The sequence below is a fragment of the Kitasatospora sp. NPDC042419 genome, from assembly GCF_056437345.1.
The window spans coordinates 342,951-400,621 of the sequence record NZ_JBWKAW010000006.1 but is presented as its reverse complement, the minus strand read 5'-3'; the positions used below and the strand labels follow the sequence as shown (position 1 = coordinate 400,621).

Here is a 57,671-nt window from a genome sequence, read left to right as displayed (position 1 = left end):
CGGGGCCGGTCTCCAGGACGGTGCCGGCGCCCTCGGCGCCGATGCTGGCGCCGCCCGGGTACATGCCGAGGGTGATCAGCACGTCGCGGAAGTTGAGGCCGGCGGCGCGCAGGGCGATCCTCACCTCCCCGGCGGCGAGCGGGCGTTCGGCCTCGGGGGCGGGCAGCAGGGCGAGCGAGTCGAGGCTGCCGGGGGTGGTGGTGTCGAGCCGCCAGGCGGTGGCGGTGCCGGGGTCGAGCAGCTCGGCGGCCCGGGTGCGGACCAGCCTCGGGACGGTGATCTCCCCGGCGCGCACGGCGAGTTGCGGTTCTCCGGAGCCGAGGGCGGTCGACAGGGCGGCCGGCAGCGCGGCGGACGGGTCGGTGGTTCCGGCGGTCTCCGGGGCGGTGTCGGTGTCCACCAGGACGAACCGGTCCGGGTGTTCGGCCTGTGCGCTGCGCACCAGGCCCCAGACGGCGGCGGCGGCCGGGTCGGGCACGTCCTCGCCGGGGTGGGTGGCGACGGCGTGCTCGGTGACCAGGGCGAGGGTGCCGGTCCGTTCGCCGTCCAGCCAGGTGTGCAGCAGGGCGAGGGCCTGCTCGGCGGTGCGGACGGGCGCGAGCACGGTCTGCCCGGCGGTGGCCGCGGCGAGGTCGGCGAGCACCGGGTGCTCCCCCGCGAGCACGAGCGGGCGGGCGTCCTGGCCCTGGTCGCCGAGGACGGCCCAGTCGGTGGACGGGGCGCCGTCGAAGGCCAGGGGCTGCCAGTCCAGCCGGTACAGCGAGTCCGGGCCGGCGGCGGCCGGGGCGCGCAGGGTGAGTGCGCCGACGGTGGCGACCGGGAGGCCGGCCGGGTCGGTGAGCTCCAGGGCGACGGTGTCCTGGCCGGCCGGGGTGATCCGGGCGCGCAGTGCGGCGGCGCCGGACCGGTGGACGGTGACGTCCCGCCAGGAGAACGGGAGGACCGTCCGCTCGGCGTCCAGGACCACGGCGTGCAGGGCGGCGTCCAGCAGGGCCGGGTGCAGTGCGTAGGCGTCGGCGTCGGCGGCCGTCGGGGCGATGTCGGCGTACCGGTCCCCGCCGAGGGCGGCGGCGGAGGTGAGGCCGCGGAAGGCCGGGCCGTACTGGTAGCCGCGCTCGGCGAGCCGCTCGTAGGCGTCGTCGAGGGCGAGCGGGGCGGCGGCGGGCGGGGGCCAGGCGGCGGTGTCCGCGCCGGGGGTGGCGGGCGCCCGGTCGGTGACCGTGCCGGTGGCGTGGGCCGTCCACTCGGCGCCGTCGGCGCCCTCGGTGTCCGGTTGGGAGCGGATCCGCAGCGGCCTGCGGCCCTCGGCGTCGGCGGCGCCGAGCAGCGCCTGGAGCCGGACGCCGCCGGTGGCGGGCAGGGCGAGCGGGGCCGCCAGGTCCAGCGACTCGACGTGGGCGGCGCCGGCCCGCAGCGCGGCCTGGACGGCGAGTTCCAGGAAGGCGGTGCCGGGCAGCAGGACGGTGCCGGCGACGGTGTGGTCGGCCAGCCACGGGTGGGTTCGCAGCGAGATCCGTCCGGCGAGCAGCCAGCCCTCGCCGTCGGGGAGTTCGGTGGCGGCGGAGAGCAGCGGGTGGCCGGTGGCGGCGAGGCCGCCGGCGTCGGCGGTCCGGCCGGCGGGCTGGTCGAGCCAGTGCCGGCGGCGTTCGAAGGGGTAGGTGGGCAGGTCGGTGCGGGTCGGGCCGGCGGGCAGAGCGGTGTCCCAGTCGACGGGCACGCCGTGGACGTGCAGGCGGGCGAGCGCCTCGGCCACGGTGGCCGGCTCGGGCCGGTCGGCGCGCAGCAGCGCCGCGAGGGCCCTCGGGGTGTCGGGGCGGCCGGGCCGGTCGGCGCCGGGGTTCTCCCCGCCGCGGCTCTCCGCGGCGGAGTCCTCGCCCGCGGAGCCCTCGTCGGCGTGGTCCGCCTCGGCGAGGCTCTCCTCGGCGAGGGCGGTGAGCACCGGGCCGGGCCCGAGCTCCAGGTAGGCGGTGGTGCCGAGCCCGGCCAGGGTGCGGACGCCGTCGTGGAAGCGGACCGCCTCGCGGATGTGCCGGACCCAGTACCCGGGGTCGGTCAGCTCGGCCGCCGACGCCAGGGCGCCGGTCAGGTTGGAGACGACCGGGATGCGCGGCTCGTGGTACGTCAACTGCTCGGCCACCGAACGGAACTCGTCCAGCACGGCGTCCATGTGCGGCGAGTGGAAGGCCCGCCCGACGGTGAGCAGCTTGACCTGCCGGCCGCGCGCCCGCCAGGACTCGGCGAGCCGGCGGACCTCGTCGCCGTCGCCGGACAGGACGACCGAGCCGGGCCCGTTGACGGCGGCGACCGACACCCGCCCGTCCAGCTCGGGCGCCACCTCGGCCTCGGTGGCCCGGACGGCGGCCATCGCACCGCCTTCCGGCAGCGCCTCCATCAGCCGGCCGCGCGCGGCGACCAGCGCGACGGCGTCCGGCAGCGTGAGCACGCCGGCCAGGTGGGCGGCGCTCAGCTCGCCGATGGAGTGCCCGATCAGGTGGGCGGGGCGCAGCCCGTACGCCTCCGTCGCCAGCCGGTGCAGTGCGACGTGCAGGGTGAACAGCGCGGGCTGGGTGTAGGCGGTGGTGTCCAGCAGTTCGGCCTGGGCGGTGCCGGGGGCGGCGAACAGGACGTCCTTCAGCGGTACGGCGAGGTGCGGTTCGAACAGTGCGGTGATCTCGTCGACCGCCGCCGTGAACACCGCTTCGGTGTCGTACAGTTCGCGTCCGGCCCGGGTGCGCTGGCTACCCTGGCCGGAGTAGAGGAAGGCCAGTCGGGGCGTCCGGGCGGCCGTGGCGCGGAGGAGTCCGGGGGCGTCCTCGCGGCCCTCGGCGAGCGCCCGCAGGGCGTCGGCGCGCTCGGCGGGGCCGGCGCCGAGCGCGGCGGCCCGGTGCGGGAAGTGCGTGCGGGTGGTGGCCAGGGCGCGGGCGAGGCCGGGGGCGCCGTCCTCGGGGGCGCCGTGCCCCGCTCGGTCCAGCAGGCGGGCGGCCTGGGCGCGGAGGGCCGGCTCGGTGCGGGCGGAGAGCAGCAGCGGGGCGTGGCCGTCGGGTGCCCCGGCGGTGGCCGGCTCGGCGGAAGGCCCGGCAGAAGGCCCGGCGGAGGGCGCCGCGGAGGGCGCGGTCCCGGCCGGCGGGGCCTCCAGGATCAGGTGCGCGTTGGTGCCGCTGATCCCGAACGACGAGACCGCGGCCCGGCGCGGCCGGTCCGTCTCGGGCCAGGGCGTGGTCCGGTCCAGCAGGCGGACGTCACCGGCCGTCCAGTCGACGTGCGGCGACGGCGCGTCCAGGTGCAGGGTGCCCGGCAGTTCGCCGTGCTGCAGCGCCTGCACCAGCTTGATCACCCCGGTGACCCCGGCGGCGGCCTGGGTGTGGCCGATGTTGGACTTCGCCGAGCCGAGCAGCAGCGGGTGTTCGCGGTCCTGGCCGTAGGTGGCGAGCAGCGCGCGGGCCTCGATCGGGTCGCCCAGCTCGGTGCCGGTGCCGTGCGCCTCGACCGCGTCGACCTGGCCGGCCGTCAGTCCCGCGTTGGCGAGGGCCTGGCGGATCACCCGCTCCTGGGCGGGGCCGTTGGGGGCGGTCAGGCCGTTGGAGGCGCCGTCCTGGTTGACCGCGCTGCCCCGGACCAGGGCCAGCACCCGGTGCCCGCGCCGGCGGGCGTCGGAGAGCCGCTCCAGCAGGACCAGCCCGGCGCCCTCGGCCCAGGCGGTGCCGTCGGCGGCGGCGGCGAACGGCTTGCAGCGGCCGTCGGGGGCGAGACCGCGCTGGCGGCTGAACTCGGTGAACATGCCCGGCGAGGACATCACCGTCGCCCCGCCCGCGATCGCCAGGTCGCACTCGCCCGAGCGGAGCGCCTGCGCGGCGAGGTGGATCGCCACCAGCGAGGAGGAGCAGGCGGTGTCGACGGTGATCGCCGGGCCCTCCAGGCCCAGCGCGTAGGCCAGCCGGCCGGAGGCGACGCTGGTGAGCGTGCCGGTCAGGGCGTGGCCCTCGTACCCGGGGGGCGTCTCGTGCAGGCGCGGCCCGTAGTCCTGGGGCATGACGCCGACGAAGACGCCGGTGCGGCTGCCGCGCAGGGTCGCCGGGACGATGCCCGCGCGCTCGGTCAGCTCCCACGCGGACTCCAGCAGCAGGCGCTGCTGCGGGTCGGTCGCGGCCGCCTCGCGCGGGGCAAGGCCGAAGAACGCGCCGTCGAACTCGTCCGCGCCGTACAGGAATCCGCCCTGCCGGGTGTAGGAGCTGCCGGGGCGCTCGCCGTCCGGGTCGTAGAGGGCGTCGAGGTCCCAGCCCCGGTTCTCCGGGAACGGGCCGATGGCGTCCCGGCCGGCGCGGAGCAGCTCCCAGAGCTGTTCGGGGGTGTCGGCGCCGCCGGGCCAGCGGCCGCTCAGGGCGACGATCGCGACCGGGTCCTCGTCGGGGGTGCCGGACGTCCGCGCCGCGGCGGGGGCGGGGGCGGCCGTGGGCGCGCCCGTCCGCTCGGACAGGAAGGCCGCGACGGCGCGCGGGGTGGGCCGGTCGTACACCAGGCTGGTCGGCAGGGCGAGGCCGGTCGTCCCGGCCAGCCGGTCACGGAACTCGACGGACGCGACGGAGTCGAAGCCGAGGTCCTTGAAGGTGCGGTCCGGGTCGACCGCGTCCGGGCCGCCCGGCTCCCCGAGCACGATCGCGGCGCCCGCGCGGACCGCCGCCAGCGCGGCCTCCTCGCTCAGGGCGTCCGCGCCCGGGGCGTGCGAACCCAGGACCTCCGCGCCCAGGACGTCCGCACCCGGGACGTCCTCGATCAGGGCGGCGGCACCGGGCTCCGGCACCTCCCGGCCGGACACCCGGCCGGTGACCTGACCGGTGACCTGACCGGCGGCGCCGCCGTTCAGCCAGAGCCGGCGGCGCTGGAACGCGTACGTGGGGAGCCCGGTCAGCCGCTCGCCCGGGCCGTAGAGGGCGGACCAGTCCACCGTGCCGCCGCGGGCGAACAGTTCGCCCACCGCGCCGTGGAACTGCGCGAGCCCGCCGTGGTCCCGGCGGAGCGTGCCGGTGACCGCCGCGACGCCGTCGGTCAGCTGGCCGAGCCCGACCGTCAGCACCGGGTGCGGGCTGCTCTCCACGAACGCCCGGTGCCCGTCGGCCAGCGCCGCGCGCACCGCGGTCTCCAGCCGGACGGTGCCGCGCAGGTTGCGGAACCAGTAGCCGGCGTCCAGCCCGGCGGTGTCGAACCGCTCGCCGGTGAGGGTCGAGTAGAAGGCGACGGACGAGGTGCGCGGCCGGATCCCGGCGAGCAGGACGGGCAGGCTCTCCCGCAGTGGCTCCATCTGGGCCGAGTGCGAGGCGTAGTCGACGGGGACCAGCTTGGCCCGCACGCCCTCCGCCCGGTACTGCTCGACCAGGTCGGCGACGGCCTCGCGGTCGCCCGAAACCACGGTCGCGGACGGGCCGTTGACCGCGGCGATCCCGAGCTCGTCCGTCCGCCCGGCGATCCGCCCGGCAACCTCCTCGGCGGGCAGCGGGACGGCCGCCATGCCACCCCGGCCGGTCAGGCCCAGCCCGGCGATGGCCTGGGCGCGCAGCGCGACCACCGCCGCCGCGTCCTCCAGCGAGAGCGCGCCCGCCACGTGGGCGGCGGCGATCTCGCCCTGCGAGTGCCCGATCACGGCGTCCGGCCGGACGCCCGCCGACTCCCAGAGCGCGGCCAGCGACACCATCACCGCGAACAGCGCGGGCTGCACCACGTCGACCCGCTCCAGGTCCGGCGTGCCGGACTCACCGCGCAGCACCGCACCGAGCGACCAGTCGACGTGCGGCGCGAGGGCCTCCTCGCAGGCGGCGATCTTCGTGGCGAACACCGGTGCGGTGGCGAGCAGTTCACGCGCCATGGCGTCCCACTGCGTACCCTGCCCGGGGAAGACGAGCACCGTGCCGGTGGCGGGCGCGACGGCGGTGCCGTCGGCGGCCGGGCGCTCGGTGCCGTCCGGGGCCGGGCCGTCGGCGAACGCCGCGCGCACCGTACCGTCGTCGGCGGCGGCGCGCCCCTGCACCAGTCCGGCCGCCTGGCCGCCCTCGGCCAGCGCGTCGAGGGCGGCGAGCAGACCGTCCCGGTCGGGGCCGGTCACGGCGGCGCGGTACTCGAAGGCGGTCCTGGTGGTGGCCAGCGCCCGGCCCAGCGCCACCGGGTCGGACTCCGTCCGGCCGGCGAACTCCCGCAGCCGGGAGGCCTGTTCGCGCAGGGCGGCCGGGGTGCGGGCGGAGAGCGGCCAGAGCAGCGGGCCGCCGGCCGCGTCCGGGGCCGCGTCACCCGCCGCATCACCCGCCGCGTCGTCCGCGCCGGTGTCACGCGCCGCGTCGTCCGCGCCGGAGTCGTCCGTCGCGCGGCCCGTCGCCGCCACGGGGGCGGTCTCCGGGGCGTCCGCCACCAGCACGTGGGCGTTGGTGCCGCCCACCCCGAACGAGCTGACGCCGGCGATCAGCCGGCCGTCGCCGTCCGGCCACGGCCCGGACTCGGTCCGGACCGCGAGGCCGAGCCGCTCGAACGGGATGTCCGGGTTGGGGGTGCGGAAGTTGAGGCTCGCGGGGAGCCTGCGGTGGCGCACGGCCAGCACCGTCTTCAGCAGGCCGACGATGCCCGAAGCACCCTCCAGATGACCGACGTTGGTCTTCGCCGAGCCGACCAGCAGCGGCCGCTCCACCGCACGCCCGGCCCCCAGCGCCGCGCCGAGGCCCGCCGCCTCGATCGGGTCGCCGACCCGGGTGCCCGTCCCGTGCAGCTCGACGTACTGGACCAGCCCGGGGGCGACCCCGGCCCGGCGCGCGGCCTCGCGGACCACCGCCGCCTGGGCGTCCGCGCTGGGCACGGTCAGCCCGTCGGTCGCGCCGTCGCTGTTGACCGCGCTGCCGAGCAGCACCGCGTGGATGCGGTCACCGTCGGCCACCGCACGGGTCAGCGGCTTCAGCACCAGCAGCACACCGCCCTCGCCCCGGACGTAGCCGTTGGCCCGGGCGTCGAAGGTGTGGCAGCGGTCGTCGGGCGAGAGCGCGCCGAACCGGTCGACGGTGAGCGTCGAGTCGGGCGACAGGTTGAGGTTGACGCCCGCCACCAGGGCGGTGTCCGACTCGCCGCCGCGCAGGCTCTCCAGCGCCAGGTGGACGGCGACCAGCGACGAGGACTGCGCGGAGTCGACGGTGAGGCTCGGACCGCGCAGGTCGAGGGCGTAGGAGACGCGGTTGGCGATGATGCCCCGGTTGAGGCCGGTGAGGCTGTGCCGGGTGATCGCGCCGGCGCCGGTGGTCAGGGTGGTGTAGTCGGCGGCGATGGCGCCGACGAAGACGCCGGTGCGGCCGCCGGCCAGGGAGTCGGGCAGGAGGCCGGCGTCCTCCAGCGCCTCCCAGGCGAGTTCGAGGACCAGCCGCTGCTGCGGGTCGGCCGCGGCGGCCTCGGCCGGGGAGAGGCCGAAGAACTCGGGGTCGAAGCGGTCGACGTGGTCCAGCCATCCGCCGGCCCGGGGCGGCTCGGCACCGGCGAAGCGCTCCGGCGGGACGGCGCCGACCGCGCTCGCACCGGTGTCGAGCAGCCGCCAGAACGCCTCCGGGTCCGCCGCTCCCGGCAGCCGGCAGGCGACGCCGACGACGGCCACCGCCTCCGGCGGGCCGGGCTGCGGTGCGGACGGGTCGAGGGGTTCCAGGGGCGCCATGGTGGGTTCCACTCCTGAGGGCCGGTTGCTCGGTGATGGCCTCAGCGTTTCGCGGGGGCCCGCCGGTCGGGCCCCTAACCAACCCCTGTCGAACCCCTAAGGCGTGGTCCGCCCTCCGGCCCCGGACGCTCTCCGGGCCGTACCGCCGACCACGCACCCGACCACCCCGCACGACGAGCGACGAGCGGGGTGGCGGGCGGAGCGGCCGCCAGGACGGCGGGCGGAACGAGGGGCGGGACGACGGCCGGGACGGCGGCCGGAACGCCGAGGGCCCGGCGGCCGGCAGCAGGAAGCCGGCACGACGCGGGCCCGACGGTCGACTCCCCGCCCGCGGCCGGAGCGCCCTCCCCGCCGGGTCCGCGTGCGGCGCGGGAGCCCCCACCCGCACGCGGACCCGGCCGGCGGCAGCAGGCCGCCGGCCGGCGATCAGCCGGCGACGAGGTCCGTCGGCCGGCTCCGTGCCGCGAGTGCGCCCACTGGCCCCTCCTCGGAGCCGCCGGTGCCCGGCCCGACCAGCTTGGCGAGGTCGACCCGGCGGCGGACGCCCAGCTTGCGGTAGACCCGGGTGAGGTGCTGCTCGACGGTGGAGACGGTGATGTAGAGCTTGCGGGCGATGTCCCGGTTGGACAGGCCCCGGGCGGCCAGTTCGGCGACCCGCCGCTCGGCCTCGGAGAGCCCGCCGGCGGCCGGCTCCGCCGCCGCGCCCTCAGCGGGCACGACCGCCAGCGGCGGGTTGCGCCGGAGCCGGCGGTCGGTCTGCCGGGCCCGGCCGGGGTCGCCGTCGCTCTGGTGGGCCTCGCTCAACTCGGAGAGGGCGGCCGAGAGTTCCGCCTCCGCACCGGCCTCCTCCAGCAGCGCGACGGCCCGTTCCAGCAGCTCCGTCCGCTCGGACCGCTCGCCCGCCGCCGCGCGGATCCGCAGCGCCAGGCCGCGGATCCGCGGCTGTCCGGCCGGGCCGAGCCGGGCGAGCTGCTGGTCGGCCAGGGCCGCCGCGTTCGGGCGGCGGCCGAGGGCGAGCTGGGCGCGGGCGGCGCCGAGCCGCCAGGGCGCGATCGCGGGCAGGTGGTCCAGGCCCCAGCGGGCCATCGCGTCGCCGCAGGCGCGGTAGTCGGCGAGCGCCTCCTCGGCCCGGCCGAGGGCGAGCCGGTGGCCGGCCAGCGCGTACCGGTGGTGCAGCCCGGCGGGAGTGCGGGCCATCCCCTCGGGGGTGGGCAGCTCCAGGAAGTGGGCGGCGTCCTGGTGCAGGCCCGCCGCCGTGCGGGCGGCGGCCATGGTGGCCAGCGGCAGACCGGCCGCCACTCCCCAGGCCTCCGGCCGGACGTGGGCGAAGGCGGCGCGCCCGGCCTCGTCGGCGGCCCGCAGGTCGCCCTGGCGCAGCGCCGTCTCGGCCCGCAGCGCGGCCAGCAGGGCGTGCCAGTTGGCGCCGCAGCGGGCGCCGGCCCGGTCGGCGAGCGGTCCGCACCAGTGGGCGGCCCGGTCGGCGCGGTCGGCGTACAGCAGGACGGTCAGCGCGGCGGTCAGCGACTCGGTGCGGACGCCGCCGAGCCGCCCGGCGCGCAGGATCAGTTCGGCCTGGACGACGGCCGCGTCCGGTGCGACCGTGCCGGCCATCAGCCCGGCGAGCAGCCGCATGCCGTCGCCCCGGTGGTCGGCCGCGTTCACCGGCCGGCCCGTCTGCGGGCGGGCGGGGTTGGGCAGCAGTCCCGGGTACCAGTAGGCGAGCCAGTACCGCAGGGCCTCGGCGGGGGCTCCGTTGCCGGGTGCGGCCTCGAACCGGGCGAGCGCGGCGACGCCCTGCTCGGTCCGGCCGTGCCAGAAGTGGTGGCGGACGGTCTTCAGTTCGTGCCGCCGCGCGGTGTCCGCGTCGGTCACCGTGCCGGGCAGGGTGGGTACGCACTCGACGGCCGCCGTGCCGAAGGAGCCGAGCACGCCGACGGCGGGGCCGTGGGCCGCTTCGGGCCCGAACCCCCCGGTGCTGGCGGGTCCACCGGTCCAGCCCGCCGCCCTGGCCGGGCCGCCGAGCGGACCGACGACCGGTTCGCCCACCGGTTCGCCGACCGGTTCGCCGAATTCGCCGACCGGCTCGCCGGACGGGCCGCCCGTGAGCCAGCCCGCGAGCCCGTCGGTCCGGCCGCCCACCGGTCCCGTGACGGGCCCGGGCTCCGGCAGCGCCCATGCGCCGCCGAAGCCGGCGGCGCCCCCGAGGGCGTTCCCGGCCGTGCTCCCGACGGCGCTCACGGCGGCGCCGAAACCCCCGGTGCTCCCGACACCACCCACACCACCGACTCCACCGATGTCACCGACTCCACCGGCGCCACCGCCCGCAGCGGCACCCGCGCCGGCACCGACACCGACACCCGCACCCGCACCCGCACCACCACCGCCGACCCCGGCGAGGCCCGGCGGCCAGCCGTACGTACCCGCGCCCGCTCCGGGCCCCGCCTCCGGGCCCGCGACCGTGCCCTGCCCCGGCACCGCCGGCTCCCCGGCCGACAGGGAGCCGCGCAGGTGCCCCTCCGCCACCCGGGCGTGCCCGTGCACGGTCGCGTCCGCCGCCCCGGCCGCCCGCAGCAACCGCCCGGCCCGCTGGTGCAGGGCGGCCAGTTCGACCGGGCGCATCGCGGCGAGCAGGTCCCCGGCGGCGGTCGGGTGGCGGAACCCGCCGTCCCGGAAGAGACCGGCCGCGTGCAGCAGGTAGAGCGCCCTGGGCAGCGAGTCCGGTGCCAGCAGGAGGAGTTCGGCGAGGAGGTCCGGGGTGGCGGACGCGCCGAGCACGGCGACGCCGCGCGCGTAGTGCAGCGCCAGCGGGTCGATCCGGTGCAGGCAGTGCATCAGTCCGCGCCGGTAGCCCTCGCCGACGACCAGCTCGTCCGGGACGCCCGCGGTCTCCTGGTCGCCGATGAGGCTGTGCACGAGCAGCGGGTTGCCGCCGGTGAGGGTGTGCGCCTCGACGGCCAGCCGGACGGACGCCGCGCCGAGCCTGGTCCGGAGGAGCTCGGCGACCAGCTCGGTGGAGAGCAGGTCGAGCCGGATGTGCTGGTGGTGCGGCTGGCGGGCCAGCTCGACCTCGAAGAAGGGGTTGGACGGGGTCATGGTCTCGCGCGAGCTGAGCACGGTGAGCACGCCGGCGCTGCGGGTGCGGCGGACCAGGTAGAGCAGGAACTCCAGCGACTGCGGATCGGCGTCCTGCCGGTCGTCGACGGCGATCAGGACGGGGGCGCGCTCGGCCAGCCGCCGGACCAGCCGGAACAGGCCCTCCAGGGTGCGCTGGGTGAGCCGTCCCTGCGGTCCGTCCGACGGGGCCGGGCGGCCGCCCTCGGCGGCGCCGTCGGCCAGCAGGCGCTCCGCCGCCGCGGCCTCCTCCGGTTCGAGGTCGGCGCCCTGGAGCAGCTGCCGGGCCAGCCCGAGCGGGAACTCCCGCTCCAGCGGCGAGCCGGTGCCGACCAGGACGTGCGCCCCGCGCTCGGCGACGGTGTCGGTGAAGGCGTAGAGCAGGTCGCTGCGGCCGCTGCCGACCGATCCGTGCAGCACGATCACGCTCCCGGCGCCGGCCGCGCACCGGTCGAACGCCTCGCGCAGCCTCCGGTACTCGGGCTCCCGGCCCACCGGGAGGGCTCTGGACAGGTCTCGGGGGGCGGGCGCGGGGAAGGTGGACATCCGTTCTCCTGGAGCTGTGCGCACGGGAGGACGGGCCGCTGGGCGCTCCTCCTCGCACGGGGGCGTGGGCGAGGGAATCGGACGGACCGACCGAGACGGGCAGGGCTGCCCGGCCGGCCGACCGGCGTCAGCGACAGAGGGAGCTGGCGCGCCGCAGCAGGTCGACGTCGAGCCTGGCCACCAGCCTGAGGCTCGCGGCGTTGCGTCCGCCCGCCCGCTGTTCCACGACGTTCTCCATCCCCCGCGCCCTACCGGGCCATGACCGCGCTTGTGACGACGCGTCACCTGAACGCCACGCCACCCGGCTTATCCCCGGGGCACCCCACCGCGGTGTGGGGGTTGCCAGTCAGCCGGCCGGGGCCTGTGGCTGACATTCTTCGCCGACACCGAGTTTAGGAAGGCGCCGCCGATCCCGTCAATTGCGGGAACCCCCGGCGGAACACGCGAATCCGCCGGTCCGGACCTCGGGCGCCGCCTCGTGAAACGGGGCGCAATCCGGCCGCAACACCGTTGCCACACTTGGGCGGTGAGCGGACGGCCGGGTCCGGACCGGCGGTTCCGGTCTGACGGGTCGTCGGTCGGTAGGGGGTCGACAGGGGTGCTTCGGCCGGGCGTGCGCGAAGGGCCCGGACGGCCGCGATCAGCAGGCGCAGCTGATGCCGGATCGGGGCGCGGTCAGGTCGTCCACGGGGCGCTGCCCGGTGCCGTGGTCGGTGTCGTAGGCGAAGCCCTCGCGGGCCCAGTACTCGAAACCGCCGAGCATCTCCTTCACCCGGTAGCCGAGTCGGGCGAAGGCGAGCGCGGCGCGGGTGGCGCCGTTGCAGCCGGGGCCCCAGCAGTAGGTGACGACGGTCGCCGCGGGGTCGACGAGCGCGGGCGCCAGTTCGGGGATCCGCGCGGTCGGGATGTGCAGCGCGCCGGGGATCCGGCCCTGCGCCCAGGCCGCTTCGGCCCGGGAGTCGACGACCACGAGTCCGGGGACGCCGGCGGCGAGGTCGGCGCGCACGTCGGAGACGTCGGCCTCGAAGGCGAGCCGGGCCAGGTAGTGGGCGGCGGCGGCCGAGGGCTCGGCGGCGGGGACGGCGAGAACGGCACTGCTGGTCATGTCGGGGCTCCTTGCCTCGGCCGGGGCGGTGATCCGATCCTCGCCCGCGCGGGTCCGGCCGCGCGATCGGCGTGATCGCCTGCTCCCGCCAAGATCCCGCCAGGCCTCCTCCCCGCTCCGTACCACGGCGCCGTACCCGGACACCTCGGGCACTCCGAACACCTCGGACACTCCGGGCGCCCCCGAGCCCCGAGACCCCCGACCCCCGCGGAGCCGCCGGGTCCGACGCCGGGCGCCCCGAGCCCCGCTATCCCGCCAGTCCGTGCTCCGCCAGCCTCCCCCGCAGCCCGGCCAGTTCGTGCCGCACCAGCGCCGGCAGACCCGCCCCGCCGCCGTCCGCCGCGAGCACCGGGGCCAGCAGCTCGGCCGCCGCCCGGGGGTCGCGCGCCACCAGCAGGCAGTCCGCCACCCGGACGGTGAACAGCAGGCGGGCGACGGGCAGTTGATCGGGGGCGAGGAGCGCGAGGGCGGTCTCGGCGGCGTCCACGGCCCGGCGGGCGAGCCGGAGGTCACCGACGGCGGCGGCCGCGTCGCGCAGCGCGGCGGCGGCGCCCGCCTCGACCCGCAGCCGCATCGAGGCGATGGAGAGCCAGGCCGCGTCGGTCTCGTCGCGGGTGTCGATGTGGTCGAGGTGGAGCCGGGCGCGGGCGAGGTGCCGGACGGTGGCGCGGACGTCGCCGGCCAGGGCGTAGGCGCGGGCCTGGCCGATCTGGCTCATCGCGCCCGCCCAGTGCCGGCCGGGTGCCGCCCGGGCCATCTCGCGGGCGTAGCCGAGGGCGGCGGCGGGGTCGCCGTCGAGGCGGGCGAGGGCGCTCATGTCGCTGAGCGCGGCGACCTGGGTGGCGGGGTCGCCGGCCAGCTCGGCCCAGCCGAGCGCGCGGTCGAAGCAGGCCATCGCGGTGGCGTTGCGGCCGTCCTGCATGCGCAACGCACCCGCGGCGTGGGCGTATTCGGCGGCGAGCCGGGCGAGCGGACGGCGGGCCCGGTCGGCCGGGTGGGCGGCGAGGCGGCGCAGGATGACGCGGAGGGTCTCCTCGACGGCGACGGTGCCCGGTCCGGCGGGGGCCTCGCCGGCGCGGAGGTGGGCGGCGAGCAGGCCGGTGAGGGCGTGCGCGGTGTCGGGGTCGAGGGCCGGCGCCGTGGCGGGGTCGGCGGCGCGGAAGGCGTCGTGCAGGGCGGCGAGGTCGCCGGGTTCGGGGACGGCGCAGCCGGCGGCGTCGTGGAGCGGGCAGAGCATCCCGTAGTCGGGGAGGCGTGCGGGCAGCCAGACGGAGAGCCCGGGTGGGAGGGCCGGGCCGACGAGGGAGACGGGCGGATCGGGCAGCGGCGGCCGGGCCCAGCCCGTGGGCGGCGCCGCGGTGTCCTCCGGCACGCCGTCCTCGGCCCGGCGGCAGGCGGTGCGCAGTTCGCCCCCGGCGGCGAGGAGGTCGTCGAGGCGGTCGGCGAGGCGGGGGCTGGTGCGGCGGGTGCCGTGTTCGAGCTTGCTGACGGCGGTGTGGTCGTAGCCGATCTCGGCGCCGAGCTGGGCCTGGGTGAGGCCGGCCCGGCGGCGCCACTGCCGCAGGCGGATGCCGAAGGCACGCCAGAGCTCGTCCTCGGCGAGGGTTGCCGCGGCGCGGTTCCGGTGCAACGGGGCTGCCCTCCCGAGTGCGCTCCCGGGCCTTCCGGTGGGGAGGTCCGCTGAGGAGGACGGTACTGGACGGAGCGCCCCTCCGTACATGACGTGGTCTCAACCACTTTTCCCCTCTGGTCTCAACCTCTCCACTATGTGGTCTCAACCTCTGCACCTGCCCTGGCCTCCCGCGCTGCCCTTCCGGACACCAACACCGGTACGGGACAGCCGGCTTGACAGAACTTGCCAAACACTCGAAGTGCCCGCCGTACCCGTTGACCGTGGCATGACGGCGTGTGAGGGTTCCGGCACCCGAGCGCGGACGCCCGCAGCGGCCGTCCCCCATGCGGCCCGCGGTGAGCGCCTTTCCGGCACGCCGTCCGCGGTCGAGCACCCCCACGTTCGAGGAGCCTCGGAATGAAACGCAGATTACTGACGGCGGGCACCACCCTGGCCGTCCTGGCCGGCATGCTCACCGCCACCGCGGTCGGGCAGGCCGCCGCCGACCCGGGCCCGACGGCCGTCGCGCCGCCGAGCGCGCTGACCGCCGCCGTGAACGCCGCCGACCAGGCGGCCGCGGCAGGCCTGGACGCCCTGGCCAAGGGGCCGGGCGAGACCTACGAGCGCCAGTCCGTCACCCCCTGGCTCGCCGGCCTCTACTCGGTCGCCTACGAGCGCACCTACAAGGGCCTCCCGGTGGTCGGCGGCGACGCCGTCGTCATAGCCGACGGCCAGGGCAAGGTCCGCGGATCGCAGTCCGCCTCCTCCGGCCCGATCGGCGTGCCGACCACGCCCCTGGTCAGCGCCGCCAACGCGGAGAAGACCTCCCGCACCAAGCTGGCCACCGTCGACGGCGTGCAGACGCGCCGCCTGGTCGTCCGGGTCAAGGACGGCGCCGGCCGCCTCGCCTGGGAGACCGTCCTCACCGGCCGCACCGCCACCGCGCCCAGCACCCTGCACGTCTTCGTCGACGCCCGCAGCGGCGAGGTCATCGACAGCTACGACGACGTCCGGGCCGGCACGGTCAACAGCAAGTGGAACGGCCCGTCGCCGGTCACCATCAGCACCACCGGCTCGGGCAGTTCGTACTCCCTGCGCGACCCCGGCCGGCCGGGCCTGAGCTGTGCCGACTACTCCACCGGCCAGGTGTTCACCAAGTCCTCCGACTCCTGGGGCAACGGCAGCTCCACCAGCAAGGAGACCGGCTGCGGCGACGTCATGTTCGCGGCGCAGAAGGAATGGGACATGCTCCGGGACTGGCTGGGGCGCAACGGCCACAACGGCAACGGCGGGAGCTGGCCGGTCAAGGTCGGCCTGAACGACGTCAACGCCTACTGGGACGGCTCCTCGGTCTCGATCGGCCACAACAACGCCAACGAGTGGATCTCCTCGATCGACGTCGTCGGCCACGAGTTCGGCCACGGCATCGACCAGTTCACCCCGGGCGGCGCCAACAACGAGAACGGCCTGGGCGAGGGCACCGGCGACATCTTCGGCGCACTGACCGAGGCCTACGCCAACCAGCCCGCCCCGTACGACAACCCGGACTACACCGTCGGCGAGATGGTCAACCTGGTCGGGCGCGGCCCGATCCGCAACATGGCCAACCCCTCGCTGGTCAACGGCGACCCGAACTGCTACTCCTCCTCGATCCCGAGCACCGAGGTCCACGCGGCCGCCGGCCCGCTGAACCACTGGTTCTACCTGCTCGCCGAGGGCTCCAACCCGGGCGGCGGCAAGCCCACCAGCCCGACCTGCAACAACTCCACGATCACCGGTGTCGGCATCAAGGACGCGGGCCGGATCTTCTACGGCGGCATGCTGCTCAAGACCAGCGGCATGACCTACAAGAAGTACCGGGTCACGACCCTGACCGCCGCCAAGAACCTCGACCCGAGCTGCAACCTGTTCAACCGCACCAAGGCGGCCTGGGACGCGGTCAGCCTGCCCGCCCAGAGCGGCGAGCCGACCTGCAACGTGACGGGCCCCGAGTTCAACATCACGCTCACCCCGAGCGCCGGCTCCGTCCAGCCCGGTTCGTCGACCAGCGCGACGATCAACACCTCGGTCGTCTCGGGCGGCGCCCAGACGCTCAACCTGACCGCCTCGGGCGCCCCGAGCGGTGCCACCGCGACGGTCACCCCGTCCTCGGTGCAGAGCGGCTCGCCCGCCACGCTGAACATCACGACGTCCTCGTCGACGGCACCCGGCAACTACGTCATCACCGTGACCGCCACCGGTGCCACCACCCACACCGCGCAGTACACGCTGACCGTGGGCAGCACCAACCCCAACCCGAACGCCCCTGACATCAGCGTCGCCAACGTCCAGGCGCACCTGAGCCAGTTCAACACCATCGCCTCGCAGAACGGCGGCAACCGCCGCACCGGCACCGCCGGGTACAGCCAGTCGCTGGCCTACGTGAAGGCCAAGCTCCAGGCGGCCGGCTACACCGTCACCGAGCAGACCTGCTCCACCTGCACCTACACCGCCAACAACCTGATCGCCGACTGGCCGGGCGGCCCGAACGACCAGGTGACCATGTTCGGCGCGCACCTGGACGGCGTCTCGGCCGGCCCGGGCATCAACGACAACGGCTCCGGCTCCGCCGTGCTGCTGGAGACCGCACTGGTCCTGGCGCAGCAGAACCCGACCATGAGCCGGCACGTCCGGTTCGCCTGGTGGACGGGTGAGGAGCAGGGCCTGCAGGGCTCGAAGCACTACGTGAACCAGCTGAGCTCCACCCAGCGCAGCGCGATCAAGGGCTACTACAACTTCGACATGGTCGGCTCGCCCAACGCGGGCTACTTCATCAACAACGTCAACTCCGCCACCTCGGCGCCGATGAAGGCGTACTGGGACTCGCTGAACCTCCAGCCGGAGGAGAACGTCGAGGGCCAGGGCCGCTCGGACGACGCCTCGTTCCAGTCCGCGGGCATCCCGACCTCGGGCTACGCGGCCGGCGCCAGCGCCACCAAGACCTCGGCGCAGGCGTCCAAGTGGGGCGGCACCGCCAACCGGGCGTACGACTCCTGCTACCACTCGGCGTGCGACACCACCAGCAACATCAACGCCACCGTGCTGGACCGCAGCGCCGACGGCGTCGCCTACACCCTGTGGAAGACCTCGGTCGGCACCGGGCCCATCCCGACCAACGACTTCTCGGTCGCGGTGAACCCTGGCAGCGGCACGGTCAAGCCGGGCGAGTCGACCAACGCGTCGGTCTCCACCCAGACCACCTCCGGCTCGGCCCAGACGGTGAACCTCACCGTCACCGGTGCCCCGGCCGGCGTGACGGCCTCGGTCAGCCCCTCCTCGGTGCAGTCCGGCGGCTCGGCCACGCTGAGCGTCTCGGTCGCCTCCTCGGTCGCGCCCGGCACCTACAACCTGACCGTGACGGGCGCCGGCTCGGTCAGCCACTCCACCTCCTACTCGCTGGTGGTCGCCAACGACCCGGGGCCGGGCAACGGCACCTGGGCGGCGGGCACCACCTACAAGGCCGGTGACACCGTGACCTTCAACGGTGTCAGCTACCGGTGCCTCCAGGGCCACACGGCCCAGGTCGGTTGGGAGCCCCCGATCGTCCCGGCCCTCTGGCAGCAGATCTGAGCGGACCGGATCTGTTCCGGGGACGGGACACAGGCGGTGCCGCGGTTCGTCGAGGGGGACGAACCGCGGCACCGCCGCCGTCGTTCCGGGCGGCCCCGCCTGGTCCGGGCGCCCGCCCCGGCCCGGCGGGGCTACTCGGCGCAGTCGGCCCGGCCCTCGATCGCGGCCTCGGCCCTCAGCTCGTAGCCGCCCGGGGCGGGGTCGGGTCGCACGGGGCCGACCCGCAGCAGGGTGTGCCCCGCGGCGGTCTCCCGGCCGTAGCAGGTCTGGCCGATCCGGGCGGCGCGGGCGGGCGTCCAGCCGCGGGCCGCCAGTTCGGCGGCGTAGTACCGCGTCACCTCGGCCGGGTCACCGGGGTAGGTGTAGGTGCGCCCGGCGGACAGCAGGTTCTCGCCGTCGCCGTCGGTGCAGCGGCCGCCGGTGGCGGGCCCCTCCGCCCGGGCGCCGCCGGGGGCCAGCCCCAGCTCCTCCAGGCCCGCCAGGGCGGTGGTCCGGGCCTCCGGGACGTCCGGGCAGCGGTCGGTGTGCAAGAGGAGGAGGGCGCCGCACCCGGCGGCCGCGGCGAACAGGACGGCCGCGAGGGCGGGCAGGGCCCGGACGACCAGGGTGGAGCGGGGCTTCGGCACGGTGCTCTCCGAATCGGTTCGACAGGACGTTTCCAACAGGACACCTCGGCAGGTCACCTTCGACAGGCCACCCCCGACGGGTCGCCTCCGACCGGGGTCGGAAGCCAGGGGTCGGGACGACGGACGGCGCACGCCGGAGCGTGCGCCGTCGCGGTCTCACGGTCGCGCCGTCACCGGCGCGCGGTCACCAGAGGATGTCCCGGGCGTACAGGCTCCGGCCGATGGTGCGCAGGTTGTACATCATGCCCCACAGCCCGTACCACCAGTACGACACCCACATGTAGGACCAGCCGCCCCAACTGCCGGCGAAGGACCTGGCGATCGAGTTGTTGTGCTGGTCGACCGCGGTGTCGCAGTCCCGCCCGCTGGTGCCGCGGCACCGCTCGCCGTACTCGTGGGCGTCGCCGATCCGCTTCGCCGCGTAGTAGCCGAAGAAGAAGGTCAGCGCGGACTGCCACATGAAGTGCCGGGTGGCGTTGTTGCGGGCACCGCTGCCGGTCAGGGCGAGGGCGATGCCGGAGATGGTGGTCGCCAGCGAGCAGCCCCAGATGCCGAGCCGGCCGCAGGCCTTGACCTCCTCGTAGTGGCGGCGCCAGTCGAAGCGGCCGTCCAGGTCGTAGCGGTTGAGCGGGTCGCCGTGGGTGTACTCGTAGGCGTTGGCGTTGCCGCCCGCCACCGGGTCGGCGGACAGGAAGCGGCCGGTCGCCGGGTTGTACAGGCGCACGCCCATCAGGGTCAGTCCGCTCGGGGTCTCGTCCGAGCGGACCTGCCCGCCGAGCCAGCCGTAGCGCACGGCGGGCTGTCCGGCCCGCGGGTTGCCGTACTCGTCGTGGTCGAGGACGGTCGGCGCGACGGCGGTGTCCAGCGGGAGCCGGAGCGCGACGTCACCGTGCAGGTCGGTGAACTGGAGGACGGTGCTGGTGGCACCGGTCTTCGCCGTGGTGGCGGCGAGGTCGCCGGCCGCGCCCGCGACGTTGCGGGTGACGTTGCCGGCCGCGTCCTCGGTGATCCACCGGGGGCTGTCGCCGTCGTTGGCGAAGTGGTTGGTGCGGGCCGCGGTGGCGGTCCAGGTGCCGGCGCTGTTGGTCTCGGCGGTCCAGGCGCGCTGGCGCTGGGCGGAGTCGAGGGTCCAGGTCTGCCGGGCGGCGCCGGTGGTCTGCTGCTGCACCAGGTCGCTGGTGAAGTAGGCGAGGGCGGTGCCGGGCAGCGCCGTGGTCCGGCCGAACGCGTCGTAGGCGTAGCCCGCGTTGACCAGGCGGTCGCCGCTGTCGTGGGTGTTGGTCTGGGTGGTGGCTCCCGAGGTGGTGCAGGCCTGGCCGCGCGGGGCGGTACTGGTGGCGAGGGCGGTCCGGTTGGTGTTCCGGTCGAAGGTGTAGCCGCGGTTGACGCAGACCGCGTCGACCGAGGTGTCCTGGACCTGCACGAGGCGTCCGGCACCGTCGTAGGCGTAGGTCTGCGCCGCCGTCACGCCGGGCGTGCCGGTGTGGGTGGCCCACTGGCCGTGGACGGTCTCGGTGATGCCGTCGACCAGGACGACGGTGCCGTCCGAGTCCTTGGTGTAGGTACGGCTGACGGCGGCCCCGGAGGGTGCCTGGCCGACGGTCAGGGTGTAGCCGCCGGGCAGGCCCTGGGTGGTGATCCGCCCGTCCGCGTCGTAGCGGGCGGTGAAGGTTCCGGCCACCGAGTCGGTGACCGAGGTGGCCTTGCCGCGCGGGTCGACGGCGGTGTCGTAGGTGTAGGTGGTGGTCGACGGCACGCTGTCGGTGGTCTTCACCGGCCGGTTCAGCGCGTCGTACTCGGTGGTGGTGACCCCGCCGTCGGCGTCGGTGTACGAGATCAGGCGGCCGAGCGCGTCGTAGGCCTGGTCGATGGTGCCGCCGCCGGCGGAGGTCTGCCGGGTGATCCGCCCGTTGGCCGGGTCGTAGCCGACCGTGACCGACGGGACGGCGGTGCCGACGCCGCCGGTGACGGCGGTGGTGACCGGGCGGCCCGCCGCGTCGGCGGTGACCACGGTGGTGCGGGTCGTGCCGTTGGCCGTCTCGTCGCTCTGGGCGAGCTGGCCGAAGAGTCCGTACTGGACGGTCTTGGTCACGCCCTGCGCCGGGTTCGCGCCGCCGCCGGTGATCGCCGCCGCCGGGGCGGTGCGGCAGAGCAGGTCGGCCCACTCGGGACGGCCCGCGCAGGGGCCGGTGCCGTCGGCGGTCCAGTACGTGGTGAGCGTGGTGCCGGCGTCGGTGCCGTTGGACGCGGGCAGTGCGGTGGAGGCCGTCCGGCCCTTGGCGTCGTAGCCGGTGACGGTGGTGAGCGCGAGGCCGTCGGCGTCCTGGACGGAGCGGGTCGGCAGGCCGAGCGCCCAGTCGTAGACCGTCCGGTCCTTGCGCTGCTCGGCGAAGACCTCGGGCCAGGCCCGCAGCCAGCCGCCGGTGACCGCGGTGGTGACCTGGTCGCGGACCTTGGCGGTGCCGTCGGTCGGACGGCCCTCGTCGTAGGTCTTCACCGTGTGGGTGCGGGCGACCACCTGGCTGCCGGCCTTGGCGAGGACGGTCGCGCCGGCGGTGGCGTCGGCGGCCAGGGTGACCCGGTGCAGCGGGCCGTACGTGTCGGTCTCGCGCTGCCCGTCGGCGCTGCGCACCGTGCTGGTGGAGAGCAGTCGGGCACGCTCGCCGGTGGGCAGCGTGTTGATGCCGAGGTCGGCGAGCTTCGCCGCGGCGCCGGTGCCGGTGCCGAGGGCGAGCTCGCGGTTGGCGGCGGTCAGCGAGCGGACCTGGTTGCCCCACTTGTCGAACTCGGTGGTGGTGATCCGGTGCCCGGGGGCGGCCGAGTTGACCTGCTGCCCGGAGGCGTCGAGGTAGCCGATGACGGCGCGGGTGTAGTCGCCCTGGTCGAGGTCGGCGCCCTGGTGGGAGGCCGGGACCTGGTCGGGCGGGAACACCGCGGTGGCGTCGGTCGGCAGGTCGGTCTGGCCCCAGGCGGCGGCCGCCGCGGCGGACAGGTCCTCGGGGGCCTTGGCGCCGGTCAGCGGCACGCCGTAGACGAAGCTGGTCGTCGCGGTGCCGTTGACGGTGGAGGTGGTGCCGGGGGCCAGCGTGCTGGTCCACACCTTGGTGAGCATGCCCTCACCGGAGGCGGGCGTGCCGGGGATGTTGCCGTACGCCATGTGGTAGCCGCCGGTGACGCCCGGCGGCAGGACGGCGTCCAGCGCGCCCGCCGCCGCAGTACCGGTCACGTAGTCGTACCGGGTGGTGGAGGCGGTGCCCAGGCGCGGGTCCCAGGCCAGGCGCAGCGCGCCGGTGCTGTCGTAGCGGTAGGCCGCGACGTCGGTGGCGGTGGCGTTGGCCGCGCCGGGCGCGGTGGCCCAGAGGCGGATGCCGCTGACCTGGTTGGCGACGTCGCCGAAGGTCGCCGGGTCGGTGGTGCCGGTGGCGGTGGTCGCGGCGCCGTAGACGAGCTGCAGGACGCGGCAGCCCTTGACCGTCGGGTCCGCCGAGCAGGTCGCCGCCGGGACGGCGGTGGTCGGGGCGATCATCATGCGCGGCCGGGTCAGCGTCTTGCCGTCCACGGTGACGGTCTCGGAGACGATCTTGCTGGTGGTGTCCGAGATGCCGTCGATCAGGCTGGTGGCGACCGTCCAGGTGGTGGCGGACGGGCCGGCCTTGGCGAAGGTCAGGACGGCGCCGTCGGTGTCGGAGAGGGTGAAGTCCCCGGTGGCGAAGGAACCGCGCAGGGTCAGGTGCTCACTGCCCGGCTCGGGCACCCAGCCGTCGCCCGCCGCGTTGGCGGTGTAGCCGACGGTGCTGCCGTCGCCGGCGGCCAGGTCGAGCGAGGTCGCGGAGGTCTTCCGGATCTCGGTGAACCCCGTGCCCAGCGAGTCGGCGCCGACGCCGGAGAGCCAGTTCGGGCCGAAGATGGCGGCCTGGCCGGTCCGGTCGGCCGCCGCGAACGGGTCCCGGGAGGAGTGCGTGCGGCTGACCGTCATGCCGAAGAACGACGCGTCGCTGGTGCTGACGGTGAGGTCACCGGTCAGCAGGTTGACGGTGCCGGGGCCGGCCTGGGTGGTGGTGGCGCCGTCCGCCTTGCGGTCGACGATCAGTTGCACCGGCTCGGCGGAGACGGCCGCGCCGCCCGCGCCGGTGAAGTCGGCCCGGACCTGGACGGTGCCGTCCGGGGTGACGGTGGCGGTGGTGTTCCAGACCAGTGCCGGGCTCTTCCCGGCGGTCAGGGCGACCGGCCACGCCGTCAGCGGCGTACCGGCGTTCGTGACGTCACCGGCCGGGACCGGGGTCCAGGCGTCGGCGTCGGAGCGCCGCCAGGAGAAGGACACCTGGTTGTAGACGGCGCCGTCGGCCTCGGCGGCCAGCGGCACCCGGGCGGCGGTGCGGGTCGAGTCCGCGGGCGCGGTCACGCCCCCGGCGCCGACCTGGAAGGTGTGGGCGGCCGCCTCGGAGCGGTTCTCCGCCCGGTCGGTGGCCCGCACCCGCAGGGTGTTGGTGCCCGCCTTGTCCGGGGTCACGGTGAGCGCGACCGGGTTCGTCGAGCCGTTGGTGGCGACCTCGGTCCAGTTGGTGCCGTCCAGCGACCACTCCAGGCCGCTCTGGTCGCCGGCCGGGGGCGTGACGGTGAAGACGCCGCTCTGTCCGGCACCCTTGACCCACTGCCCCGACGGGTAGTCGGTGGAGGCGATCGCGGTCGGCGCCGAGGGCGCGGAGGTGTCGACGGTGAAGTACGCCCACGCCGACCAGTTGTTGTTGTAGTGCAGGCCGTCGTACGGCGAGGTGCGGAACTTGTAGGTCCTGCCGTTGGCCAGCACCCCGGCCGGAACGGTCACCGAGGCCGGCTGGCCGCTCGGGACGTACGGCGAGACCAGGACGTTGCCGACCTGGGTGTCGGTGGCCGCGTCGAAGATCTGGAAGGTGCCGTCGACCTTGTCGTTGTTGGGGTCGACGAAGGTGTCCCGCAGGGTCGGGGTGGTCGAGTCCACCCACCAGGTGCCGGCCGGGTCCTTGTAGAACGGCGAGCCGGCCTGCTGGTCGGTGCCGGTGCGCGGGCGGTAGTTGTAGGTGACCGTCAGCTTGGGGACGTTGGTGGCGGCGTTGGCGGAGTTGACCTCCTTCCAGTACTTGGTGGAGGTCTCGTCGGGGGCGCGCAGGCCCATGCCGGAGGTGGTGTTCTTCGCCGAGGTCCAGGTCTGGACGAGGTTGGTGACGTCGGCGTTGATCCAGCCGTCGCCGCCGCAGGCGTCGCGGCCCTTGGTCTCGGTGGAGGTGGCCTTCTTGGAGTTCCAGGCCGGCTGGGCGGTCCACCGGGAGGCGGTGGAGGCGAGGCCGGTGTCCCAGACCTCCCAGGTGTACGGCTGGCAGTCGCTGTTGCCGGAGTGGAAGTCGTACAGCGACAGGGTGGCCTTGGTGATCAGCGCGTCGGCGATCGGACCGGTGTTCCAGTTGATGAACGCCCGGGCCTCGCGGGAGCTGCCGTCGGCGTTCTTGGTGCCGGAGTTGCCCCAGTAGATCTCGGTGTCGGCCGACCAGTCGACCGTCTCGCCCTTCTGCACGCGGGTGTCGAAGGCGTTGCCGAGCGCGGTGGTGGACGGGTCCACCGTGACGGGGTACCTGGTCGCCGGGTCGGCGAGGAACGCCGCGTCCGGGGTGAAGACCAGGTCGATCCGGTCACCGCGCTGGACGACCTTCAGGTCGACCCCGGCCTGCCGGGCGTGCTCGCTGGAGCCCGGTTCGACGGTGGCGTCCCACATCACCGGCGCGGGCAGCACGGCGCGCTGCTCGCCGGTCCTCCGGTCGGTGAACAGCACGCTGCCGTCCGGCTGCGCCTCGGCCTTCAGGCCCTTGGCGACCAGCGGCATGGTGTAGGAGAAGCCGGCCGCGGCGGGCCGCTGCTTGAGCGTCACGAACTGCTCGAAGCCGGTCCGGGTCGCCTCGACGACGAGGTCGGCGGCCCCGTCGGCGATCGCGTCCCGGTAGGTGGCGCGGGTGCCGTTCAGCTCGGGCTTGGGCAGACCGCCCTGCCACTGGAGCTCGACCTGCTGCTCGCCGGTGCCGAGGGTGACCAGGGTGCGGGCCTGCTGGCGCCCCGCCTGGGCCTCCCCGAGGTTCTTCACCCGCTCGCCGCCGGCGCCTGCCATGCGCAGCCCGCGCGGGTGCGCCTTGGGCTGGACGGAGCCGTCGGCCGCGGACTGGAGGGTGAGGTCGACGTCGGTCCACCGGCCGTCGCGCTGGAAGCGGATAGGGCCGGCGGCGAGTTCGGTGGTGAGGGTGCCGTCCTTGTCGACCCAGGTGGTCGAGGTCTCGGTGCGCTCGGAGAGCGCCTCGACCCGCTTGCCGGTGAGCCGGGCCGCGACCCGGGCGGAGGGCAGGTCGGCCGCGGTGGTGGCGGTGGCGGCACCGGGCTGCCGGGGCCCGGCCGGTCCGGCGGCGGCGGTGGCGAGGGCGGGCTGGGTGCCCGCGAGCAGGGACACCGCGACCGCCGCGGCGACCGTCCCGCTCAGCGCCCGGAGGGCGCGGCCCGGCCGCGCGGCGGCGGGCCTCCCGGATCTGCCTCCGGGTATGGGGTGGTTCATGGGAGCTCCTTGACTCGCCGTCGAAGGTGACGGCGGAAGACCGGAGCATAGGGATCTCGTTGACGGGTCAACATCAACCCAAATCCTGCCAAAGGGTCCAGCGCGGTCCAATACCAGCCGGTAGTCGTGCAATCGTGATCAAGATCCACAAGGGATTCACCCGGCTTCACCGATCTGACGCCCGGCGGGCGGACCGTCACCGGCCCCCGTCCGGCTGACGTAGAGTCAGCGCGGACCCGACGCAGGTCCCCGACCGAGGAGGCACCCGTGACCACCACCGCGCACCCCGGCCCCGGCCCCGACCGCGCCCCCTCCACCCCCGCCTCCGGGCCCTCCCCCGTGCCCTCCCCCTCACCCTCCCCCTCACCCTCACCCTCCCCCGTGCCGGAGCTCCCCGCCGAGGCGGTCGAGGAGTGGCGCACCGAGGAGGCCGAGCTGGTCGACCTGCTGGCCCGCACCCACCGGCGCCTCGGCGGCGTCGCCGCGTTCCGGATCGGCCCGCGGCCCACCGTGCTGGTCACCGACCCGGAGGCCGTCCAGCACGTGCTCGGCCGCCACCCCGAGCGCTACGTCAAGCGCTCCCACCGCGCCCGGCTGCTCGCCGGCGAGGGCGTCCTGTCCGCCACCGGCGACGCCTGGAGGCGCCAGCGCCGCATGCTCCAGGCCCAGTTCACCGGCACCGGGATGCGCCGCTACGAGCAGCGGATCGCCGCGGCCGCCCAGCGCGCCGCCGACCGCTGGTCCGGGTACGCACGCACCGGCGAGAGCTTCGACGTCGCCGACGAGATGCGGCACTTCGCCCTCGACACCATCTGGCGCGCCCTCACCGGCCACCCGCTCGACACGGCCACCGAGCACGAACTCGACCGCATCGCCACCGTGGTCGCCGCCCTCCCCCAGCTGCCCTCGGACGGCGACCAGGCCCACGAGGCGGTCGCCGCCGACCTCGCCAGGATCGACGCCGTCGCGCACGCCGCCATCGACGCCGCCCGCCGCCGCGAGGACGGCCCCGACGGGCCCGGCGTGCTCCGCGTCCTGCTCGACGCCGCGAAGCAGCACCCCGAGTACACCGACCGGCTGATCCGCGACGAGCTGGTCACCCTGCTGGTCGCCGGCCACGAGACCACGGCCACCACGCTGACCTGGCTCTTCCTGCTCCTCGACCGCCACCCCGGCGCCCGCGAGTGGGCCCTCGCAGCCGGCCCCGAGGGCTCGCCCGAGCGGCGCGAGGCCGTCCAGGCGCTGGTCAGCGAGACGCTCCGGCTCTACCCGTCGGCCTGGATCCTGCCCCGGCACGCGCTCACCGACGACACCCTCGCCGGCCACCGCATCGAGGCCGGCACCGACCTGCTGGTCTGCCCGTACCTCACCCACCGCGACCCGGCCCTCTGGCCCGACCCCGGCCGCTTCGACCCGACCCGGTTCACCGCCGGCGGCGCCCGCCCGGCGCACCTGGCCGCCTACCTCCCGTTCGGCCTCGGCGCCCGCGCCTGCCTGGGCACCCAGTTCGCCCTCCGCGAGTCCGTCGCCGTGCTCGAACTCCTCCTCCCCGCCCACCGGGTGGACTTCCTCAGCACTCCCGCCGGCGCCGCCTACAGCATCACCGTCCGCCCCGACGGCCCGACCCCGGCGGTCCTCGCGGAGCCGTGAGCACCGCCGGGGGCGGGACTGCCGGAGGCCGCCGGGGCCGGCGGGGTACCCCCGTCGCCCCCGCGGCCGGCACCATCGTGACCTGCGCCGTCGTGGCGACGCAGGCAACCGCCGCGTTCGCGGAAGCCGGATTGCCAGCCCACATTCGCACGCACTAACGTTCGACCGCGCACCGGTCGCCGATGTGATGGAAACTCACCTGGCGATCAGTCGGAATGCGCGCATCCCATCGAACGAATCCCCTCCCTCGTTTGCCGGACGTGACACGCCTGGCCCGCGTACGCGGATCGCGGGGACACTGCTGCGAAGGCGAACTGACACATCATGCGAGAATCCCGTGCTCCCGGACGGCTGAGGGGCCCGCTGGCGAGAAGCCTCGCACTCCTGTGCGCGGGCGGTCTCGCGCTGGCCGCGCCCGGAGCCGCGTTCGCGGAAGCCTCCGTGACGGCGAAGCAGGCCGGCCCGGCCCTGACGACCGCCGCGCGGGTCTCCGGTGACGTCGACCTCGACGGCGTTCCCGACTTCCTGACCCCGGCCGCCGACGGCTCACTGACCCTGTACCGGGGCGGCAGCGCCGGCGGGGCCGGGCCCGAGACGGCGTCCACGGCGAGCAGGAGCCCCCGTGGGGACGACTGGAACAACTACCTGCTGGCCCACCGGGGCGCCTACGTCGGCAGCGGCGACTCGCTGTTCGCGTACCACAAGACCGAGAAGCAGCTCTTCCTCTACATCAACGATGCGGAGGCGTACCCGGACCCCGCCCCCGGCCACTTCACCCGCACACCCCTCCAGCTGGGCACCAGCAGCATCTGCGAGCAGGGTATCGACGGCACCTGGAAGCAGATCACCCAGCTGACGGCGGTCCAGCGGGGCGCCGGGGACACCAACCTCGTCACCGTCGAGAACGGCCACCTGCGGTACTACCCCTCCAGCCCCCTCGGCGACTGCAACTTCGGCGCCGGTGTCGAACTCGGCGCCGAGGGTGCCGACTGGAGCGGCTTCACCCTGATGTCCCCCGGTGACGTCGCCGGCGTGCCGACGCTCTGGGTGCGGGACACCGTGACCGGCGCCGTCACCGGCCTGCCGCTGCCGCTGGACGCCGTGGGCAAGCCCGTGAGCGGCTTCGCGCGCCTGACACTGCCGGCCAACCGGCCCCTGGTGTCCGCGCTCAAGGACGCCGACGGCAAGGACCTGTGCGCCGACATCGACCACGCGTGGACGAGCAACGGGACCGCCTCCCAGCTGTGGAACTGCGCCGACCAGGGCGCGGCTCCCAACAAGCGGTTCACGCTCGGCACCGACGGCTCGCTGCACGTCCTCGGCAAGTGCCTCGACGTCACCGGCGGCGCGACCGCCGGCGGCTCACCCGTCAACCTGTGGGACTGCAACAGCAGCCCGGCCCAGAAGTGGGTCACCGGCCCCTACCCGGGCACGCTGAAGAACCCGAACTCGGGCAAGTGCCTCGACGCGCCGGGTGCCGCCACCGCGGGCACCCACCTGGCGATCGGGGACTGCGACAACGGGGCGGGCCGGCGGTGGACGGCCCCCGCCGCCCACCCCGTGCTCCCGGTCGGCCTCGCCGACGGCACCTTCCCCACCGTGGACTCGCCCGGTGACACCGACGCGGACGGCCGCCCCGAACTGATCGCCACCGTCGCGGACGGCCGGGTCGTCCAGTACCCGAGCGCCGCCCCGGACGGCGACCAGCCGCGCTTCGGCCGGCCGCGGGTGATCTCGGGGGCGCCCGTCGGGCAGAGCATCCGTTCCGTCCACAACCCGGCCCGTTGCCTCGACAACTACGGCGCCCCCGACAACGGCGCCCTGCGCCTCTACGACTGCTGGGGCTCCGCGAGCCAGCGGTTCACCTTCGCCCTCGACGGCACCCTGCGGACCGGGGAGCGCTGCGTCACCGTCCAGGACAACCGGACCGACCCGGGTGCGCCGGCCGTCATCGTGGGCTGCCAGGGCACCGGCGGCCAGATCTGGAAGTACCGCCCCGACGGTACGCTCCACAACCCCGCCTCGAACACCTGCCTGGACCTTCCCGGTTGGAACGACGCCAACGGCACGGCCCTGACCGTCTGGTCGTGCAACGGCGGCACCAACCAGCGCTGGAACCTCGCTCCCGACAGCGCCTGACCGGCCCCCGAACGGCCGGGGGCCCGCGACGCGCACCGCGTCGCGGGCCCCGCTCGTTCGCCCGGCGCCCTCCCCCGCCGCACGCACTCCGGCCGGAACCGCCCCGGCCCGCCGCGGCGAGCCCTACGCCAGCGGACCGTAGTAGCCGCCGAGGAGCTGGAAGTAGGCCGGGTCCAGGGCGTTGAGGAACGGGGGCGCCGACCTGATGTCGGTCTTCGTCCGGCCGATGTGGACGATCCGCTCGGCCGGGTCGATCCTGGTCACGGTGCCGGCCGGCAGCAGCACCTGGTGGCCGAAGAGCCAGCCGGTGTCGACCACCAGGTAGGCGGCGTCGACCTCCGCGGTGTGCCGGTCCACCTTTCCCACGTAGCCGTCGAGGGCGTGGACCGCGAAGCCGGTGAGGTCGAGGGCCGGGGCGTGCCCGGACCCGCCGGTGTAGCGCCACAGGGCGTCGTTGTCGTTCATCGGGACTCCTTCTCCTCCAGCAGGGTTCGGGTTCTCTCGCAGCCGGTCCGCGTGCGGGTCAGCGGCGGCGGCCCGCACCGGCCGCGGTCGTGAAGGAGATGAGCGCCGCGGCGACGCCGACCTGGAGCAGGTGGCGGATCCAGTCGACCCCGCCGGTGTGCCGTACGCCCAGCGCGCCCGCGAGGGCGTTGCCGACCAGGGCGCCGGCCAGACCCAGCAGGACCGTCAGCCACAGCGGCACGGGCTGGCGGCCCGGCAGGACGAGCTTGGCGAGCAGGCCGACGACCAGCCCGATGACGAGTGCCCAGATCAGGGTCATGTGCTTGCCTCCCGTTCGGCTCCGTGCGCCCGGCCGGTCGGCCGGGGGCGTCCACCGTCTGCCCCGGACCGGCGGGTCCACTCCTCCCGGATCCGCACCCGGCGCCCCCGAGGTGGGCCGCCCGGCGACTCAGGGGTAGGAGACCACCGTCGACGGGACGGTCGAGGTGCCCGAGGTGGCGGCGCCGGTGCCGTTGATCACGTGCTCGGACCGGCCGTTGCCGCCGAGCGAGACCACCGACAGCCCGTGGAACCGCGCACCCGGCCGGACCGGTGCCTGACGACGACGTCGCTGTTGACGACGACCCCGGCGGTACCGGGCCGGCGCGGTACCGGCCCGGCGCGGGCCCGGCGAAAACCGGTGGTACGGGCGGGCGGCCGGTACTACGCTCCGGACACCCCGGAGCCGCGCACCCGTACCCGCGCCCGCCCCTACCCCTCCACCGCCCTCGCCCTCGCCCTCGCCCCCCCGAATCGGAGACCGGTTCCCGATGACCGACGCCCTCCTCTCCGGACTGCTCGCCGGCTACGGCATCGCCATGCCGGTCGGCGCGATCTCCGTCCTGATCGTCACCCTCGCCTCACGCGTCTCCCTCGGCCGCGGCATGGCCGCCGCGCTGGGCGTGGCCACCGCCGACGGCCTCTACGCCCTGGCGGCGGTGCTCGGCGGCGCGACCCTCGCCCGGCTGATCACCCCGGCCGCGGGGTACCTGGAACTCCTCGCCGCCGGGGTGCTCGCCGTCCTCGCCGCACGCGGACTGCGCGGCGTCGTCCGCGCGTACCGGCACGAGCAGGACACCACGGCACCGGGCGACGGCACCGGACCCGCCGCCTCGGCGGACGCCTCCCCGTGGCGGACCTACACGGCCCTGGTCGGCCTGACCCTGCTCAACCCGCTCACCGTGGTCTACTTCGGCGCCCTGGTGGTGGGCGGACGGACCGGTCCCCACTCCCTCGGACACGGCCTGGTGTTCGTCCTCGCGGCCTTCGCCGCCTCGGCCAGCTGGCAGGCGCTGCTCGCGTCCGGCGGCGCCCTCCTCCGCCGCGCCCTCACCGGCCCGCGCGGCCGCCTCGCCACCGGCGTGCTCGGCCACGCCGTCGTCCTCGGCCTCGCCGCCCGGCTCGTCTGGTCCGCCTGAACCGTCCGGCCCACCCGCCGCCGCCCGCCGCCCGCCGCCCGCCGCCCGCCGTGAAGCTGCCGGTGAAGCTGCCTCTTGTCCCCGGCCGGGCTGCCATAGCCTGACGCGCGGCGCTCAAGCAGCGCCCAGGCCCACCCGACGCCTCGTCAGAAGCGCGCCACCGCGCGCCCGCCACGTCCGGAAGGATCCGAAGCCCACCCATGACCAGCATCCGCACACGAGCCGCCGCCCTGGCAGCCATCGCCGCGATCGCGTTCGGCACCCTCGCCACGGGGACCGCCCACGCCGCCCCGGCGGCCCCGCCGGCCCCCTCGGCCTCCGGGACGGCCGCTGCCCCCGCCGCGGCCCCGGCCCCGCCCACCCGCATCCCGGCGAACAGCGTGCTCAACCGCAACCAGGCCTGGTACTCGCCGAACGGCAAGGTCATGCTGGCCATGCAGGGCGACGGCAACGTCGTGCTGTACCGCGACGGCAAGGCGATCTGGGTGGCCAAGGGTGCCATACCCAACGGCAACGTCCTGGTCATGCAGGGCGACGGCAACCTCGTCGTCTACGCCGCCGACAACACGCCGCTGTGGTCGAGCGGGACGGGCGGCCGCCCGGGTGCCGAGCTGACCATCTACAGCGAGGGTGCGATCGCGGTCGAGCTGAACGGCAAGGTCCTGTGGACCTCCGCGCCGCCCGCGCCGCTCCCGACCTGCCCGCCGTGGGGTCCGCCCTACCCCGGCCAGGTCATCCCGCCGTGGTGCCCGACCTGGCCCTTCCCGGTGTAGGGCGTGCCTCGGCGCGCCCTGCGTCGACGCACGAAGACCTGACGGAGGCCCTGTGGGCCGTATCCGCCGGGCGGCGGGTACGGCCCACAGGCGGCGCTACGCCTCCGTGGCGCTACGCGTCCTCGGCCGTGCCCGCCTCGTAGGCGGCCAGGGCCTCGGCGCGCAGGTCCTCCTCCGAGGCGCCGCGGCGCCAGTAGCCGGAGAACTCGATCCGGCGCCGGTCGATGCCGCGCTCCCCGACCAGGTGGCGGCGCAGCGCACGGACGGTACCGGCCTCGCCGGCGAGCCAGGCGTACACCCCGTCGGCTCCGTCGCCGGCGAACTCGGCGGTGCGGACCGCCTCGACCAGCAGGTCGGTGCCGATCAGCCACCGCGTCTCGCCGGTGGCGCGGGTGGGCAGGTCCTGGATGTCCTCGGCGTGCGGGACCTGCAGGAACGCGTGCACGGTGACGTCCGCCGGGAGCCACTCCAGGATCGCGGCGGCCGCGGGCAGTGCGGTCTCGTCGGCGGCGAGCAGCACGGTGCGGGTGTCGGCCGGCGGCCGGAAGCCCACGCTGCGGTTGTCCGCGACGGCCGGGCCGAGCAGCAGCACCCGGTGGCCGGGTTCGGCCCGCGCCGCCCAGCGGGAGGCCGGTCCGGTGTCGCCGTGCAGGGCGAAGTCGACGTCCAGCTCCGTGCCGCCGTCGGGGAGTTCACGCTGGGCGCGCACGGTGTAGGAGCGCATGACGGCCCGTACGGACTCGTCGAGGGCGCGCCACTCGGCGAACCAGCCGGCACCGGCCTCGACGGGGAGGACCGGGGCGTCCTGGCCGGGGTGGGGCAGGAAGAGCGAGAAGCTCTGGTCCCGCCCACCGCTCGCGAAGCCGTCGAGCCCCGCGCCGCCGAGGGTGATCCGGATCATGGTCGGGCCGAGCCTGCGGCTGCGGACCACCTCGGCGGCGAAGAAGCCGAACTGCTCGACGGCCTCCGCCACGGCGGCGTCGAGGTCCGCGGCGCCGCCGGTCGCCGCCGTGCCCACCTCGCCCGTCGCGCCGGGCGTCCCCGCCGTGCCCGCCCCGTCCGTCGCGGTCATCCGAGCTTCCGAGCGCTCTGGACGGCCTTGGCCAGGTTCTCCAGCAGCGGGGCCGCGCCCAGCCAGGAGAACCGCGGCACCGCGTCCCACGGCGTGACCTGGCCGGCCTTGACGGCGGGCAGCGCGGCCCAGGAGGGCTTGGCCGCGAGGTCGGCGGGCTGGAGGGCGGTGGTCCGGTTGTCGAGCAGGATCAGGTCCGCCTGGTACTTGGCGGCGTTCTCCCAGCTCAGGGCCTCGTAGTAACCGGCCGGGTCGAGCGCGTCGGGGACGACGAAGTCGATGCCCAGCTCGCGGAAGTACATCAGGTCGGTGCTGAGGGCCGGGTTGGAGACGTAGAAGAGGTCGGCGCTGCCGGAGGCGGCCATGACCTTGAGGCCGCCGGCGGCCTTCGCGGCCTGGCGCAGCGTCTCGGCGGCGGCCTCGAAACGGGCCTTGGCGTCGGTGACCTGCTTGGCGTTCAGGTCCGCACCGAGCGAGGCGGCCAGTTCGGCGTACCGCTTGATGGGCTCGGGCAGCGGGACCCGGGCGGTGGTGATCGCGACGCTGGGAGCGAGCGCGAGGATCTTGTCCTTGCTCTCGTCCGGCACGTACCAGAGGGCGTCCGGGTCGTACATGTGGGTGACCAGGAGCTCCGGGCGCAGGGCCGCGTACTTCTCGATGCCGAACTCGCCCCAGGCGTTGCCGACGATCGTCACCCGGTCGACGTCGAGGTTGCCGGCGGCCGGGTCGGCCTTGCCGTCCGCGCCCTTGGTCTCGCCGAAGACGCCGACCAACTGGGAGTCGAGGCCGAAGTCGTGGAGGGCGGCGGCGGTGCCGGTGAAGGCGACGATCCGCTTCGGGGTGCTCTTGGCGGTGACGGCCTTCTTCCGGTCGTCGGTGAAGGACCAGGCCTTGCCGTCGGCGGCGTCCTGGCCACCCGTCCCCTTCGAGCCGCCGCCGCTGCCGCAGGCGGCGAGGGCGGCGCCGAGGCCGGCGACCCCGGCGGCGGTGAGCACGGTGCGGCGGGTGGGACGTGGGGGACGGGCGATGGGCATGGGAGCGCCTTTGTTCGTGGTGGTGCAGGTGAGGGAGTCGGGGCCGCGGCGACCCGAGATCGACATTAGGTTAGCCTAACCATTGCTTTCTGCCGTCGGCCCCCCGGCGGCGTCCCGTCCGCCGGCTCCCGGAGCACCACCATGCACGACGTCATCCCCCGTTCGGAGCCGCCCGAGCGGGCCGAACCGGCCGGAGGAACCGCGCTGCCCGCGCCGGCCACGCCGCCCACCCCGGCCAAGCTGTCCTCCCCGCCCGCGCCCGCGGCCGCGGCCCCGGCAGCCCCGGCGGACTCGGCGGATCCCGCGGACCTGTCCGCCCCGGCGGCCCCGGCGGCCCCGGCGGACTCGGCGGATCCCGCGGACCTGTCCGCCCCGGCGGACCCGGCGGCCCGGCCGCGCAGCCGGAACCGCGCCCGCGCCCTCGGCCTGGTCGCCGCGCTGCTCCTGCTGGCCGCCGTCCTGGTGCTCAGCGTCGCGGTGGGCGCCAAGGCGCTCTCCCCCGCCGAGGTCTGGCAGGGCCTCACCGACCCCGACTCGCCCGCCTACACGGTCGTCAACCGGATGCGGGTGCCGCGCACCCTGCTCGGGCTGCTCGCCGGTACGGCGCTCGGACTGGCCGGCGCCGTCATGCAGGCCGTCACCCGCAACCCGCTGGCCGACCCCGGGCTCCTCGGCATCAACGCCGGCGCCTCCGCGGCCATCGCCTCCGCGATCGCCTTCCTCGGCATCGGCGGCTTCACCGGCTACGTGTGGTTCGGCCTGCTCGGCGCCGCCGTCGTCTCCGTCCTGGTGTACGCGGTCGGCGGCGGGCGGCAGGCCACCCCCGCCAGGCTCGCCCTGTCCGGCGCCGCGCTGAACGCCGCGCTCTACTCGTACGTCAGCGCCGTGATGCTGCTGGACTCCGCCTCGCTGGACCGGATGCGCTTCTGGACCGTCGGTTCGCTCGCCTCCGCCGTGCCCGCCACCGTCGCCGCCGTCACGCCGTTCGTCCTCGTCGGCCTGGTGCTCGCGCTCGCCCTGGCCCGCCCGCTCAACGCACTGGCCATGGGCGAGGACGCCGCGCAGTCGCTGGGCGCCCGGCCCGCCCGGGTCCGCGCCACCGCCATCGTCGCGGTCACCCTGCTGTGCGGGGCGGCCACCGCCGCCTGCGGGCCGATCGTCTTCGTCGGCCTGACCGTGCCCCACCTGGTGCGCGCCCTCACCGGGCCCGACCTGCGCTGGATGCTGCCGTACTGCGCCGTGCTCGCGCCGGTGCTGCTGCTCGGCTCGGACGTGCTGGGCCGGGTGCTCGGCCGGCCCGGCGAGCTCCAGGTCGGCATCGTCACCGCGGTGCTCGGCGGCGTGTTCTTCCTCCTCTTCGTCCGTCGCGGAAAGGCGGCCCGGGCATGACCGCGACCACACCCCCCGCCGGCCGCACCGAGGCCGCACCCAACGTGCCGGCCGCCCGGGCCGCCCGGGCCACCGGCCGCACCAGGGCCGTCCGCACCGCCGGCGGCCTCTCCGTGCGCTACAGCCCCCGGGCGGTGGCCGCCGTCACCGTCCTCGTGCTCGTCGCCCTCGCGCTCGCCGTGGTCACACTCGGCCGCGGCGACTACCCGCTCGACCCCGTCGAGGTGATCCGCGCCCTCACCGGCGGCGGCGACCCGGCGGCCGACTTCATCGTCAACGAGCTGCGGCTGCCGCGCGTGGCCACCGCGCTGCTCACCGGCGCCGCGCTCGCGCTCTCCGGCGCCGTGCTCCAGGCCCTGGTGCGCAACCCGCTCGGCAGCCCCGACATCCTCGGCCTCACCCAGGGCGCCGCCTCCGGCGCGCTGCTCGTCGTGGCGGCCGGCGGCGGCAGCCTCGCCCTGGCCGGCGGCGCGGTCGCGGGCGGGGTCGGCGCGGGGGCGCTGATCTGGGCCCTGGCCTGGCGTCAGGGCGTCACCGGCCACCGTCTGGTACTGGTCGGCATCGGCGCCGCCGCCGTGCTCACCGGCCTCAACGGCTACCTGCTCACCCGGGTGAAGCTGATGGAGGCCGCCCGCGCCCTCCTCTGGCTCACCGGCAGCCTCGACGGACGCGGCTGGGACGACGCGCTGCCGCTGCTGGCCGTCCTCGCCGTCCTGGTCCCCGTCGTGCTGTTCGCCTGCGGACCGGGCCTGCGGATGCTGGAGATGGGCGACGACGCCGCCGTCGCGCTGGGCGTGCCGGTCGCGCGGATCCGCGTCGTCCTGCTGGCCTCCGCCGTCCTGCTCGCCTCGGTCGCGGCGGCGGCCGCCGGACCGGTGTCCTTCGTCGCGCTCACCGCCCCGCAGCTGGCCCGCCGGCTCACCCGGGCCCCCGGCCCCAACCTCCTCGCCTCGGCCGCCATGGGCGCCGCCCTGCTCGTCGCCGCCGACCTCGCCGCCCAGAGCGCCTTCGGCGACCGGCAACTGCCCGTCGGCGTGGTGACCGGCGTCCTCGGCGGCGGCTACCTGGTCTGGCTGCTCGCCACCCAGCACCGCGCCGGCAGGCTCTGACCCCCCGCCCGGCCGTGCGCTCCGCCCCCTCCGGGTGCGCGTCCGGATGCCAGAATGATCACCGCGACACGGGGTGGAGGACCAGTTGAGCGAGACACGTGAGCAGGGGCCGACGGCGGAGGACGCCGAGGGCCTCCGGGCCTGGACCCGGTTCGACGCCGCCCACACCGGGTTCATCGCGGCCCAGGAGCGGTCGAGGCAGGAGGTCCGACAGCTCCAGGCCGACCAGGAGGTGCACGAGAAGGCCCTGCGCCGGGCCAATGCGGCGGAGCTGTCCTTCCGGACGGCCTCGAACGAACGCCAGCGTTTCGAGGCGCAGATCCTCAACGGGAGCAGGACCTACCGTCAGTTCAAGAAGCAGCACGACGCGACCTGGGCGAAGCTCAACGCACTGAAGGCGAGCCCCTCGTCGGATCCCTCCGCCGTCCGGAAGGCGCACAGGCAGGTGGAGGAGTCCGCCGAGCACCTGCGGACCCTCACTGCCGTGGTCCTCACGGAGGGGACGGAGACGGCCGAACCCAGCCGGCTCGAAAGGCTGAAGGCGGCGGAGGACGCCGCCCTTCGGGCCAAGCGCACTGCGGGCGAACGCCTCAAGGAGATCAAGAAGCACCTCCTCGGCCGACGCGCGTTCCGGCAGCGGATCGCGGAGGCCTTCACGGCGGCGAAGGACGAGCACGACGCCGCGTTCAAGGCCCTGACCGACCCGCAACAACGGCGCCGCGCAGCCGTCCTGATGTTCCGGGCCAAGCACGGCCTCGACACGACGGACGCCGCCACGCCCGAGCACGGCCCGGACACGGTCGACCAGCCGTCGGCCAACCGCCCGGACGGCCGCATCTGCCCGGTGTGCGACGCCGGAGGCCTGTTGCCCGGGCAGAGCCGCCACCGGCGGTGCGACCGGGCTTCCCGTGCTGACGGCGCAGAGGACACCGGGGACTCCGAAAGCCCCGCGAGCACCACGAGCCCCGCGAGCACCACGAGCACCACGAGCACCGAGGACGGGCACGCAGTGGCGCGCCAGGCCCTCCGGATCCCGCGGCCGAGCCGGTACCGGGACCTCGTCGACGAGGTGGAGCAGCGGGAAGGGAGCACGCGCGGCCGCCGGGTCGCCGGCTCCGCACGCCCGGTGCGAATACCTCAGGCCCGCGAGGCCGTACTGCTGCGCTGCGGCGGCAAGTGCGAGAACCCCGGGTGCGGGGGCCAGCCGGACGACGTCACGGACGGCGGTCAGCCGCTGCTGGAGGTCGACCACATCGACGAGATCGGCGGCGGGGGACGCGACCACCCGGCGGCCATGGCGGCGCTCTGCCCGAACTGCCACGCGATCAAGACGCGCGGCCGGAGCCGGGAGGCCCTGCGCGAGATCCTCGCGGCGGTCGCCGGGCGCGAGCACCGGGCGTGGATGGCCCGGCCGTAGCCTGCCGACGCCCGGCGGGCGCCACGGCCCCGCCGCCGTAGGGCCGGTCGGGGACCGACCCTCCCTCAGCGCCCCGCGCACGGGGAAACAGGCCCACGCCCCCGGCGGCCTCGCTGCCGTCAGGCCTTGGCGAGGTTCTTCTCGAATGCGGCGAGGTAGTTGGACAGGTGGTGGTCCTTGATCCCGTCGGTCTCGGGAGCGAACAGGTCGGCGCGCACGCCCTTGGCGCGGTCCTTCAGGCCGGCGACGAGCGGCATGCGCTCGTGGAGCTTCCCGTCCGCGTCGAAGTAGCGCAGCGCCTCGACGTGCGTGAAGACCGGCTCGGGCGGGAGCTGGGGGACGATGTCGTTGTTGTTGACGAAGCGGTAGCAGCGGTCCCGGAAGGCCGCGTTGTGGGCGCCGGCGAGCAGCCGCTCGCAGGTGCGGGGCTGGCCGAAGGTGTAGACGCCGTCGGGCAGCAGCTGCGGCTCCTCGAAGTACCAGCGGGCGCCGGCCAGCATGGCGAGCGCGCCGCCCAGGCTGTGGCCGGTGAACCAGACGGTCTGGCCGTCGGTGCGCAGGTCGCGGACGGTGTCGCGGATCTGCGGGTAGACGGACTGCAGGGCCTGGTGGAAGCCGTAGTGGACGAAGCCCTTGTTCGCCGGGCCGGGGACGGGCGGGGTGTTGACGTCGGTGAGCCAGTCGTGGATCTTCAGCACCTCGGTCCCGCGGAAGCCGGCGACGATCATGCGGTCGCCGGCCATCACGTAGGCCTGGGTGTCCTCGATCGGGAACGGCATCCGGTGCGTCGACTCGAAGTGCCGTACCTCGTCGAAGCCCCAGGAGCGGGCCGCCTCCTCGATTCCCGCCCGGTCCAGCGCGGCGAGTCCGGCGGCCTGCGCCATCCAGTAGGCGTGCGGGAGGGAGTAGCCGGTCGTCGAGTGGTCCAGGGCGGGGATGGCCATCGGGTGTCCTCCGGGGAGCGGGGCGCAGCGGGTCACCCGGCAACGCAGTCCCGCACACGAACGACCGTGAACCGGCCGCGCCCGGGACCACCCGTACGGCCCTGGACGCGCCACGGGCCGTCGGCCGGGCGCAAGCCGGGCGCCCCGGCCGGCGCGTCAGCTCCGCTGCCCGCGGGCGGGCTGCTCCGGAACGGCCGTGGCCGCCTGGTCCGCGGGGACGTCGTGGACCCAGGTGTGCCAGGAGAGGGTCCGGCCGTTCCCCGACACCTGTTCGGGCTCGTCGTCGGTGGGGCGGAAGCCCAAGGCCCGTGCGACGGCGATGCTGGGGGCGTTGTCGTCCTCTATCTCCAGCACCAGCCGGGGCAGTCGCAGGACGTGGTGGGCGTAGTCGGTCAGGAGCCGCACGGCACGCAGGGCGAGCCGTCGCCCACGGTGGGCGGTGCCGACGGCGTACCCCATGGTGCCCCGGGAGAGGTTGAGCATGACGCCGCCCAGGGGCTCGTGGCCGTCGGTCGTGATCGCGAGGTGGAGTCGTTCCCCTTCGGATCGGGTGCGCTCGATCGTCTCCAGGTACTCCCGTGCGGCGTCCAGGTCGAAGGGCGAGCGGAGCGTGGTCCGATCGGCGATGCCGGGCTCGTCGAACAGCTCCACCATGGCCGGCAGGTCCGCGCCCGCCCACTCCCGCAGTACGAGGTCGTCACCGGTCAGCAGCACGGGTGAGAGGGGCAGCGGCATGGAGTCCTCCGGAGGGGTGGTGACCGGGCGTCGACCTCACCCTTCCCAGGCACGGTGCTGTCACCCGTGCGGGGTCGCCCCGTCGGGCCAGGCGCCCCGGGCCGCCAGGCCGAGGACCAGGGCGGCGATGTTCCAGGCGTCGTCCTCGCCGCTGTGGTGGCGCCCCTCCAGCGGCAGGCCGGCGATCTGCAGGGCATGGGCCATCCCCGGGCGCTTGCGCAGCCCGTGCGCCTCGGTGAAGACCGCCTTGGCGTTGGTGTGCCGCTGTCCGAAGGGGTACGCGGTGCCGGTGGCCCGGCACTGCCGGGTGAACTGGTGCCGGTCGTAGTCACCCCAACTGGCCCACGGCCGGGCCCCGGACCGGTGCTCGGCGGCCAGCAGCCGGCAGGCCTCCGCGAAGTCGAGACCGGTGTCGACCTCGGCCTGGGTCAGCCCCGTCAACTCCGTGCAGAAGCCGCTGACGGTGGACCGCGCGGGCCGGACCAGGATGCGGTGCCGCCCGACCCGCTCACCCGTGCCGAGGTCGACGACGGTCAGCCCGATCTCGATGATCTCGCTCACCGCCCCGGGCGGCGGTTGTCCTTCCCAGCACGTCGCCTCGACATCGACGACATTCAGCAGTCCCCCAGCGGTTTCCATGCCGCCGAGCGTAGGGAGCCGAAGGGCCGGCGGTCATCTCGATTTCCCGCCGCCGGCGCCCCCGGCCTACCGGCGTCGGGGCGGACGGGCCGTGACTCTGCGGTGCCGGCCGGCCTGTGGCCGGGCCCGCTGCGGCGCGGAGCCTCACGTCCGCGGCGTCCTGGACCGCCTGAAGGCCGACGTCCGAGGTTCGGATCGGATCGGATACTCGCCGGGCCGGGCCGGGCCGGCGAGTAGCCGCGAGGTTCTGCTCGCCGGCCCGGGCGCGTCGGGTGGTCAGTGGCGGTGGTGGTTGTCGGGCTGGGCTGGGTCGCCGGGGTGTTCGAGGCCGGGGACGAGGGTGAGGCGGGTGGCGCGCGCCCGGTCGAGCCAGCGGACGAAGGCGGCGCGGCGGGCGGCGGCGCGGACGGTCGCGGCGGGGTCGGGACGGGCGGGCACGGCGCCGGGGAGCCCCCGGCGGGCGGCGGTCCAGCCCCCGGCGGTGACCCATTCGTCCGGGGCGGCCGCGCGGAGGGCGTCCGCCAGGGCGTGCGGCAGGGTCGCCGGGTCGGCCTCGCAGCTGCCGCCGTCGGGGAAGGCGAGGTGCCAGAGGGCGGGAGCGACGGCGGGCTCGGTCATGGTGCGGTAGTGGGCGACCTCCTCGGCCGAGGGGGTGACGGCGGCGGTGACGGCCTCGTAAACGGCCCGGACCGCCGCGCTGCCCTCGTACGCGGCGGCGGTGATGGAGCCGAGTTCGACGGCGGCCTGCTGGTCGAGGCGGGCGGGGGCGGCGGGGTGGACGGTCAGGCCGCGTTCGGCGGCGACCGCCGCGCACAGCTCCTCCGTCAGCAGTACCTGGGCCACCCAGCGGGCCAGTTGGCGGTCCTCCCCGCTGCCGGGTTGCGGCAGGGCGGAGGCACGCGGGCCGGTGCGGAGGGCGGCGAGGCGGCGGTCGAGGCCGGTGCGCGGCAGCGGCCGGCCGTCGAGCAGGCCGAGCACCGGGGCGTCGGCGGGCCCGGTCGGCGCGGGCGTGGCCGCGAGGGCGACGGCGGACGCGAGGGCGGGGGCGGTCACGGCTCGACCACCACCGCGACGGTGGGGGCGTACTGGCAGCGGCCGAACCACATCACCTTGGCGAGCGCCCAGTAGGCGCCGGGGTCGGCGTCCTCGGGGGCGGCGAGGGCGAACTCCTCGACCGATTCGGCGCCGGCCGCGAGGGTGAAGCCCCGGACCGGGGCGGCGACCGTCTCCCAGGTGCCCCAGGGGGAGACGAGCTGCAGCTCGCCGCGGATCTCGCCGCGGGTGCGGTTGGCGAGACGGACGCCGAGCACGGCGTGGCCGCCGGGGGTGAGGCGGACGGTCCCGACGGTCGCGTCGACGGTCAGGCCGGTGTCGCGGCCCTCGGCGGACTTGGTGCCCTGGGCGGCGGTCCAGTCCTCGGGGGCGTCGCCGGGGACCGGCAGCAGGTCCGGCAGGTCGCCGACGGCGACGGTGACCACGTCCTCCACCTCCTGGCCGTCGTACGCGATCCGGACGGCGGCGAAGTACAGGCCGGACGCGGCACCGGCGGGCGGGGTGAGGGTGACGGGGAAGCGGAGGTGCCCGCCGGCCTCCAGGCGGTAGGGACGGGCGCCGAGGCTCGCCGTCCAGCCCTCCGGCGGGAGGATCCGCGCCGTGCCCTCGACGGCGGTGTCCCGCAGGTGGGAGGAGAGCGCCACGGAGAGGGTGACCGGCTCGCCGGCCGTCCGCAGCAGGCCGGGCGAGGCGCCGACCGAGACGGGGAGGTAGCCGAGCGGTGCCGGGCCCCGGTTGTGCAGCCAGTACCGGGCGTGAACGGGCTGGGCCTCCTCGGCGACCGGGCCGAGGACCGGACCGGCGGCGGGTTCCGCGACGACGGGCCGGGCCAGCACGGTGGCGATCCGCGAGCCCGCGAGCGCGAGGCCTGGGAGACCCGTGAGGTCTGTGAGGCCTGTGAGGCCCGCAGGGCCCGAATCCGCCGACCCCGGGACCGCCGCGCCCGGGACCGAGCCCACCGGGACCGAGCCCACCGGGCCGGTCGGCCGTTCCAGCAGGTCCGCCGCGTGCAGGTCGGTCAGCCCGAGGGCGCCCCCGAGCGTCACGTCCGCGCCGAGGCCCGTGGACTCGACCAGGCGGACGGCGAGTCGGTCGCCGGCCGGTGCGGCGGAGCCGTGGGCGATCGGGTTGCCGGCCGGTTTGAGGGCGCCGAGCAGGACCCGCCGGGCGGGTTCGACCCGCAGCCAGGACAGCGCGGCGGGCAGCGGTCCGTCCTGGGCGGGAACCAGGCGGGCGTACAGCGGGTGGGTGAACTCCTGCCCCTGGGAGGGGAGTTCCTGGGAGCGCCAGTCCCCCGGCCCGCCGGTCAGCGCGTAGTGGAACTCGTGCGTCCAGTGCTGGAGCTGGAAGGACGCGCCGTCGGGCAGGGTGCGCCGGGGCGGGTCGATCCAGACGCCCGAGGGCCAGCCGGTGCAGGAGCGCATCAGGGAGAGGTGCAGCGCGCCGGTGGCGTCGACGGCGAATCCGGGCAGCCCGTAGCTGAGCAACGCCACGGTGTGGTCGGCGAGTTGCTCGGAGGCGTGGACCGGCCCCGGGCAGCCGGCGGCGATCCGGGCGTCGGCGAGGTCGGCGGCGAGCGCGGCCGGATCGGTGACGACCAGGGCGGGCAGGGCCCGCAGGTCGCGCAGGTCGGCGCCGGGCTGCCAGACCTCGGCGAGCGGGGTGAGCGCGGGCACCCAGACGGCGCCGTGCTCCTTCAGCGCCGCCGCGTACTGCGCACCGGCCGATTCGATCAACTCCCGGGTGGCGTCGTTGGTTTCCGGCCCGCCGAGGAGGATCCGGAAGTCCGGGAGGTTCGAGTCGACGTCGAGCCAGCCGTACCGGGCCCAGTCGGCGCCGGAGGTGGTGGCGGTGACCCCGACCCGGGCCAGTGCCACGACCAGCTCCCGTGCCCCGGAGGCGGATTCGAGGTCCGGGACGACCACCTCGGCGACACCGAGCGCGCGTTCGCCGAGCACCGCGCCGGAGACCGGGTCGGTGAGCGTCACGCGGGCCGTGGAGCCGAGGCCGAACCAGGTGTTGGCGGGGTTGTCCAGGGTCCACGGGGCTTCGGCGGAGTCGACGTCGGGCAGGGCGAAGCCCCGGCCGACGACGGCCCCGGCGACCTCGCTGACCGGCAGCCCTCCGGGCACGTCGACGGGGAAGCGGAGCCGCAGCAGCCGGTCCGCTCCCGTGTAGTCGACCACCCTGGTCCGGCAGTCCACCCGGTCCAGGCCCCGCCACAGGGTGACGGTCTGCTCGTACCGGAGGCCGCCTCCGCCCCCGTCGACGGTGCCCTCGCCGACGGTGCCCTCGCCGACGGTGCCGCCGATGATCAGGCGCTCGCCGAGCGGGCCGGTCTCGCGGCGGACGTCGGCCGGCCGCGCGCCGGAGCCGGTCACCGGCCCCTTGGGGACGAGGTGCCAGGGGCCCTCGCCGAAGTCGGGGTGCTGCGGGTACTCCTCGTAGACGCGCAGTTCGTTGCCGATCCGGCCGTCCTGGATCAACTCCCGTCCGTGCAACAGGTCCTGGACGGAGGACAGGCCGCCGCCCCGGGCCGGGTCGGCGGTCACCCGGTACCGGTCGTTGGCGATGGTGCACCCCTCGGCCGCGGACCAGGCGGTGTCCTCGGACGCGACGGCGGCCGGCACCAGCCGCCAGGTGCGCCAGCCGAGCGCGGGCACGCCCTCGGCCAGGAACCGCAGGGTGCCGCGGTCGACGGCGCTGGGCACCTCGGCGCCGGTGTCGTCCAGCACCCGCACCGGGGACCGGTTCCCCCGGGGCAGCCGGACGGCGACCAGGTCGGTGCGGTCGAAGGAGAGCGTGTTGGTGACGACGACGGCCTCGCCCTCCCCCGTCGTGTCGATCCGCCCCGCCAGCGCGTCCAGCGCCCGGTCGCGGACGTCCGCCGCCAGGTCGTACGCCTCCCGCCAGCCGCCGAGGAGGTCCAGGTAGACCTGGTCGGACTCGGAGCCGGTGATCGCGTCGTGGTGTGCGCCGTAGGCGAGTTGGCGCCAGACCTTGTCCAGTGCGGCCGCCGGGTACTGCCCGAGCCCCTGCACCGCGGCGAGGGTGGCGAGCTTCTCGGCGTCGACGGCGGCGACCTCGCCCGCCCGCTGGGCCTGCTTGGTGTCGATGTAGGAGACGTCCTTGCCGGTGTAGACCGGGTTCATGTCCCGGGTCTGCGGGCTCGGCCGGCGGCCGCTCGCGGCCAGTTCGGCGCGGACGGCGTCCAGGAAGTCGCGCGGGGTGGCGCAGACGAACCGCGGCCAAAGGTACTTGGCCGCCCAGGAGCGGTGGATCGCGGTGACCCACTTGTTGGGCGGGGTGTAGTCGGTGCCGACCGGCAGCAGCAGGTTCTTCGTCGCACCGACCGGCTTGAGCTTCCGGTACAGCTCGTGGACGGCCTGTTCGGCGGTGGCGAGGTCGGCGGAGGAGTCCATCCACCAGCCGGCCGAGTAGTGGTGCGGCATGTAGTGGGTGAGCACGCCGTCGCCGGAGGGCGCGATCCACTCGAACTCGCTGGGGAACTGCATGACCCGCGCGTCGTCCTTGGCCTCGCGGAAGTTCTTCTGGATCGGGCCCCACTGGTGGAACGGGCCGCGCGCCCAGGCGCTGCCGGTGAGCCCGGCGGCGGCGAGGTGGCCGGGGAACTGCGGGTCGTGCCCGAACACGTCGAGCTGCCAGGCGGTCCGCGGATCGCCGCCGAGGATGTCGCGCTGGTAGCCGATGCCGTACACGATGTTGCGGATCGTCGTCTCGGCGCCGGTCAGGTTGGTGTTGGGCTCGTTGTAGGTGCCGCCGACGAGTTCGACCTGGCCGCGTTCCAGCAGCAGCCGCAGGGTCTCGCGGCGCTCCGGGTGCTGGTCGAAGTACGGCTTCAGGTAGTCGACTTCGGCGAGCACGAACTTGTAGACCGGGTCCCGCAGGGCGAGGTCCAGGTGGGCGTCGACGAGGGCGAAGCCGTTGCGCTCCCAGAGCGGCCGGGTGGTGGCGTCGGCGGAGAGCAGCTCCCAGGGCGAGGTGTAGGCGGCCTGGGTGTTCCACCAGACCGGGTCGTAGTGGAAGTGCGAGACCAGGAACATGGTCCAGCCGGGTTCGGCGACCTCGACCACGCCCTCGACCACCCCCTCGGCCACCCCTTCAGCCCCGGCCCCGGCCCCGGCCCCGAACCCGACACCGGCCCCGGCCCCGGACCCGGCCCCGGACCCGGTACCGGACTCGGCCCGGGCGCCGACCTCGACCGGCAGCCGGTCGCCGACCGCTGCTCCGGTGATCTCCAGGGGGACTTCGACCAGCCCCGTACCGGTCGCCTCGCCGCGCACGCCGGGGCCGGTGACGGTGATCCGGGCGGGCGGGCCGTCGAGGGTGACCCGCAGCAGCTGGCGCGGGGCGTCCTCGGGTCCGGTGAACAGGTCCGTGCTCTCGACGGCGGTGATGGTGACCGACACGGGGCGGGTCCTTTCCTCGTGGAGCGGAGGAGCTATGCGCCCCAGGCCTCGAACTCGTAGATGCGGGCGGCGGGGTCGGTGTTCTGGGTCGGCTTGGTGACCACCAGCCGGACGTGGCGGGCGGTCGTCGTCACCGGGTGGGTGGTGGTGCCGGCGGTGTTGCCGGTGACGGTGGCGACGGTGGTCCACGGGTCGGTGTCGGCCGAGCGCACCTGGACGGTGAAGTCACGGGTGTTGTAGCTCGCGCTCTCGCCGCCGGCCTGGGCGTGCTTGACCACGAACTTCGACAGTGCCTTCGCCGAACCGAGGTCCACCTCCAGCCACTTGCTGCCGGTGGTGGTGCACCACTTGTCGCCGTTGCCGCCGTTGACCGTGCCGTTGACGGCCTTGGCCGGGCCCTCGTTGGTGTTGCACTGGCCGGAGGCGGTGGCCGGGCGGTTGAGTGCCAGGTTGCCGCCGGCCGGCGGGGTGCCGGTCCAGGAGACCGTGGCGGTGGCGGCGGTGGAGCGGCCGTACTCGGTGGAGACGGCCTCGACCTCGATCACGGTGCCCGCCTCGGTGCCGGCCCGGTCCAGCCGGTTGACGAAGTAGGCGTCGGACGGGGTGGCGCCCAGGTAGCCGCGCGTGCCGTCGGCGTTGCGCCGGTACAGCTCGTAGTGGTGCACGGTGCCGCTCGTCGAGGGCGTCCAGGAGAGCCGGAGCGACTGGCTCGCGCCGGCCACCACGTCGCTCGCGCCGAGCACGGTCAGCCCGCCGGGCGCCGCGGGTGCGTCCACCATGCCGTCGAAAACGGCGAGTTGGCCGATCCTGACGTCGTAGGAGGGGTTGGATCCGGCGGCCTGGAGGCCGATCTGGGCGATGGTGCGGCCCGCGTAGGCGGAGAGGTCGAGGGTCTTGCGCTCCCACCCGGAGCCGGAGTTGGCGCCGAGGTCGAGGGTGGTGAAGGTGGTCGGCGCGTCGGTGAAGGAGATCGCGGCCTTGAGCCCGGTGGCCCCGGCGGCCGGCGACTTGACCACGACCGACAGCTTGCTGTCGGCGGCGACCGGGAGCCTGGTCTGGTACAGCCGAAGGGTGTTGACGGCGTTGAGGTTGCCGGTGAGGCGCAGCGAGGAGCCGCCCTCGTAGGCGTCGGTGAAGTCGACCGAGGGGGTGAGCTTGGCGCCGGTCGAGGACACCAGCCAGTGGTAGGTGGGCGGGACGTCCTGGAGCGAGAGGTTGTTCCAGCCGCCGGTGGCGACCCGGGTGCCGGCCGCGTTGTGGAAGTCGCCCTCGCCCGAGGAGAAGTTGGTGACGAAGGGCTTGGCGGTGATCGGCGTGGACTCGGCGACGTAGCTCGCGAGGCCCTTCCAGCTGGACGAGGTCGAGGTGTCGGAGGGGTCGTTGTTGGCGCCGACCCAGTAACGGGCGTCCTTGGCGAGGTAGTCGGCGCGGTCGGTGGCGGACTTCCAGGTCCATTCGGGCCGGTAGAGGCCGAGCGAGGTGGTGTGCGGCCCGTTCGCCGGGAAGAGGCTGTTCCAGTCGACGCCCGTGTTGTAGCCGTTGGCCTCGGTGTCGATGCCGGAGTAGAGCTCGTACTCGCCGCGGCCGAGGCCGCGGGCCAGGGTCCGGGAGGAGTTGAGGCCGCTGGTCGACCAGTTGAAGTTGAGGAACATGGAGTCGGAGGTGCGCTTGGTGCCCTCCTGGAGGAAGGCGTCGTTGGCGGAGGTCAGCGCGTTCTGCCAACTGACCGGCCCCGACTCGGTCATGGCGTCGTACCACATGAAGTCGGTGCCGGTCTGCGCCTTGGTGTACTGCATGAGGTTGCGGACCTCGCCGGCGAGCGCCGAATCGCCGCCGCCGGTCTCCTGGTTGATGAACCAGCCGTCGAAGCCGTAGTACTGGGCCGCCTGGGCCAGCTTGTCGGCGACGGGGTAGCGGGAGCCGGACTTCTGGACGAAGTCGCGGACCCACTGGAGCTGTCCGCCGTACGCGGCGGGCGGGAAGAAGACGGTGCCGTAGACCTTGACGCCGTTGCGGTGGGCGGCGTCGATGACGGTCGGGTTGGGGGCGAGGATCAGGCCCTCTCCGGCCGAGCCGCCCCAGAAGACCAGCTTGTCGACGTACTGCCAGTAGCCGAAGGCGTAGTAGTTGGGGTCGGCGGAGCCCTGGGAGGGGTTGTTGGAGGTGGGGCCGAAGGAGACCAGGGAGGCGATCTTCCCTTCGCCGGCACGGGCGTTGGGGTTGGCCTTCAGCGCCGGGTCGCTGGTGCGCGGCTGGAGCGGGACGCGCGAGCGGTTGAACCGGGCGTCGGGGTCGGTGGCCGGGTCCCAGTTCAGGATGGTGCTCGGGTACCAGTACGAGGCGTAGGGCTGGGTGCCGGCGGCGGCGCTCGCCGCGGCGGGGGCGGCCGGGGAGGGGACGGCGGGGGAGGGGACGGCGGGGGTCGGGGCGGCCTGGGCGGCGGTGGGTGCGGTGCCCAGGACGGCGGCCCCGAGGGCGGCGCTCAGCAGCAGGGGTATCCGTCGTGACATGCGGTGACTCCGATCGAGCGGAGGAGGGTGGGGGCGGACCGCCCGGGGTGGGGCCGGTCCGGGGTGCATGTGTGCGTGGTGATGCCGGTGTTTCCTGAGGCCGGACGGTGCGGCGCGCTGGGGGGCGGCGTGAACGGCGCGCGGTTCCAGCTGCGTGCGGACCGGCGGGGTGACCGCGGGCGGTTCGGCGGACGCCCGCCCACGGTGGCGCGCCGAGCGGGGGTCGCTCGGCGCAGCGAGGCTAAACCGGTTCAGAGGTGCTGTCAACGGTGTCGGCGGGGACCGCCCGGGAGGGTGCGGCGGCTCCGCGCGCCGCGCCGGCCCGCTCCGGCCCGTCGGCCCGCACCGGCGCACCGGCCCCCACCGGCAGGTCGGCGGCCGGCGGCGAGGTGGACTCGCGGACGGTCAGCCGCGGGGTCGGCATCTGCAGGTCCCGGCCGGGCCCGGCGTCGTCGATCACCGCGAGCAGGCTGCGCGCGACCTGCTCGCCGAGGGCGAAGGTGTCCCGGCTGAGCGCGGTGAGCGGCGGGTGCACGATCCGGGCGAGGACCGAGTCGTCGAAGGAGACGATCGACAGCTCGCCGGGCACCGCGACGCCCATCTCGCCGGCCACCCCGAGGCCGGCCACCGCCATCACGTCGCTGTCGTAGACGATCGCGGTGGGCCGCCGGGGCCGGGAGAGCAGGGTGCGGGTGGCGGCGGCGCCCTCGGCGTCGCTGAAGTCGGTCGGGACCGACACCGCCTCCTCCAGGCCGAGCCGCCGGGAGGCGTCCCGCAGGGCGCGGATCCGCCGCTGGGTGTGCTGGAAGTGGGGCAGTCCGGCCAGGTGGGCGATCCGCCGGTGCCCGATGGCGGCGAGGTAGTCGACGATGGAGAGCATCGCCTCGCGGTCGTCGGCCCAGATCCGCAGCGGGCCGGCGCCCTTGCCGGGGCCGCCCAGGACGACGGCGGGCAGGCCGAGTTCCTCCAGCACCGCGAGCCGCGGGTCGCGCAGCTGGAGGTCGACCACGATGAAGCCGTCGACGCGGTGCTCGGAGGTCCAGCGCCGGTAGACCTCGATCTCGGCCGCGGTGTCCTCGACCACCATCAGGTGGAGGGCGACGGAGCGGGCGGAGAGCACGGCCTGGAGGCCGGAGAGCAGCTGGCTGAAGAACGGCTCGACACCGATGGTCCGGGCCGGGCGGGCGATCACCAGCCCCACCGCGTCGGCCTTGGCGCCGCCGAGGGCGCGGGCGGCGCTGTGCGGCCGCCAGTTCATCTCCTCGGCGACCCGGAGGATCCGGGCCCTGGTCGCCTCGCTCACCCCGGGGCGCCCGTTGAGCGCGAAGGACACCGCGCCCTTGGAGACACCGGCCTGGCGGGCGATGTCGGCGATCGTCGGTCTGCCCACGGGTTCCGACTCCTCTCTTGACATCCAAGTTTAGGCGGGAGCATAGTCCCTGCAACAGCTAGACCGGTTTAGTAAGACAGGTTCTGAAACCCGGCGCAATCCCCGAAGCATCCCCCCGGTGCACCACGCCGAGCACGTCAAGCAGCCCCAACCACCCCTGACCGCCTCAAGAACCCCCAAAACCTCCTCAAGCACCCCGAAGAAGCACCCCCGAAGAAGCATCCCCCACCCATTCCCCAGGACCGGGAGACCCTCATGCGAAGAATCCGGGCGGCATTGACGACGGCGGCGCTGGCCGCCACCGTGCTCACCGGCTGCGGACTCGGCTCCGACGGCAAGAGCGACGACAGCGCGGCGAGCGCCGCCGCGACCGGCGAGGTCAAGGGCAAGGTCTCGCTCCAGACCTGGTCGCTGAAGCCGAAGTTCACCGACTACGTGCAGGGCGTGATCGACGGCTTCAAGCAGAAGTACCCGGGCGTCGAGGTCGAGTGGCTGGACCAGCCGGGCGACGGCTACTCCGCCAAGGTGCTCAGCCAGGCCGCCGCCGGCACCCTGCCCGACGTGGTCAACCTCCCGCCGGACTTCGCCCTCCCGCTCGCCAGGCAGAACCTGCTGCTCGACGCGGCCAAGGCCGACCCGAAGCTCGCGGACGAGTACGTGGCCGGCGGCGTCGACGCCTACCGGTTCGCCGGCCTGGACGGCACCTACGGCTATCCGTGGTACCTCAACACCGATGTGAACTACTGGAACTCCGAGCTGCTGGGCAAGTACGGGCTGGACCCGAAGAACCTCCCCGGCAGCCTCGACGAACTGATCGCCCAGGCCCGGATCATGAAGGAGAAGTCCGGCGGCTCGACCTACCTGATGAGCCGCAAGCCGGGCCTCGGCGACCTCGTCAACGCGGGCGTCAAGGTGATGTCGGAGGACGGCAAGTCGTTCACCTTCAACACCCCCGAGGCCGCCGCGCTGCTGGACAAGTACCGCGCCGCGTTCAAGGACGGCCTGCTGCCGAACGACGTCCTCACCAACACCTACGCCGGCAACTCCAAGCTCTTCAACGCCGGCACGGCGGCCTGGACCACCGGCGGCGGCAACCTCATCACCAGCCTGGCCGTCGACAACCCGACCCTTGCTCCGAAGATCGTCTCCTCCCCGGCGATGGGCACCCCGCCGCTCTACGTGCAGGGCCTGTCCATCCCGAAGAGCACCAAGAACCCGGCCGCCGCCGTCGCCCTGGCCCGCTGGGTCACCAGCGCGGAGAACCAGGCCAGGTTCGCGCAGCTGACCAGCATCTTCCCGTCCACCAAGGCCTCGTCCGGCGACCCGTTCTTCAGCAGGAGCGACGGCACCAACGCCGGCGACGCCAAGGTCGTCGCCTTCACCTCGCTCGCCAAGGCGAAGATCATCCAGCCCGTCCAGGTGGACGACGCGATGAGCACGATCATCAACCAGCAGTTCGCCCTGGCGATCAGCGGGGACACGAGTCCGAAGCAGGCCCTGGACACCGCCGTCGAGCGGTGCAACCAGCTGCTCAAGGGCTGATCCCGCCCCCGGACCCCACCAGTACCGACGGAGCGGCGGCACCCCCGGCGGGCCGCCGCTCGCCGGGAACGCCCCGCACCGCTCGCCCCAGGAAGGCATCGGCATGACCCACCGGCGTTGGTTCACCCCCTGGCTGCTCGCCGGGCCCGCGATGATCTGGCTGGCCGTCTTCAACCTCTGGCCGGCGGTCAACACGGTGATCCTCTCGTTCACCAATGCCAAGCCCCTGGGCGGCGGGCATTTCACCGGCCTCGCCAACTACGAACGGGCCTTCAGCGACGAGCAGTTGGCCGACGCGCTGCTCAACAGCATCGTCTACCTGCTGATCTGCCTGCCGCTGCTGACCCTGCTGCCGCTGCTGCTCGCCCTGCTGGTCCAGCGCAGGATCCCCGGCATCACCGTCTTCCGCACCGCCTTCTACTCCCCCGTCGTCGCCTCCGCCGTCGTGGTGGCCCTGATCTGGGGCTGGGTGCTGGACGACCGCGGCCTCGTCAACGGTGTGCTCCAGCAGACCGGGCTGGCCGACTCCCCGGTCCCCTTCCTCACCGACCGCTGGCTGCTGCTGCTCAGCGCGATCGCCCTGACCACCTGGAAGGGCCTCGGCTACTACATGGTGATCTACCTGTCCGCCCTGGCCAACGTCGGCCGCGAGCTGCACGAGGCCGCCGCCGTCGACGGCGCGAGCTCGCTGCGCCGGTTCTGGCACGTCACCCTGCCGGGCGTGCGGCCGACCATGGTGCTGGTCTCGGTGCTCATCTCGGTCTCCGCGCTGCGGGTCTTCTCCGAGCTGTACGTGCTCTCCAACGGCACCGGCGGCCCCGGCGGGCGCGACATGTCGGTGGTCATGCTGATCCAGATGTACAGCCGCGGCTTCACCGGGCACCTCGGCTACGCGTCGGCGCTCAGCCTGCTGCTCTTCTTCATCACCCTCGGCCCGATGCTGCTGCTGACGCGCCTGAACCGGAAGGCGGCCTGAACCGTGACCCGCACCGCCGCCCCCGTCCCGCCGCCCGCGCCCTCCCCCGCCACCACCGGCCCCCGCACCGGCGGCGGCCGCGGCACCGGCGCCGGGACCGGCCGCAACCGCCGGACCCGCAGCTTCGACAACCCCGGCCCGCTCCGGACGGCGGGGCGCTACCTGCTCCTGCTCGCCGTCCTGCTGCTGGTCATCGGCCCGTTCCTCTGGCAGCTCTCGACCTCCCTCAAGGGCCCGGGCGAGGACGTCTACACCGCGACCCCCAGCTTCTTCCCGAAGGACCTCACCTTCTCCAACTACGGCAAGGTCGCCGACACCATCCCGGTCTGGACCTACGCCGCCAACTCGCTGGTCGTCGCCGCGATCGCGATCTTCGGCAACGTGGTCGGCTGCACCCTGGCCGGCTACGCGCTCGCCAAGCTGCGGTTCCGCGGCGCCAAGCTGCTCTTCGGCCTCCTCCTCGCCACCCTGATCCTGCCCGGCGAGGCCACCATCGTCTCCCAGTACGTCACCGTGCGGGGGCTCGGCCTGGCCGACACGCTCACCGGCGTCGCCCTGCCCGGCGCGATCGCGATGCTCAACGTGCTGCTGATGCGCACCGCCTTCGCCGCCGTGCCGCCCGAACTGGACCAGGCCGCGCTGGTCGACGGCGCCAACGTCTGGCAGCGCCTGTGGCACGTCGGCCTGCCGAACGTGCGAGGCATGCTCAGCGTGATCGTGATCTTCACCTTCATCGGCGCCTGGGACGACTTCCTCTGGCCGCTGATCGTGCTCAACGACCCGCAGAAGTACACGCTGACCGTCGGACTGCAGTACCTGAACGGCACGTTCACCACCAACCCGCGGCTGATCGCCGCCGGCACCATGATCGCGTTCGTGCCGATCGTCGTGGTCTTCGCCGTCTGCCAGCGGTTCTTCTTCAAGGGCGTGGAGGAGGGAGCCGTCAAGGGATAGGCCCGTCCGCCCCACCCGTCGCCGATCCGTCGCAGCCCCGACCACCCGTCGCCGCCCCGACCGCCCCGCGACGGCCGCACCCACCGAGGAAGCTCACCGAGCATGACCGCCGCCCAGCCCACCTCCCCGGCCACCGCCCCCCTCCCACGGCCCGCCGCGGCCGCCCGGCCCGACGCGGCCCCGCGCTTCGGCGTCAACTACACCCCCACCGCCGGCTGGTTCCACCACTGGCTCGACTTCGACCTCGACGCCGTCCGCGCCGACCTCGACTCGATCGCCGCGCTCGGCCTCGACCACGTCCGGGTCTTCCCGCTCTGGCCGGTCTTCCAGCCCAACCGCACCCTGATCCGCCCGCGCGCCGTCGAGCAGCTCACCGCCCTGGTGGACGCGGCCGGCGAGCGCGGCCTGGACGTCGCGGTGGACGGCCTCCAGGGCCACCTCTCCAGCTTCGACTTCCAGCCCTCGTGGACCCAGACCTGGCACCGGCGGAACATCTTCACCGACCCGGACGTGCTCGACGGCCAGGCCGCCTACCTCCGCACCCTGGCCGCCGCCCTCGCCGACCGGCCCAACTTCCTCGGCATGACCCTCGGCAACGAGGTCAACCAGTTCTCCGGCGAGCCGCACCCCGACCCGGACCGGGCCACCCCCGGACAGGTCGAGGCCTGGCTGCACCGGATGGTCGGCGCCTGCGAGCAGGGCGCGCCCGGCCGCCTCCACCTGCACGCCTCCTACGACGCCGCCTGGTACCTGGACGAGCACCCGTTCACCCCCTGGCACTCGGCCCGGATCGGCGCCGCCACCGCCGTGCACTCCTGGGTGTTCAACGGCACCGCGCAGCGCTACGGCGCCCGTTCCACCGCCTCCGACCAGCACGCCGCCTACCTGGTCGAGCTGTCGAAGGCCTGGGCGCGGGACCCGCACCGCCCGGTCTGGCTCCAGGAGGTCGGAGCGCCGGCCCCGTACATCACCGCCGAGGACGCCGCCCGGTTCACCGGCGCCACGGTCGGGGCGGTGCTGGACTGCCCCGACCTGTGGGGCGTCACCTGGTGGTGCTCGCACGACGTGGACCGCGCGCTGGCCGACTTCCCCGAGCTGGAGTACAGCCTGGGCCTGCTCACCACCGACCGGCGGGTCAAGCCGGCCGGCGCCCGGCTGGCCGCCGCCGTCGCCGCGCTGCGCGAGGACTGGCGGGCGCCGGCCCCGCGGACCACGGCGGTGGTGGTCGCCACCGGCGACGAGGTCACCGCGCCCAAGCGCTCGGTCTGCGGCCCGGGCGGCACCGTCTTCGAGGCGTTCATGCGGCTCGCCGAGGCCGGCGCCCGCCCGACCACGGTCCTCGCCGAGCACGCCGAGGACACCGCCCACCTGTCCGCCCGGGGCATCACCGAGGTCGTCCACCCGGACGACGTACGCTGACGCCACCTCCCACGTCCGTTCCCCTCAGTCGCACAACGGAGTCCGCTGACATGCACGATGACCGCAGCCTGGTCGAAGCCCGCCTCAAGCGCGTCCTGGAGGAGCGCATCCGCCCGGCGGTCCACCCCGAGTCCGTCCCGCTCTCGGTCTCGATCTGGACGGCCCCCGGCGAGCCCGTCCCGGTCGCCGAGGGCCTGGCCGCGCCCCGCACGCCGATCGCCGTCGGCGAGGCCTGGGGCGCGCCGTGGGGCACCAGCTGGATCACCGTGGCCGGCACCGTGCCCGAGGCGTGGGCCGGGCGGACGGTCGAGGCGCTGATCGACCTCGGCTTCGACGCCAACATGCCGGGCTTCCAGTGCGAGGGCCTGGTCTACCGGCCGGACGGCACCCCGGTGAAGGGCCTCAACCCGCAGAACCAGTGGGTGCGGATCGCCGCCCCGGCGGCCGGCGGCGAGCAGGTGCTGCTGCACGTCGAGGCGGCGTCCAACCCGGTCATCCTGGACTACCACCCCTTCCTGCCCACCGAGTTGGGCGACCGCGAGACCGCCGGGGCGGAGCCGCAGTACAAGCTGGAGCGGATGGACCTCGCGGTCTTCGACGAGACCGTCTGGCAGCTGGTGATGGACCTGGAGGTGCTCGGCGAGCTGATGGCCGAGCTGCCGGCCGACGGCGCCCGCCGCTGGGAGATCCTGCGGGCCGTCGAGCGGGCGCTCGACGCGGTCGACCTGCAGGACGTCAACGGCACGGCCGCGGCGGCCCGTTCGCTGCTCGCCGAGGTGCTGGCCGCGCCCGCCGCGCCGTCCGCGCACCGGATCAGCGCGATCGGCCACGCCCACATCGACTCCGCCTGGCTCTGGCCGCTGCGCGAGACGGTCCGCAAGGTGGCCCGCACCACCGCCAACATGACCGCGCTGCTGGAGGACGAGCCGGACTTCCTCTACACCATGTCCCAGGCGCAGCAGTTCGCCTGGATCAAGGAGCACCGCCCCGAGGTGTACGCCCGGGTGAAGAAGGCGGTCGCGGACGGCCGGTTCGTGCCGGCCGGCGGCATGTGGGTGGAGTCCGACACCAACATGCCGTCCTCCGAGGCGATGGCCCGTCAGTTCGTCCACGGCAAGCGGTTCTTCCTGGAGGAGTTCGGGGTCGAGAACCAGGAGGCGTGGCTGCCGGACACCTTCGGCTTCACCGGCGGCCTGCCGCAGATCATCCGCAACGCGGGCTCCAAGTGGCTGCTCACGCAGAAGATCTCGTGGAGCCAGGTCAACAAGTTCCCGCACCACACCTTCCTCTGGGAGGGCATCGACGGGACGAGGATCTTCACCCACTTCCCGCCCGTGGACACCTACAACTGCTCGATGAAGGGCAGCGAGATCGCCCACGCGGCACGGAACTTCAAGGACAAGGGCGTCGCCCGGCACTCCCTCGCGCCGACCGGCTGGGGCGACGGCGGCGGCGGCACCACCCGCGAGATGGTCGCCAAGGCGGCCCGGCTGCGCGACCTGGAGGGCTCGGCCACGGTGCGCTGGGAGCGGCCGGCCGAGTTCTTCGAGAAGGCCGAGGCCGAGTACCCGAAGCCGCCGGTCTGGGTGGGCGAGCTGTACCTGGAGCTGCACCGGGCCACGCTCACCAGCCAGGCGAGGACCAAGCAGGGCAACCGGCGCAGCGAGAACCTGCTGCGCGAGGCCGAACTCTGGTGTGCCACCGCCGCGTTGCGCACCGGCCACCCGTACCCGTACGAGCAGCTGGACCGGATCTGGAAGACGGTGCTGCTGCACCAGTTCCACGACATCCTGCCCGGCTCGTCGATCGCCTGGGTGCACCGCGAGGCCGAGGCCACCTACGCGGGCCTGGCGGCGGAGCTGGAGGAGCTGATCGGCGCGGCCCAGCAGGCGCTGGCCGGGGACGCCGCGGGCGGGCGCGAGCTGGTCTTCAACGGTGCGCCGCACAGCCGTTCGGCGGTGCCGGCGGGCGGGGCCGCCCCGGTGGCGGCCGACGGAGCGGGCGGCGCGGGCGGCGCGGGCGGCGGCTGCACGGTGACGGCCCGCGACGGCGGCGGCTTCGTCCTGGACAACGGCCTGCTGTCGGTGGCCGTGGACGGCGACGGCCTGGTGGTCTCGGTGGTCGACGCGGCGAGCGGCCGGGAGACGGTGGCCCCGGGCGGCCGGGCCAACCTGCTCCAGCTGCACCCCGACTTCCCGAACATGTGGGACGCCTGGGACGTGGACCAGTTCTACCGCAACACCGTGACGGACCTGGTCGCGGCGGACGAGGTCGCGGTGGCCGCCTCCTCCCCCGGCGAGGCTGCCGTCCGGGTGGCCCGGTCCTTCGGTTCCTCGACGGTGGTCCAGACGCTGACCCTGCGGGCCGGCTCGGGGCGCCTGGACATCGACACCGAGGTCGACTGGCACGAGACCGAGAAGTTCCTCAAGGCGGCGTTCCCGCTGGACGTGCACACCGAGCGGTACGCGGCGGAGACCCAGTTCGGCCACCAGTTCCGCCCGACCCACACCAACACCAGCTGGGAGGCGGCGAAGTTCGAGGCCTGCAACCACCGCTTCGTCCACCTGGAGGAGCCGGGCTGGGGCGTCGCGCTGGTCACCCCTTCGACGTACGGCCACGACGTCACCCGGGCGGTGCGCGAGGCGGACGGCGGGACGACCACCACGGTCCGCTTCTCGCTGCTGCGCGCGCCGCGCTTCCCCGACCCGCGCACCGACCAGGGCGTGCACCGGTTCCGGCACGCGCTGGTGCCGGGTGCGGCGATCGCCGACGCGGTCCGCGAGGGGTACGCCGTCGGCCTGCCGGAGCGCCGGGTGACCGGCTCGGTGGAGACGGTCCGGCCGCTGGTGGAGCTGGACGACGACGCCCTCGTGGTCAGCGCCGTCAAGCTCGCCGACGACGGCAGCGGCGACCTGGTGGTCCGGGTCTACGAGGCGGGCGGCGGGCGTGCCCGGGGCCGGCTGGCCACCTCGTTCCCGCTGGCCTCCGCGGCGCCCTGCGACCTGCTGGAGCGCCCGTGGGACGGCACGCGCGGCGAGGTCTCGGTGGACGGCGACGGCGTCCTGCTGAGCCTGCGGCCCTTCGAACTGGTGACCCTGAGGCTGACGCCCGCGGTGTGATCCTGTTTCCTGTCCCTGTCGTTGCTTCGCCGTCCTGATCGATCGCCCCCGCCCGTGCCCCGGGCGGGGGCCCGTGCCCCGTCCCGGAGCCACCCGCCATGACCGCTCCCACGCCGTCCGCCTCCGCCGCGCCGGCACCCGCCTCCACCCCGGCACCCGCTTCCGCCCCGGCCGCCACCGTCGCGCAAGCCACCGCCGCGCAAGCCACCGCCCGCGCGCTGGACGCCGCTGCCGTACCGGCCGCCGGACCGCTGTTCGCCGCGCTCGACATCGGCGGGACCAAGATCGCCGGAGCGCTCGTCGACTCCACCGGGGCGCTCACCCACCGGCTCCAGCTCCCCACCCCCGCCCGGGAGTCCGGCGCGGCCGTGCTGGCCGTCGTCCACCGGGTGCTGGACCACCTGGCGGCCGCGCCCGAGTGGGCCGCCGTCGGCGCCGTCGGGATCGGCAGCGCCGGTCCGGTGGACCTCGTGCACGGCACCGTCAGCCCGATCAACATCCCCGGCTGGCGCGGCTTCCCGCTCACCGCCGAGGTCGCCGCGCACCCCGCCGTCGGCCCCCGCCCCGTCGCCCTGGCCGGGGACGGTGTGGCGATGGCCGCCGCCGAGC

The 57,671-nt window shown here is 75.0% G+C and carries 31 protein-coding genes and 1 riboswitch (2 of these 32 cut by a window edge); of the genes, 14 read left to right on the top strand and 17 right to left on the bottom strand.

Annotated features, from left to right (window positions below; genetic code table 11):
• The 4 genes from AC067J_RS15990 to AC067J_RS15975 all read right to left on the bottom strand — a co-directional run.
• Positions 1 to 7,669, bottom strand: partial view of a type I polyketide synthase gene (locus AC067J_RS15990; RefSeq protein WP_478299530.1) — the 5' portion only. 2,099 nt of this gene lie to the left of the window's left edge; only the first 7,669 of its 9,768 coding nucleotides appear in the window; it begins with the start codon at positions 7,667 to 7,669; its stop codon lies beyond the left edge, outside the window.
• A gap of 426 nt (positions 7,670 to 8,095) precedes the next feature.
• Entirely contained in the window at positions 8,096 to 11,326 is a 3,231-nt protein-coding gene (locus AC067J_RS15985; protein WP_478299528.1) for an AAA family ATPase, read from the bottom strand.
• A gap of 259 nt (positions 11,327 to 11,585) precedes the next feature.
• Positions 11,586 to 11,708, bottom strand: a riboswitch (SAM riboswitch).
• 258 nt (positions 11,709 to 11,966) lie between these two features.
• Positions 11,967 to 12,431, bottom strand: a complete 465-nt coding sequence (locus AC067J_RS15980; protein WP_478299526.1) for a rhodanese-like domain-containing protein — start codon at positions 12,429 to 12,431, stop codon at positions 11,967 to 11,969.
• A 247-nt stretch (positions 12,432 to 12,678) separates the two neighbouring features.
• Positions 12,679 to 14,061, bottom strand: a complete 1,383-nt coding sequence (locus AC067J_RS15975; protein WP_478299524.1) for a helix-turn-helix domain-containing protein — start codon at positions 14,059 to 14,061, stop codon at positions 12,679 to 12,681.
• Between the two features lie 399 nt (positions 14,062 to 14,460).
• Here AC067J_RS15975 and AC067J_RS15970 point away from each other — a divergent pair, with 399 nt between their 5' ends.
• Positions 14,461 to 17,652 (top strand): M28 family peptidase, encoded by a 3,192-nt coding sequence (locus AC067J_RS15970; RefSeq protein ID WP_478299522.1) that lies wholly within the window; start codon positions 14,461 to 14,463, stop codon positions 17,650 to 17,652.
• A 131-nt stretch (positions 17,653 to 17,783) separates the two neighbouring features.
• Here AC067J_RS15970 and AC067J_RS15965 read toward each other — a convergent pair whose 3' ends face one another.
• Together AC067J_RS15965 and AC067J_RS15960 are read right to left on the bottom strand one after the other, a co-directional pair.
• Entirely contained in the window at positions 17,784 to 18,278 is a 495-nt protein-coding gene (locus AC067J_RS15965; RefSeq protein WP_478299520.1) for a hypothetical protein, read from the bottom strand.
• Positions 18,279 to 18,462: 184 nt separating this feature from the next.
• Positions 18,463 to 24,846, bottom strand: a complete 6,384-nt coding sequence (locus tag AC067J_RS15960) for a DNRLRE domain-containing protein (RefSeq protein WP_478299518.1) — start codon at positions 24,844 to 24,846, stop codon at positions 18,463 to 18,465.
• A 381-nt stretch (positions 24,847 to 25,227) separates the two neighbouring features.
• Here AC067J_RS15960 and AC067J_RS15955 point away from each other — a divergent pair, with 381 nt between their 5' ends.
• Positions 25,228 to 26,496, top strand: a complete 1,269-nt coding sequence (locus AC067J_RS15955; protein ID WP_478299554.1) for a cytochrome P450 — start codon at positions 25,228 to 25,230, stop codon at positions 26,494 to 26,496.
• Positions 26,497 to 26,937: 441 nt separating this feature from the next.
• On the top strand, positions 26,938 to 28,635 hold the full coding sequence (locus AC067J_RS15950; RefSeq protein ID WP_478299516.1) for a ricin-type beta-trefoil lectin domain protein: 1,698 nt from the start codon (positions 26,938 to 26,940) through the stop codon (positions 28,633 to 28,635).
• A 123-nt stretch (positions 28,636 to 28,758) separates the two neighbouring features.
• On the opposite strand, the gene AC067J_RS15945 is transcribed toward AC067J_RS15950, so the two are convergent.
• Positions 28,759 to 29,100, bottom strand: coding sequence for a PRC-barrel domain containing protein (locus AC067J_RS15945; protein WP_478299514.1), 342 nt, complete (start codon positions 29,098 to 29,100; stop codon positions 28,759 to 28,761).
• Positions 29,101 to 29,158: 58 nt separating this feature from the next.
• Complete coding sequence (locus AC067J_RS15940) at positions 29,159 to 29,419, bottom strand: GlsB/YeaQ/YmgE family stress response membrane protein (protein ID WP_478299513.1); 261 nt, start codon at positions 29,417 to 29,419, stop codon at positions 29,159 to 29,161.
• A 490-nt stretch (positions 29,420 to 29,909) separates the two neighbouring features.
• On the opposite strand from AC067J_RS15940, the gene AC067J_RS15935 reads away from it, so the two are divergent.
• Positions 29,910 to 30,557 carry a LysE family transporter gene (locus AC067J_RS15935; protein ID WP_478299511.1) on the top strand — a complete coding sequence of 216 codons (648 nt, stop codon included), beginning with the start codon at positions 29,910 to 29,912 and terminating at the stop codon, positions 30,555 to 30,557.
• 200 nt (positions 30,558 to 30,757) lie between these two features.
• Positions 30,758 to 31,330 (top strand): hypothetical protein, encoded by a 573-nt coding sequence (locus tag AC067J_RS15930; RefSeq protein ID WP_478299509.1) that lies wholly within the window; start codon positions 30,758 to 30,760, stop codon positions 31,328 to 31,330.
• Positions 31,331 to 31,442: 112 nt separating this feature from the next.
• Here AC067J_RS15930 and AC067J_RS15925 read toward each other — a convergent pair whose 3' ends face one another.
• Together AC067J_RS15925 and AC067J_RS15920 are read right to left on the bottom strand one after the other, a co-directional pair.
• Positions 31,443 to 32,402: a siderophore-interacting protein gene (locus AC067J_RS15925; protein WP_478299507.1), complete on the bottom strand. Its 960-nt coding sequence runs from the start codon at positions 32,400 to 32,402 to the stop codon at positions 31,443 to 31,445.
• Positions 32,399 to 33,436 carry an ABC transporter substrate-binding protein gene (locus tag AC067J_RS15920; protein WP_478299505.1) on the bottom strand — a complete coding sequence of 346 codons (1,038 nt, stop codon included), beginning with the start codon at positions 33,434 to 33,436 and terminating at the stop codon, positions 32,399 to 32,401. The genes AC067J_RS15925 and AC067J_RS15920 overlap by 4 nt, the downstream gene beginning before the upstream one ends.
• A 141-nt stretch (positions 33,437 to 33,577) precedes the next feature.
• Here AC067J_RS15920 and AC067J_RS15915 point away from each other — a divergent pair, with 141 nt between their 5' ends.
• From AC067J_RS15915 to AC067J_RS15905, 3 genes are all read left to right on the top strand, one after another.
• Complete coding sequence (locus AC067J_RS15915; protein WP_478299503.1) at positions 33,578 to 34,825, top strand: FecCD family ABC transporter permease; 1,248 nt, start codon at positions 33,578 to 33,580, stop codon at positions 34,823 to 34,825.
• Positions 34,822 to 35,934, top strand: a complete 1,113-nt coding sequence (locus tag AC067J_RS15910; RefSeq protein ID WP_478299501.1) for a FecCD family ABC transporter permease — start codon at positions 34,822 to 34,824, stop codon at positions 35,932 to 35,934. The genes AC067J_RS15915 and AC067J_RS15910 overlap by 4 nt, the downstream gene beginning before the upstream one ends.
• Before the next feature lie 85 nt (positions 35,935 to 36,019).
• Positions 36,020 to 37,351 (top strand): HNH endonuclease, encoded by a 1,332-nt coding sequence (locus AC067J_RS15905; protein ID WP_478299499.1) that lies wholly within the window; start codon positions 36,020 to 36,022, stop codon positions 37,349 to 37,351.
• Between the two features lie 119 nt (positions 37,352 to 37,470).
• Here the strand turns inward: AC067J_RS15905 and AC067J_RS15900 are convergent, their stop codons facing one another.
• The 7 genes from AC067J_RS15900 to AC067J_RS15870 all read right to left on the bottom strand — a co-directional run bounded on the left by AC067J_RS15900 (position 37,471) and on the right by AC067J_RS15870 (position 49,052).
• Entirely contained in the window at positions 37,471 to 38,295 is an 825-nt protein-coding gene (locus AC067J_RS15900) for a lipase family protein (RefSeq protein WP_478299497.1), read from the bottom strand.
• A gap of 156 nt (positions 38,296 to 38,451) precedes the next feature.
• On the bottom strand, positions 38,452 to 39,030 hold the full coding sequence (locus AC067J_RS15895) for a GNAT family N-acetyltransferase (RefSeq protein ID WP_478299495.1): 579 nt from the start codon (positions 39,028 to 39,030) through the stop codon (positions 38,452 to 38,454).
• Positions 39,031 to 39,090: 60 nt separating this feature from the next.
• Positions 39,091 to 39,669: a 3'-5' exonuclease gene (locus AC067J_RS15890; protein WP_478299493.1), complete on the bottom strand. Its 579-nt coding sequence runs from the start codon at positions 39,667 to 39,669 to the stop codon at positions 39,091 to 39,093.
• A gap of 276 nt (positions 39,670 to 39,945) precedes the next feature.
• Complete coding sequence (locus AC067J_RS15885; RefSeq protein ID WP_478299491.1) at positions 39,946 to 40,722, bottom strand: DUF7158 domain-containing protein; 777 nt, start codon at positions 40,720 to 40,722, stop codon at positions 39,946 to 39,948.
• Complete coding sequence (locus AC067J_RS15880) at positions 40,719 to 45,152, bottom strand: glycoside hydrolase family 38 N-terminal domain-containing protein (protein ID WP_478299489.1); 4,434 nt, start codon at positions 45,150 to 45,152, stop codon at positions 40,719 to 40,721. The genes AC067J_RS15885 and AC067J_RS15880 overlap by 4 nt, the downstream gene beginning before the upstream one ends.
• A gap of 32 nt (positions 45,153 to 45,184) precedes the next feature.
• Positions 45,185 to 47,662, bottom strand: coding sequence for an endo-beta-N-acetylglucosaminidase (locus AC067J_RS15875; RefSeq protein ID WP_478299487.1), 2,478 nt, complete (start codon positions 47,660 to 47,662; stop codon positions 45,185 to 45,187).
• Positions 47,663 to 47,903: 241 nt separating this feature from the next.
• Positions 47,904 to 49,052, bottom strand: coding sequence for a LacI family DNA-binding transcriptional regulator (locus AC067J_RS15870; protein WP_478299486.1), 1,149 nt, complete (start codon positions 49,050 to 49,052; stop codon positions 47,904 to 47,906).
• Positions 49,053 to 49,307: 255 nt separating this feature from the next.
• On the opposite strand from AC067J_RS15870, the gene AC067J_RS15865 reads away from it, so the two are divergent.
• The 6 genes from AC067J_RS15865 to AC067J_RS15840 all read left to right on the top strand — a co-directional run.
• Entirely contained in the window at positions 49,308 to 50,594 is a 1,287-nt protein-coding gene (locus AC067J_RS15865) for an ABC transporter substrate-binding protein (RefSeq protein WP_478299484.1), read from the top strand.
• 103 nt (positions 50,595 to 50,697) lie between these two features.
• Positions 50,698 to 51,570 (top strand): carbohydrate ABC transporter permease, encoded by an 873-nt coding sequence (locus AC067J_RS15860; RefSeq protein ID WP_478299482.1) that lies wholly within the window; start codon positions 50,698 to 50,700, stop codon positions 51,568 to 51,570.
• A gap of 3 nt (positions 51,571 to 51,573) precedes the next feature.
• On the top strand, positions 51,574 to 52,524 hold the full coding sequence (locus AC067J_RS15855; RefSeq protein ID WP_478299480.1) for a carbohydrate ABC transporter permease: 951 nt from the start codon (positions 51,574 to 51,576) through the stop codon (positions 52,522 to 52,524).
• 102 nt (positions 52,525 to 52,626) lie between these two features.
• Positions 52,627 to 53,943 (top strand): glycoside hydrolase 5 family protein, encoded by a 1,317-nt coding sequence (locus AC067J_RS15850; RefSeq protein WP_478299478.1) that lies wholly within the window; start codon positions 52,627 to 52,629, stop codon positions 53,941 to 53,943.
• A gap of 50 nt (positions 53,944 to 53,993) precedes the next feature.
• Positions 53,994 to 57,062, top strand: coding sequence for an alpha-mannosidase (locus tag AC067J_RS15845; protein ID WP_478299476.1), 3,069 nt, complete (start codon positions 53,994 to 53,996; stop codon positions 57,060 to 57,062).
• A 98-nt stretch (positions 57,063 to 57,160) separates the two neighbouring features.
• Positions 57,161 to 57,671 carry the beginning of an ROK family protein gene (locus AC067J_RS15840; protein WP_478299474.1) on the top strand. It continues 554 nt past the right edge of the window, so only the first 511 of its 1,065 coding nucleotides appear in the window; the start codon lies at positions 57,161 to 57,163; its stop codon lies beyond the right edge, outside the window.

Coding starts and splice junctions, on each gene's coding strand:
- AC067J_RS15985 (WP_478299528.1), bottom strand. CDS start 11,326: ATGTCCACCTTCCCCGCGCCCGCCCCCCGAGACCTGTCCAGAGCCCTC.
- AC067J_RS15980 (WP_478299526.1), bottom strand. CDS start 12,431: ATGACCAGCAGTGCCGTTCTCGCCGTCCCCGCCGCCGAGCCCTCGGCC.
- AC067J_RS15970 (WP_478299522.1), top strand. CDS start 14,461: ATGAAACGCAGATTACTGACGGCGGGCACCACCCTGGCCGTCCTGGCC.
- AC067J_RS15960 (WP_478299518.1), bottom strand. CDS start 24,846: ATGAACCACCCCATACCCGGAGGCAGATCCGGGAGGCCCGCCGCCGCG.
- AC067J_RS15945 (WP_478299514.1), bottom strand. CDS start 29,100: ATGAACGACAACGACGCCCTGTGGCGCTACACCGGCGGGTCCGGGCAC.
- AC067J_RS15940 (WP_478299513.1), bottom strand. CDS start 29,419: ATGACCCTGATCTGGGCACTCGTCATCGGGCTGGTCGTCGGCCTGCTC.
- AC067J_RS15935 (WP_478299511.1), top strand. CDS start 29,910: ATGACCGACGCCCTCCTCTCCGGACTGCTCGCCGGCTACGGCATCGCC.
- AC067J_RS15930 (WP_478299509.1), top strand. CDS start 30,758: ATGACCAGCATCCGCACACGAGCCGCCGCCCTGGCAGCCATCGCCGCG.
- AC067J_RS15925 (WP_478299507.1), bottom strand. CDS start 32,402: ATGACCGCGACGGACGGGGCGGGCACGGCGGGGACGCCCGGCGCGACG.
- AC067J_RS15920 (WP_478299505.1), bottom strand. CDS start 33,436: ATGCCCATCGCCCGTCCCCCACGTCCCACCCGCCGCACCGTGCTCACC.
- AC067J_RS15915 (WP_478299503.1), top strand. CDS start 33,578: ATGCACGACGTCATCCCCCGTTCGGAGCCGCCCGAGCGGGCCGAACCG.
- AC067J_RS15910 (WP_478299501.1), top strand. CDS start 34,822: ATGACCGCGACCACACCCCCCGCCGGCCGCACCGAGGCCGCACCCAAC.
- AC067J_RS15900 (WP_478299497.1), bottom strand. CDS start 38,295: ATGGCCATCCCCGCCCTGGACCACTCGACGACCGGCTACTCCCTCCCG.
- AC067J_RS15895 (WP_478299495.1), bottom strand. CDS start 39,030: ATGCCGCTGCCCCTCTCACCCGTGCTGCTGACCGGTGACGACCTCGTA.
- AC067J_RS15890 (WP_478299493.1), bottom strand. CDS start 39,669: ATGGAAACCGCTGGGGGACTGCTGAATGTCGTCGATGTCGAGGCGACG.
- AC067J_RS15875 (WP_478299487.1), bottom strand. CDS start 47,662: ATGTCACGACGGATACCCCTGCTGCTGAGCGCCGCCCTCGGGGCCGCC.
- AC067J_RS15865 (WP_478299484.1), top strand. CDS start 49,308: ATGCGAAGAATCCGGGCGGCATTGACGACGGCGGCGCTGGCCGCCACC.
- AC067J_RS15860 (WP_478299482.1), top strand. CDS start 50,698: ATGACCCACCGGCGTTGGTTCACCCCCTGGCTGCTCGCCGGGCCCGCG.
- AC067J_RS15850 (WP_478299478.1), top strand. CDS start 52,627: ATGACCGCCGCCCAGCCCACCTCCCCGGCCACCGCCCCCCTCCCACGG.
- AC067J_RS15845 (WP_478299476.1), top strand. CDS start 53,994: ATGCACGATGACCGCAGCCTGGTCGAAGCCCGCCTCAAGCGCGTCCTG.